Source organism: Cryptosporangium minutisporangium, assembly GCF_039536245.1.
GTDB lineage: Bacteria > Actinomycetota > Actinomycetes > Mycobacteriales > Cryptosporangiaceae > Cryptosporangium > Cryptosporangium minutisporangium.
The window spans coordinates 1-51,442 of sequence record NZ_BAAAYN010000013.1; the positions used below are offsets into that span (position 1 = coordinate 1).

Sequence of the window (51,442 nt, forward strand, 5' to 3'; positions counted from 1 at the left end):
GCGGCCGGACCCGCGACGGCCGGGACGGCACCGGCCGGGACGGCGGCGGACCGCTCGGCCGTGGAGCGCCGGGAGTCGGATCAACTCGCCGACATCCTGCGCGCGACGATCGCCGCGGTGATCCCCGGGCTCGGGGCCGCGCGGTTGCCGATCGGGCTCAGCGGCACCGTGTCGGCGGGCCCGGCGCTGTTCGCCGCGTTGGAGGAGGCGCGGCACGCCGCCGGATTGGCCGCCGCCCGCACCGAGGTCGCGGCGGTGGTCACCGCCGACGAGATCGACTCGCACATGCTGCTGCTCGGCAGCGTCCCGGACGAGGTCCGCCGCGCCTACCGCAACCGGGTGCTCGGGCCGGTGCTCGCCTACGACAGCGCGCACGACGCCGAGCTGGTGGCGACGCTGACGGCGTTCCTCGACCACGCCGGATCGTGGAGTCGGTGCGCCGAAGTGCTGCACCTGCACGTCAACACCGTCCGCTACCGGATCGCCAAGGTCGAGCAGCTCACCGGCCGGAACCTCGGTCGGCTCGACGATCGCGTCGACCTGTTCCTCGCCCTCCGGCTGAGCTGAGCCGCGCCGGCTGGGCTGAGCCGCGCCAGCTGGGCTGAGCGCTGAGCCTTCAGGCCGGGCTGAGCCTCCCGCCGCGCGCGGCCCGGTTCCGGACCGCGCGTGGCAGCGCGACCGCCGACTCAGCGGCCGGTGGAGCCGTCGATCAGCTCGCGGGTGATGTCGGCGTGCCCGGCATGCCGAGCGGTCTCCTCGATCATGTGCACGAGCACCCACCGCAGCGACAGACGGTGGCTGCGGTACTCCTCGGCGCACGGTGCGTCGAGGTCCGGCGCGCCCTCGATCAGCGCGTCGGAGTCCTTCCAGGCGGCCCGGTAGTCGTCCAGCAGATCGTCGACGGTGACGTCGTCGCCGACGGTCCAGCTGTCCCGATCCCACTGGACGCCGGGATCCCCGGCCCAGATGTGCCCGAACCAGTACCGCTCGTTGGCGGTCGCATGCTTGAGCAACCCGGCCAGGCTGGTGCCCGACGGCACCATCGCCCGTCGGGCGTCTTCCTCGGAGAGGTCGTCGACTTTGCGAACGATGGCTTGCCGGAGGTAGGCGAGGAACGCCAGGAGGGTTGTGGGTTCATCACCGACGATGAAGGGAGTCCTGCGGTCCGTCATCACTCCATTGTGCGGTGGAATCGCGCGGTGAATGGTGTGTTTCGTCAGGGTGTCGTCGCTCCTCCTGTCGTCACACGCGCCGTCACACGGTCACCCCGGACGCTGGTCGTCGACGGAGTCAGCGTGGCCCCGCGACATCAGGAGGAACGCATGCCGAAGTTCGTCATCGAGCGGGAGATCCCGGGTCTTGGCGCGTCCAGCCCGGAGGAGCTGCGGGCCGTCTCGCAGAAGTCCAATGCCGTACTGGACGAGCTGAACCCACATGTCCAGTGGATCCAGAGTTACGTCACCGACGACACGATGTACTGCGTGTACATCGCGGACGACGCGGAGCTGGTGCGGGAGCACGCCCGGCGGGGCGGGTTCCCGGCCGACCGCGTGAGCCGGATCCGGACGATCGTGGATCCGACGACCGCCGAGTAACCGCAGCGGGGAGGCCGGATGACGCTCGAGATCCACCTTCTCGGCTCTCCCCGCGTCGTTCGCGACGGAACGCAACGACCGGCGCCGCGCGGCCACAAGGTGTGGGGCCTGCTCGCCTACCTGGTGCTCCGGGAAGCGCCGGCCGGCCGGGCGCACGTCGCCGAACTGCTGTTCCCGACCGCCGACGATCCGCTGGCGGCGCTCCGGTGGAACCTCTCCGCAGCGCGCCGGCTGGTCGGTGACCCCGGCGCCTTCCGCGGAGATCCGCTGACCTCCGACTGGTCGGAGCCACCAACCGTGGACGTCTGGGAGTTGCGGACGCTCCAACCCGACGTGGAGCTGCTCGGATCGTTACGGTTCGCGGGCTGCCCGTCGTTCGAGATCTGGTTGGACGCACAGCGTCGGCACGTCCGTGGTGCGGTCGCTGCGCTGCTGCACGAACGCGCACTGGCCCGGCTGGCGAGCGGGGACGCGGACGGCAGCGCCGAACTCGCCGCGCAACTGGTCACGCTCGACCCGTACGACGAGAACCATCAGGTGCTGCTGGTCCGGGCCCTGGCCGTGGGCGGTCACGGCGTGGACGCCGCCCGCCGCGCCGCAGCCTGCCGAGAGCTCTTCCGCAACGAGCTGGGCGTCGAACCCAGTTCCGCTCTGGACGCCGCGATGGTCATCCGGACCGCGTCGACCACCACCCGCCCCGCGTCCGGCCGCCCGGCGGTGCAGGCGCTGCTGGACGCGGGCGAGGCGGCGATCAGCGCCGGGGCGCTGGACGCCGGACTGGAATGTCTGCGGCGAGCGGTCGTGGACGCGGAGCGGCTGGGCGAGGGTGCGGTCGTCGCGATGGCCTACGCCGCACTCGGCACCGCGCTCGTACACGCCGCCCGGGGGACCGACGAGGAGGGCGCGGCGGCGCTGCACCAGGCACTGACCTGCCGCGGGGCCGAGTCCGCAGTGCTGGCCACCGCCTACGTCGAGCTGGCCTACATCGAGTTCCTCCGGGCCCGCTACCAGCGGGTGGAGCCGTGGCTCCGCCGCGCCGCGGCGGTCACCACGCACTCCGCACAGCGCGCGGTCGCGCTCTCCGTACGCGGCAGCACGCTCAGCGATCTCGGCCGCTACGCCGACGCGCTGCGCACGTTGGACCACGCGCTGGACCGTGCCCGCGACGATCGCCGACACTCCTACGTCCTCTCGATGATCGGCCGCGTGCATCTGCTGCGGGGTGACCTCGACGCCGCGGAAGAGACGCTGGACGACGCGCTGAGCCGGGCGATCAGCAGCGGCTGGACGACGTTCGTGCCGTGGCCGGAGGCTTTCCGCGCGGAGGTCGACCTCCAGCGGGGAAACGTGTCGGCGGCCCGCACCCGGCTCGAGCACGCGTTCGCTCTCGGGTGCCAGATCGGCGATCCGTGCTGGGAAGGGCTGTCGGCGCGTGGTCTGGGCCTGGTCCAGGCCGCCGAAGGCGACCCGACCGGTGCGGTGGAGACGCTGCTCGACGCCCGGCGACGCGCGGGCCGCCTCCCCGACGGGTACGTCTGGGTGGAGGCGTACGCGCTGGACGCGCTGGCGACGGTCGGTGCCACCGCGCGCCATCCGGGGGTCGCCGGCTGGGCGGCCGAGCTGGCCGCGATCGCGGAGCGCAGCGGCATGGCGGAGCTGAGTGCGCGGGCCGCTCTGCACCGTCGATGGGCCGGTGATCCGGGTGCGGCCGAGGCCGCCCGTGCGCTCGCCGCCTCCGTCGACAACCCCGCCCTCACGACGCTGCTCGCCTGACACCCGCGCCGGTGCCGGTGCCGCCCACGGTCAGCCCTCCAGTGCGTCGCGCAACGACGGAGGGATGTGGTCGGCATGCTCGCCGGGAAGGCCCGCGCCGACCAGGACAGCCCTCGCCGCGTCGGCCGACAGCCCTGCCCACCAGCGGGAGACGAGCGCTTCCCAGCCGTCGCTCGCCAGCCGCCCGTAGGCCCGCACCCGGGCCAGCCCGCCGTCCGGGAACACGTCCACACGCAGGTGGGTGGCGCGTGTCCCGGGGTCGGTGGGGAACCAGTGGGGCGTGTCCGGCAGCAGCGGACGCTGCCCCAGCAGCTCTTCCCACCCCGGGTGATCCGGGTCCTCGACCGCGGCGAGCCCGTGCGCGCCGGCGTCGAGGGCGCGCACCCGGACCGCGCCCGGTGCGTTCCCGACGAAGTGCGTGGTGTCGACGACCAGCTGTCGGACCTGACCCGGACCGGCCAGCCGGATCAGCAGCCAGTCGTTGCCAGCGCCCCGGCGTCGACGGGTCTCCCAGCCCTGACCCATGGTCTGCGCCTGTCCGGGCAGCAGTACGTGATCGGCGGGGGAGTAGAAGCGGTTGCTGCAGTCGTCGACCCGGCCGCCGTTCTCCAGCGCGGCCAGGTCCAGCGGCATCCCCACGAGCCGACGCGGATCGGGCACGACCTCACCGAGCACCCGCAGCCGAGCGACACCACCGTCCGGGGCGATGTTCAGCCGGACGTGGGTCACCAGCGGTCCGTCGGCTACGTCCACCGCGTTGGCGGTGTCGCCGGCGAGCCGCACCCGACCGGTGAGCGGCACCCATCCCTCGTCGCCGGTGAGCGATCCGACGTCCGGATAGCCGTCGACGTACCGGCCTTCCAGCCAGCACTCCTCCGGGAAGTTGCCGGTGAAGTGCGCGGTGTCGACGATCGCCTGCCGGACGAACCCGGGAGCACCGAGCCGCACGATCGCCCAGTCGTGCCCGGGTGAGCGCCGTCGGCGCGTCTCCCAGCCGTCGTAAATCTGTCCCTTGTGTCCGAACGTGTGCGGCTGGAACAGCGGCACGTCCGGCCGGATCAGGTTCTCCTTCTCCGCGAACGTCTCGTCGTTCGCCGCGACAACAGCACCGCCGAGCGGACGCGCCGCCAGATCGATCATGCGTTCCCCCTGATCATGAGCTGCCCGGTTGGCTCGTCGCCGGTCACTCGGCGCCCACGCAGCCAGGTTTCGCGCACGATGCCGGCCAGCGGACGGAACGCGTACGGCGTCACCGGGTGGCGGTGGTGCAGCCGCGCCGGATCGACCACGCGCCCGGCGTCCGGCTCGAAAACGGCGAAGTCGGCGTCGAAGCCCAGCGCGATCCGGCCTTTGCGCCGGAGGCCGGCGATCTCCGCCGGCCGCTGGGACATCCAGCGGGCGACGTCGGCCAGCGCGAACCCACGGGTCCGTGCCTCGGACCAGATCGCCGACAGACCGACCTCGACCGACGCGATCCCACCCCAGGCGACGCCGAAATCGCCGATGTCGAACCGCTTCAGCTCCGGTATGCAGGGGGAGTGGTCGGAGACGATGCAGTCGATCACCCCGGCCCGCAGGCCCTCCCAGAGCAGTTCGCGATTGCTAGCCTCCCGAATCGGTGGGCAGCACTTGTACTGCGTCGCGCCGTCGGGAACCGCTTCCGCGGTGAAGCTGAGGTAGTGCGGACAGGTTTCCGCCGTGATTTTTACGCCGTCCCGGCGGGCGGAGACGAGCATGGGCAGGGCATCGGAGCTGGACAGGTGCAAGATGTGCACCCGGGCTCCGGTCCAGCGCGCCACCTCGATGACCTGCGCGATCGCCACGTTCTCCGCGCCGCGGGGCCGGGAGGCGAGGAAGTCGGCGTACCGCTCGCCGTGTGCGGTGGGGGCCCGGTCGATCGCCTGCGAGTCCTCGGCGTGCACGACGAGCAGCGCGTCGAAGCTCTGTAGCGCCTCGAGGGCCTCTTCCAGCTGGGCGGGGTTCACCGGAGGGAACTCGTCGACGCCGGAGTGCAGCAGGAAGCACTTGAACCCGAACACGCCGGAGTCGTGCAGCCCGCGCAGATCGGACAGGTTGCCCGGCACCACGCCACCCCAGAACCCGACGTCGCAGTGCACCTGACCGGCCGCGACCTTGCGCTTGATCTCCAGCGCGGCCACGTCCGTCGTCGGGGGGATGCTGTTCAACGGCATGTCGACGATCGTCGTCACGCCACCGGCGATCGCGGCGCGGGTGGCGGTGGCGAAGCCCTCCCACTCGGTGCGGCCCGGCTCGTTGACGTGCACATGGGTGTCGACGACGCCGGGCATCAGCACCGAGTCGTCCGGGATCCGGACCTCCTCGGGGGCCGACAGGTCGGCGTCGAACGGCTCGATCGCCACGATCCTGCCGCCGGCGACGCCGATCGCCCGGTCGACCTCGCCGGTCGCGGTCACCACCCGCCGCGCGCGGATCACGACGTCCAACACTGTGTCCCTACCTTCCCGGGGTCGTGCTGCCGTTCCGGCCGCGCTGCCGGGATCGTTCGGTCGCCGTCGCCGGTCGCCCCACCCAGGGTCGTCCGCGCACCTCGCGCAGTGCCGGGGCGGTTCGCCGGGCACGGTCAGGCTCTCGGCCTGGACAGCCGCCGGAGCTGCGCCACGTCCAGCGCGACGGCGGCCACTTCCTCTTCGGTGAGCGCGCCGCAGTCGAGCCCGCGCAGGATGACCGTGGAGAGCGCCCGCGCGGTCGCCGGCTCGTCCACCACACCGCTCTGACTCGAGGAGCGGGCGAGGTAGGTGCTCAACCGGGCGCCGGCGGCCGGGAGCGCGTCCCGGAAGAACACGTACGTGGCCAGGTACCGGGTGATCAGGTGCCCGGGGTGCATGTCCCAGCCCTGGTAGTAGGCCCGCTCCAGCGAGCGGCGCACCAGCCGGGCGTGCAGCCGCCAGGCGTCGTGCACGTTCTCGGTGGGGCCGGTCGGCATGACGTTCGTCGATCCGTCCACCGCGGGGACGCCGGCCTGGACGGCGGCGAGCAGCATCACGGCCTTGGCGTGGTCGGCGACCGGGTGCTCCAGCGACTGGAACGCAGCGGCCACTCCGCAGGCGGCGCTGTAGTCGTAGGTGCCGTAGTGGACGCCCGCGCAGCGCGTCCCCGCGGCTCCCACGAGTCGCGCAACGGTGGCCGTTCCGTCTGCGGACTGGATGGCGCTCGGCAGCTCGATCTGCAATTCGACGCCGATCGTTCCGGACGTCAGCTGGTGGGCGTCCTCGATCGCGTCGACGACCGACAGCACGGCCTCGACCTGCGCCACCGACGAGACCTTCGGCAGCGTCACGACAAAACGGCCGGAGAGGATCGGCGGCATCTCCGGTCCGTCCGGGAGCGCGGTGCAGAGCGCACCGACCAGCAGGTCGAGCGTGCGGACGCCGCGGCGCCGGTCACGCGTCTCCATCGATTTCACCCGGAGACCCAGCGAGAACGGGGCACCGTCCCGGCCGATCAGCGCCGCCATCGCCTGGCCGGCCTTCTGGGCGTCGGCGTCCTCGTCGGCGTCCGACCGGTAGCCGTACCCGTCCTCGAAGTCGATCCGCAGGTCCTCGATCGGCTCGGTCGCGAGCTTGACCCGCACTCGGGGCAGCGCGCCGTGGACCGCCTCGACCGGTAGCCCCGTCGCGGTGGCGAGCTGGTCGGCGAAGGGCGCGTGCTCGTCGAGCAGCGCCTGCGCTTCGGTGCCCCACCGGGCAGGCAGCCCGGCGCTGAACTGGTCGGCAGGCACGTAGACCGTGTGCACCGGCTGACGCCCTGGCGCCGGACGCTCGTGCTGGAGCGCCAGGGCCGCATCGGTCTCGGCCAGGCGGGCGTCGAGCTCGTCGAGGAGCTCGTCCAACGGTGCCATCACCGCACCAGCGCATACGCGGGCAGCGTGAGGAAGTCGACGAACTCGTCGGCGAGCGCGACCTGCTCGAACAGAGCCCGCGCCTGGTCGTACCCGGCACCGAGTTCGGCGATCTCCTCGTCCAGGATCCGCCTGACCAGCGACTCGGTGACCGGCTCGCCGGTGTCGAGGATCGTGCCCTGGGCGATCCACTGCCAGACCTGGGACCGGGAGATCTCCGCGGTCGCCGCGTCCTCCATCAGGTTGTTGATCGCGACCGCGCCGAGGCCACCCAGCCAGGCCTTCAGGTACTGCAGCGCGACCGAGACGTTGGCGCGCAGGCCGTCCTCGGTGACGTCTCCGGGCGTGTTGGCGACGTCGAGCAGATCGGAGGCGGCGACGTGGACGTCCGGCCGCAACCGGTCGACCTGGTTGGGTCGGTCGCCCAGCACCGCGTCGAACACCTCCCGGCAGACCGGGACGAGGTCCGGGTGAGCGACCCAGGAGCCGTCGAAGCCGTCCCCGGCCTCGCGCTCCTTGTCCGCGCGGACCTGGGCGAGCGCCCTGGCGTTCACCTCGGGGTCGCGGCGGCTCGGGATGAACGCGGCCATGCCGCCCATCGCGAACGCGCCGCGCTTGTGGCAGGTCGCGACCAGCAGCTCGGTGTAGGCGCGCATGAACGGCGCGGTCATCGTCACCTTCGCCCGATCGGGCAACACGAACTCGGGGCCCGCGTTCCGGAAGTTCTTGATCACGCTGAACAGGTAGTCCCAGCGCCCCGCGTTCAACCCGGACGCGTGTTCCCGCAGCTCGTAGAGGATCTCCTCCATCTCGAACGCGGCGGTGATCGTCTCGATCAGCACGGTGGCGCGGATCGTGCCGTGCGGAATGTCCAGGGCCTGCTCGGCGCGGGTGAAAACGTCGTTCCAGAGCCGGGCCTCGAGGTGGCTCTCGGTCTTCGGCAGGTAGAAGTACGGGCCGCTGCCGCGCCGCAGCAACTCCTGCGCGTTGTGGAAGAGGTAGAGCCCGAAGTCGACGAACCCGCCGGCGATCGGCTCCCCGTCGACCGTGATGTGCTCCTCGTCCAAGTGCCAGCCCCGTGGGCGGGTGACGACGACCGCGAGGTTCCCGTCGTTCAGCCGGTACGACTTCTCACCGCTGGTGATGGTCAGCTCGCGGCGGGTGGCGCGGTAGAGCGAGACCTGGCCACCGACGACGTTGTCCCAGTGCGGTGTGTTCGCGTCCTCCAAGTCGGCCAGCCAGACCTCGGCGCCGGAGTTCAGCGCGTTGATCGTCATCTTGGGGTCGGTCGGGCCGGTGATCTCGACGCGGCGGTCCTGCAGGTCCGCGGGGGCCGGCGCGACCATCCAGGACGGGTCGTCGCGGATTCCGGCGGTCTCCGGGAGGAAGTCGAGCTTGCCGTTGCGGGCGATCTGGGCGCGACGCTCGGCGCGGCGGGCCAGCAACTCGTTCCGGCGGGTACCGAACGTCCGGTGCAGGTCGGCGAGGAAGGCGAGTGCCTCGGTGGACAGGATCGTCGTGGCGCCGTCGACTGTCGTAGGGACGGTTTTCACCCCGCTCGGGTCAGTCACGCTGCGCCTCCTCCGATCCGCCGATCGTTACACCGTATGTGGGGTGTACCCCCGGCTGACAAGGTACGAGGCGGATATATCCGCCCGTCTCCCGACGGGGCGTTTTGGAGGAACGTCCAGTTCTGACTACGCAGCGGCGTCTAGGGATGGCGCAGGTCCGCGTTGAGCGTCCGGGCCCAGGGCGCGTCGACCTCGTGGGCGCCCATCGAGACGACGACCGTGCAGAGCGCGCCGGTGGCGAAGAACGCCTGAACGTCCTTCTCCGGTGCGCCGGAGACGCCGCACGCGTAGTCGACGAGGCGCTCGTAGCCCTCGCGGACCGCGCGCTTGACCTCGGGGACGGAGATCGCGGCGCACTGGGCGTGCATCTGGAGCAGCAGGAGGTCCTGGTCGGCGATCAGGTTGGCGTAGGCGCCGCCCATCGCCCGAAGGACGTCGGTGGGGGCGGCTCCGGCTCCGCGTGCGGTGCCGGTGGCTGCGGCCGCGCCGGCGGCGAAGCTCTCCTGGATGCGGGCGAAGCAGCGCTCGACGACCGCGGCGAAGAGCGTCTCCTTGTCCGGGAAGAGCCGGTACAGGTACGCCTGGGAGATGCCGGCGGCGCGGGCGACCTCCACCGTCGTCGTGCCGAAGTAGCCCCGGGCGGCGAATGCGCTGATCGCGGTGGCGAGCACCGTTTCCCGCCGATCCTCAGCGGTAGAGAGTGTGCGCGGCGACATGTGAGTAGTCAATCACACCCATGGTGGGCGGCCCGACCAGAACGGCGCTGACAGGCGAGCGCGAGGCCTGGAGACCACAGCAAAGGTCGCGGCGGCCTCGCGCTCGACTGCCAGCCCCGCTCTGGACGGGCTCCAGCTCAGGACGGAGTGCGTACAGCGCTCAGCGGATGCGGGCTCCGGAGATCGCGCGAGCGATCACCAGGCGCTGGATCTCGGACGTGCCCTCGAAGATCGTGTAGATCTTCGAGTCGCGGTACATCCGCTCCACCGGGTGCTCCCGGCTGTAGCCGGCTCCACCGAGCAGCTGCACCGCCCGCTCGGTCGCCCACACCGCGACCTCGCCGGCCTTGAGCTTCGACATCGAGCCCTCGCCGGCACCGAACTCCTTGCCGGTGCGCCCCATCCACGCGGCCCGCCACACCAGCAGCCGGGCGGCGTCGATCTCCATCTTCATGTCCGCCAGCGCGAACGCCACGGCCTGGTTCTCGATGATCGGACGACCCCAGGTCTCGCGTCCCTTGGCGTAGTCGAGCGCGTACTCGTACGCGGCCCGGGCGATGCCGATCGCCTGAGCGCCCACGGTCGGCCGGCTCACCTCGAACGTCCGGAGTGCAGCCTGACCCTTGCTGCCGACACCCTCCCGGGCGCGGGCCAGCTTCTCGTCCAGCTTCTCCTTCTCCCCGAGCAGGCAGCTCCCCGGGATGCGGACGTCGTCCAGGAACAGGTCGGCGGTGTGGGAAGCCCGCAGACCGAGCTTCTTCACCTTGCGCGCGGTGGAGAGCCCCTTGGTGCCCGGCGGGATGACGAACCCGGCCTGGCCGCGCGACCCCAGTGACGGGTCCACCGACGCGATGACGACGTGGACGTTCGCGATGCCGCCGTTGGTGATCCACGCCTTCGAGCCGTTGAGCACCCACTCGTCGGTCGCCTCGTCGTACCGGGCGCGCGTCTTCATGCCCGAGACGTCCGACCCGGCCTCGGCCTCCGACACCGCGAACGCGCCGAGCTTCGGATCGGCCTCGTCGCCGAAGCACTGCGGCACCCACTCGGCCAGCTGGTCGGGCGTCCCGGAGGCGAAGATGCCGGCCACGGCGAGCGTCGTGCCGAAGATCGACATCGCGATCCCGGCGTCGCCCCAGAACAACTCCTCGTTGATGATCGGCAGGGAGAGCCCGGTCTCGTCGCCCCACCAGGTGGCGAGCGACTCGAACCCGTAGAGGCCGATCTTCGCTGCCTCCTGAATCACCGGCCAGGGAGTTTCTTCGCGCTCGTCCCACTCGTGCCCGGCCGGGCGCACCACGTCCTTCGCGAACCCGTGCACCCACTCACGGAGATCGTCTTGTTCTTCAGTCAGGTCAAGGCTGAACATCGCGTCCTCGTTCTGAGCGGGGGGCAGGGCCTGCTCGAAGACCCCAGCGCCGAAGAAAACCTACCGAGAAGTAAACTTACTGGCGAGTAGATTACTGACCGGATGGGTAGGCTGCAAGCGTGACTGGCCCCTCCAGACGTCTTCCGCGGCGTGTGCGCGAGCAGCAGATGCTGGACGCAGCCACCGCCGTCTTCTCCGAGCGGGGCTTTCACGCCGCCTCGATGGACGAGATCGCCGAGCGTGCCGGGATCTCCAAGCCCATGGTCTACCTCTACCTGGGCTCCAAAGGCGAGCTGTTCAGCGCCTGTATTCGTCGCGCCGGTGCCCAGCTGACCGAGTCGATCAGCGCGGCGGCCGACCCCGAACTACCCGCCGAGCAACAGCTCTGGGCCGCGGTCCAAGCCTTCTTCCACTTCGTCGGCGCGCACCGTGACGCCTGGGCCGTGATGTTCCGCCAGGCCCGCGGCGAGGGCGAGTTCGCCGGTGAGGTGGCCGGGATCCGCAGCCTCGTGATCGGCAACGTCGCCGACCTGTTCGCCCGCGCGATCCATTCGGCCGGCGCGATCGACCCGGGCCCCGACGAGCTGCAGGCGCTGGCCCACGCGCTCGTCGGAACCGGCGAGTCGATGGCCGAGTGGCTGTTGGACCACCCGGCCGAGGAGCCGGAGACCGCGGCCACCCGACTGATGAACGTGCTCTGGATGGGGCTCGGAAGCCTCATCCGGGGTGAGGTGTGGCGGACATCTACTCCCGGAGCGCCCGTCCAGTGAGGTGCGGGCGTCCTTTCGACGCCACTGACAGGTCCCAGCCGCCAGCCGCCTCGCGCGCGCCGAACTCCACAGTCGTCGGCAGCAGTACCGGTTTGGCGAACCGGACGTCCACTGTGTACGCGTCCGGCAGGCGTCCGCCGAGCGCGGCCAGGCAGCGGGCCTTCACCCACATCCCGTGCGCGATCGCACGCGGGAACCCGTACAGTTTCGCGGTGAGCGGGTGCAGGTGGATCGGGTTGCGGTCGCCCGAGGCCGACGCGTAGGCGCGCCCGATCGATCCGGGTACCCGCCAGACCGCGGTCGGTGCGGGCCCGTCCCCGGTCCCGTCCACTACGTAGTCCGACGCGAGGGCAGCGGCGCCGTCCGAGTCGCCGTCCGCCGAGGCGGCCTCGGGGCCACCGCCGTCGTCCGGATGGCTGCCCGAGCCGCGGCGGAGGTACGTGGCGACGCCGCGCCACACCGTCTCGTCGCCGATCCGCGCGTGCGTGACCACGTCGAACTGGCGCCCACGCCGGTGCGGGCGCAGGCCCTCGGCGGTGACCTCGAAAGTCAGCGGCTCGGTGGGAGCGATCGGCCGGAGCTGGCTGATCGTGTTGCCGATGTGGACGATGCCGGGCAGGGGGAACGGGAACTTCGGCTCCGACATCAGCGCGATCGCGAGCGGGAACGCCAGCACGTGCGGGTAGGTGCCGGGGAGCGTGCTCCCCAGGCCGAACCCGCACACCCGGGCGTAGTCCGCGAGCCGCTCCTGGTCCACCGCCACGTCGCGGAGCACCAGCCGCGTGTCGGGCAGCTCCTTCCCGCCTCCTCGCTTCAGCAGGGCCTTGGGGTAGAGCACCGCAAGGTTCGGTGCCCGCTCGAGCACGCGTACCGGCCCCGATCCGCCCGCAGGGGAACCGTCGGCGCGCGGCGTCGCGTCGGTGTTGTCGTTCATCACGCGCCCAGGAGGCTCTGGCCGCAGACGCGGACCACGTTGCCGTTCACCCCGGCGGAGCCGGGGGAGGCGAACCAGGCGACGGTCTCCGCGACGTCCACCGGCCGACCGCCCTGGGTCATGCTGTTCATCCGCCGGCCGGCCTCGCGGATCACCAGCGGGACCGCGGCGGTCATCTGGGTCTCGATGAACCCGGGCGCCACCGCGTTGATCGTGCTGCCGCGGGAGGCGAGCGTCGGCGCCAGCGACTGCACCATGCCGATCACGCCGGCTTTGCTGGTGGCGTAGTTCGTCTGTCCCATGTTTCCGGCGATGCCGGCGATCGAGGACGTCGCGATGATGCGGCCACCGGTGCGTAGCACGTTCTGGTCGAGCAGGACGTCGTTGATGCGCTCTTCGCTGCTGAGGTTGACGTCGAGGACGAGGTCCCAGCGAGCGGGTTCCATCCGGCCGAGCGTGCGGTCGCGGGTGACCCCGGCGTTGTGCACGACGATGTCCACGCCGTCGACGAGGTGCTCGGCCAGCGTGCGGGGCGCGTCGTCGGCGGTGACGTCGAGGGTGAGCGTCGAGCCGCCGACGCGCACGGCGACGTCGGCCAGTGCGGAGGCCGCCGACGGGACGTCGACGCAGACCACGTGGGCGCCGTCCCGGGAGAGCACGTCGACGATCGACTCGCCGATGCCCCGCGCGGCGCCGGTGACGACGGCGACCTTGCCGGCGAGCGGTCGCTGCCAGTCGTCGGGCGCTGTCACGTCGGATGGGCCGATCCGGATCACCTGACCGGAGACGTAGGCCGACCGGCCGGAGAGCAGGAAGCGGAGCGTCGACTCAATGCCGTCCTCCGCCCCCGGCGTCACGTAGACCAACTGCGACGTGACGCCGCGCTTGACCTCCTTGCCGGTCGAGCGGGTGAAGCCCTCCAGGGCTCGCTGGGCGGTCGCTTCGCGGAAGTCGGCGCAGTGCTCCGGCGGCGTGCCGAGAACGACGATCCGGCCGTTCGGCGCCACCGAGCGCACCTGCGGGGAGAAGAATTCGTAGAGCGCGCGGAGCTGCTCGCTGCGGGTGATACCGGTGGCGTCGAAGACCAGCGCGTGCGGCTTCTGGCCAACCGGGCGGGCTTCGGCGCGCGGGCCCGGTTCGCGCACGGTGACGTCGGCTGCGGCCAGGACCGGGCGGATCGACTTGGCGAGCCGGCCGCCGGGCGCCGACCCCAGCACCACCGGACCGGCCGCGACCGGGTCACCGGTCCGGTGGCGGCGGAGGACGGGCGGCTCGGGTAAGCCGACGCGGCGGGCCAGGAAGCGACCCGGGGAGGACGTGACGAGCTGCTGGTAGCGGTCGCGCATGAGTGGTGGGCTTCCTCGCTGTGGGTGTTCTTACTGGTTGGTAAGACTACTCGCGAGTAAGGTGGAGGCAAGCGGTTGGAACACGGAAGGAGCACCGCAATGGCGGGCACTACGGCTGACGGCGGTACTACCCCGACCGACGAGTCGAAACCCAAGGGCCGGCGGGCGGCTCGGAGCGGAGCCGCTTCGGGTGCGCCGGGGGCGCCGGGGGCGCCGCGGCGGGTAGCGGTGGTGGGCGGGAACCGGATCCCGTTCGCGCGGCAATTCGGCCCGTACGCGCGGGCGTCCAACCAGGACATGCTCACCGCGGCGCTCGACGGGCTGGTGGCCCGGTACGGCCTGACCGGTCGGGTACTCGGCGAGGTGGTCGCGGGTGCGGTGATCAAGCACAGCCGCGACTTCAACCTGACCAGGGAGACGGTGCTGGCCACCGCGCTCGACCCCCGGACACCGGCCTACGACATCCAGCAGGCCTGCGGCACCGGGCTGGAGGCGGCGATTCTCGTCGCGAACAAGATCGCGCTGGGTCAGATCGACTGGGGCATCGCCGGCGGCGTCGACACCGCGAGCGACGCCCCGCTGGTGCTCAACGAGAAGTTCCGGCAGCTGCTGCTGACGTTCAACCGGGCGAAGACGACGTCCCAGCGGTTGGCGTTGTTACCGCGGTTGCGGCCAGGCTTCCTGGTCCCCGAGATCCCGCGGAACGCCGAGCCGCGGACCGGCCTGTCGATGGGTGACCACGCGGCGCTCACCGCCGCGGCGTGGGAGGTCGGCCGCGCCGAGCAGGACGAGCTGGCGGCGGCGAGCCACCGCAACCTGGCCGCGGCGTACGAACGCGGCTTCTTCGACGACCTGATCACGCCGTACCTGGGGCTGGAGCGCGACCAGAACCTCCGGCCGAACTCGTCCGTCGAGAAGCTCGCGACTCTGAAGCCGGTCTTCGGCAAGGGTCCGAACGCCACGATGACGGCGGGCAACTCGACACCGCTCACCGACGGGGCCTCGGCGGTGCTGCTCGCCTCGGAGGAGAAGGCCGCTGCGCACGGGCTGCCGGTGCTGGCGTGGTTCACGCACTGCGAGACCGCGGCCGTCGACTTCGTGCACGGCGACGAAGGGCTGCTGATGGCGCCGGCATACGCGGTGCCGCGGATGCTCGCGAGGGCCGGGCTGACGCTGCAGGACTTCGACTACTACGAGATCCACGAGGCGTTCGCGTCGCAGGTGCTGGCGACGCTGAAGGCCTGGGAGGACCCGGCGTTCTGCAAGGAGAAGCTCGGTCTGGACGCTCCGCTCGGGTCGATCGACCGGTCTCGTCTGAACGTCAACGGTTCGTCGCTGGCAGCGGGGCACCCGTTCGCGGCGACCGGCGGGCGCATCGTCGCCACCGCAGCGAAGCTCCTGGCCGAGAAGGGGTCGGGTCGCGCCCTGATCAGCATCTGCGCCGCCGGCGGCCTAGGCGTCACCGCTATCCTCGAGCGCTGAGCGCGCCGCTGGCGCTGCGCGGATTTACGTCGAATCCGTCTCCACGGGGTCCGTGGGGGCGGGTTTGACGTAAACGAGCGCGCGCCCCCTCTGCGCAGGGCGGTGCGGCGCGTAACAGGCGCCTCGGCGCGGGGAGCGAACCAACGATTCGGTTGGGGCGGGCGTCGGCGGGGCATGGACGCGGTATGCCTGAGCACTGGTACCGCGAGGCGGTCGTCTACTGCTGTGACGTCGAGACGTTCCAAGACTCCAACGGTGACGGGGTCGGCGACTTCCCCGGCCTGACGAGCCGTCTCGATTACCTGGCCCGCCTCGGCGTGACCTGCCTCTGGCTCAACCCCATCCACCCGACGCCCAACCGCGACGACGGGTACGACGTCGCCGACTTCTACACGGTCGATCCGCGGCTGGGCACGCTCGGCGACTTCGCCGAGATGCTGCACGAGGCAGGCAACCGGGGCATCCAGGTGATCATCGACCTGGTCGTGAACCACACGTCGAACCAGCACCCGTGGTTCCAGAGCGCCCGGCAGAGCCCCGATTCCCCGTACCGCGACTGGTACGTCTGGTCCGAGACCGAGCCGAAGGACCGCCGGGAAGGCATGGTCTTCCCCGGCGAGCAGAAGGAGACCTGGAGCTACGACCGCACCGCGAAGGCCTGGTTCTACCACCGCTTCTACGACTTCATGCCCGACCTCAACATCGCGAATCCCGAGGTCAGGGCCGAGATCAAGCGGATAGCGGCGTTCTGGGTCCAGCTCGGTGTCGCCGGTTTCCGGATGGACGCGGCGCCGTTCGTCATCGAGGCCACCCCGCAGTCCCCTAAGGACTTCGAGTTCCTCACCGAGCTCCGCGCCCACCTGCAGTGGCGACGCGGCGACTCGGTGATCCTCGCCGAGGCGAACGTGCCCGCCGAGGAGCTCCCGCTGTTCTTCGGTGACTCCGGCGGCTCCGCCAACCGCCTGAACATGCTGTTCGACTTCACGCTCAACGCGCGGATGATGCTCGCGCTGGCCCGTAGCGACGCCGAGCCGGTGATCGACGCGCTCCGCGACACCCCGAAGCTTCCCGAGTCCGCGCAGTGGGCGACGTTCCTGCGCAACCACGACGAGGTCGACCTCTCCAAGCTCACCGCCGAGCAGCGCAGCGACGTCTTCGCCGAGTTCGGCCCGGATAAGGACATGCAGCTCTACGAGCGGGGCATCCGCCGGCGGCTGGCCCCGATGCTCGGCAACGACCGACGTCGGATCGAACTCGCCTACGCCATGCAGTTCTCGCTGCGCGGCACCCCGGTGATCCGCTACGGCGAAGAGATCGGGATGGGCGACGACTTGTCGCTGAACGGCCGTGACTCCATCCGGACGCCGATGCAGTGGACGCCGGGCCTGAACGCCGGCTTCTCTCGCGGCAACGAGCTGGTACGCCCGGTGATCAGCGACGGCGAGTACGGCCACCAGACGCTCAACGTCGTGTCCCAGCAGCAGGACCCCGGCTCGCTGCTGAGCTGGTTCGAGCGCATGATCCGGACGCTGCGGCAGTGCCCGGAGGTCGGCCTCGGAGGCTGCAGCGTCGTCGACGTCCCGATGCCCCGACACGTCCTCGCGCACCAGGCCGACCAGGCCGAGCGCGGTGCGATGGTCTTCCTGCACAACCTCGCAGACGAGGAGGTGACGGTTGATCTTTCGACTTTGGGGGAAAAGGCTGAAGACCCGTACGAACTACTCGCAGACAGGAACTATCCGCCGGTGGACGAGACGTTGAGCAAGATTTCTCTCGCTGGCTACGGCTACCGCTGGATCCGGCTCCGCGACAGCACCGGACGTCGTACCGGCGGCCAGGCCACGCGCGGAGGCCTCGCATGATCGGTGACACCGCACGGATCACCCGCCACGCGTCGGCCGCGGAGTACGGCGACGAGGTCACCGAGCGAGTGGGCGCCACGATCGGAGTCGAGGAGGAGTTCCACGTCCTCGACCCGGCCACCGGGGATCTCGTCCCGGAGGCGCTCGCCCTGCTCGCGCACCCCAGCGACGACCAGGAGCACGAGCCCGAGGCCGAGCTGCTGCGCTCGGCGATCGAAACCGCGACGCCGGTCTGCCGCAGCCTCGCCGAGGCCCGGACCGAGGTGATCGCGAGCCGCCGCGCGCTGATCAAGGCGGCGTCCGAGCACGACGTGGCGGTCGCCACCGCCGGTACCGTGCCGGCGTCCGGCCTCCGCTCGATGGGGGTCTACCCCAAGGAGCGGTACCGCCAGATGGCGGCCGAGTACCAGCAGCTCGTCCGGGAACAGGCGGTCTGTGCGTTCCAGGTGCAGGTCGGGGTCCCGAATCGTGACCTGGCGGTCGGGATCGTCGGGCAGATCCAGCCCTGGTTGCCGGTACTCCTGGCGCTGTCGGCCAGCTCGCCCTTCTTCGCCGACACCGACACCGGGTACGCGTCCTACCGGACGATCGTCTGGTCGCGCTGGCCGACCGCGGGCCCGGTGCACGGATTCCGCTCCGCGGCCGAGTACGACGAGACGGTCCGGACGCTCGTCGCGAGCGGCATCATCCGCGACCCGGGGATGGTGTACTTCGACGCCCGGCCCTCGGCGCGGTACCCGACCGTCGAAATCCGGATCACCGACGGCTGCCCGCGGGTGGACGACGTCGTCCTGCTCACCGGTCTGGGCCGGGCGCTGGTGGTCACTGCGGCGGACGAACTCGCGCGCGGTATCGCCCCGGTCAACGTACGTCCCGAGCTGCTGCGGGCAGCGAACTGGCGAGCGGCTCGCTCCGGGCTGGGCGGCGAACTCCTGAGCCCCGGCACTGGCGAGGCGGTTCCCGCCGCCGAGGTCGTCCGCCGGTTGCTCGAGCACGTCGGTCCGGCGCTGGACCAGAACGGTGACACCGACGAGGTGCAGGCGCTGCTCGCCGATCTGGTCACCAGGGGCACATCCGCCGACCGGCAGCGGGAGGCGTTGGGACGCCGGGGCACGCTGAGTGACGTCGCCACGCAGCTGGTCAACGAGACCCGGGCAGGCATCGACGATTGAGGGATATTCGGGCCGACCCTTGCCTCCCGGTCCGAGATGATGTTACCGAGGTGTGTCGCCGCCACTGAGGCTTGTGCGGCGCATGCCAATTCCCCGGTCAACTGACCGATGTGGTCGGTAAGGTGGGCGTCGTGGAACAGCACGAGGACGCCCGCCTCGCCGACATACTCCCATCGGACATCGAGCCGGAACGACCCAGCGCAGCCAGGGTCTACGATTACTACCTCGGTGGATCTCACAATTTCGCGGTCGACCGTGCGATGGCCGAACAGGCTATTCGTATTCTCCCGGAATTACCGGCGAACATGCGCGCCAATCGGGCTTTTCTGCGTCGCGCAGTCCGATACATGATCTCGCAAGGCGTGCGGCAATTCCTCGATTTGGGATCGGGAATTCCCACCGTGGGCAACGTGCACGAGGTCGCGCTGAGTGAGGCGTCGGACGCTCGCGTGGTCTACGTGGACATCGACCCGGTCGCGGTCGCACACAGCCAATCCATTCTGGAGCCCGTTCCGGCGGCGACGGTCGTGCAGGCCGACATCACCGACCCGACGACCGTCCTCGGGCACGCTCGGCAGCACCTGGACTTCAGCCGGCCGGTCGGCGTGCTGATGATTGCGCTGCTGCATTTCGTGCCGGAGTCGGCGAACCCTGGCGCGCTGGTGGCCCGGTACCGCGACGTGCTGGCGCCCGGCAGCTTCCTCGGGATCTCGCACGGCACCTCCGACGAGCAGGGCGAGCGCGGGCCTGCGATGGAGGCGCTCTACTCGCGCAGCGCGAATCCGCTGGTGTCCCGCGACCGGGCGGCGATCGAGCGGCTGTTCGACGGCTTCGAGCTCGTCGAGCCTGGCGTCGTCTTCGTTCCGCTCTGGCGCCCCGAACCCGGTGCGCTGCCCGCTGCCACTCCGCCGGAGCGCACGGCGACCTATGCCGGCGTCGGGCGCGTGCGGTGACCACGTTCCGGGACTCCGGTTCGCCGGATCCCACCAGCGCGACCGCAGGGCGGCCGGAGCCGCCCGGCGCGCTGGACCGGCCCAACGGAGTCAGCGCCGCGGCGGCGCCTGAATCTCCTAGCATGCTGGGGCGGCGTTGGGCCGCCGCGATCGGCGATACCAGTTACGTGACCGTCGGCGACGCCCAGCTGGCCCTCCTGCTCCAGGATCTCGTCGACCGGCTCCGCACCGCCGTCCGTGCCGATCCGCCGGACACCGCGACCGCCGAGCGGGCCGGCGCCGCGCTCGTCGGGGCGCACTTCACCGGCGTCGACGCCCTCCAGCGGTCGATCGCGATGCTCGCGAACGAGCTCGACCGCGAGGCCCGCACCCGCAGCGGCGTCTGGACGATCATCGGCGCGTTCGCGGCCGGGTACACCCGTGCGCTTCGGAACGTCACGTTGGAGGAGCAGGAATCCATCCGGCGCGCCGACCTGATCGCGCGCACCCGCACCGAGCAGGCGCTGCGGGCCAGCGACGCTCGCTTCCGGGCCGTGTTCACCGGTGCCGCGGTCGCGATCGGAATCGGCGACGTGCAGGGCTCGCTGCTCGACGTCAACCCCGGGCTCTGCGCGATGCTCGGCTACTCCGCGGACGAGCTGCGCGGCCGGTCGGTGCTGAGCCTGGTGCACCCGGACGACGTCGCGGACGTGGCGGCGGAGGTCTACCGCGCCCTCACCGAGGGTGGCCGCGAGCACGTGCGGGTGGAGAAGCGGTTCGTCCGACGGAACGGCGAGTCGATCTGGGGCCTGCTCACGGTCTCGATGGTGCCCGGCGAGGACGGCCAGCCCGGTTACGTCGTCGCGGTGGGGGAGGACGTCACCGACCTGCACCGGCTGCAGACGACGCTGCGCTACCAGGCGATGCACGACCCGCTGACCGGCCTGCCGAACCGGGCGATGCTCTCCGAGCGAATGGACCAGGCGTTCGCGACCGCCGGCACCGACGCACGGCTCGGCATCCTCTTCATCGACCTCGACGGCTTCAAGGTCATCAACGACACGCTGGGGCACGACATCGGCGACCGGCTGCTGGTGACCGTCGCCAAGAGGCTCGACCGCGGGGTGAGCCGCGCCGAACCCTTCTCGACCTCCGGCCTTCTCGACGATCGCGCGACCTCGGCGGAGCTCGGTCGGAACGAGTTCAGCCGCCACCTGGTGGCCCGGATGGGCGGTGACGAGTTCGTCGTCCTGGTCGAGCAGTCGGGCGGCGAGGGCGAGATGACCGCGCTGGCCGAGAAGCTGCTGGCCGAGCTGGCCGCGCCGTGCCGGATCGGCGAGCACCTGCTGACCGTGTCGGCGAGCATCGGCGTCGTCGAGCGGGCGGTCGCCGAGACCGATCGCGCCGAGCTGATGCGCGCCGCCGACATCACTCTGTACTGGGCCAAAGCAGACGGCCGGAACCGCTGGGCGCTGTACGACCCGCGACGCAGCGAGGCCGAGGTCGCGCGGTACGCGATCTCCGCGTCGATGCCCGCCGGCCTGGAGAGAGGCGAGTTCTACCTGGAGTACCAGCCGATCACCGCCCTCGAGGACGGGACGATGCGCGGGCTGGAGGCGCTGGTCCGCTGGCGTCACCCCACGTTCGGCGCGATGCGTCCGGACGACTTCATCGGCATCGCCGAGGACACCGGGCTGATCGTGCCGCTCGGCCGCTGGGTACTGGAGCAGGCCTGCCGGGAAGCGCAGGCGTGGGCGGCCCTCACCGAACGGCCGCCGTTCGTCAGCGTCAACGTCGCGGCCCGGCAGGCCGCGGATCCCGCGCTGGTCGACGAGGTCCGCGCGGTACTGGAGCAGACCGGCCTGCCACCCCAGCGACTGCAGCTGGAGCTCACCGAGAGCGCGCTGATGGGCCCTGCCCCGATCGAGACGCTGCGTGCGCTAGCCGATCTGGGCTGCCGCATCGCGATCGACGACTTCGGGACCGGCTACTCGAACCTGGCGTACTTGCGATCGCTACCGGTGAAGAGCCTCAAGCTGGCCTCGCTGTTCGTGGCGGGCCTGCAACCCCTGCCCGGCCCGGGTGGAGAGCTCGAAACCGACGACACCGACGCACAGATCGTCGCGACGCTGGTGTCGCTGGCGCGCACGCTGCGGCTGACCGTCACCGCTGAGGGCATCGAGACCAGCACGCAGGTCGAGCGGCTCCGCGAGATCGGCTGCCACCTCGGCCAGGGGTGGCTGTTCGGCACCCCGATGCCCCCGGACGAGGTGCGGAAGCTCCTCCTGGGCTAACCCGCGGCGGCCTGGCCCGGGCTACTGGACCGAGATGTGTACGTGGTTGGTGTGGTCGCCCGAGGGCGTCCCGTCGCCGCTGTAGGACTTCCAGCCGGAGCCGGGCAACCAGATCTGCCGGAACCAGATCACGTAGAGGACGCCGAGTCGATCGGCGTTGTCGACGCCCCAGGCCGCCAGCCGGTCGCCGTAGGCCTTCGAGTCACCGGTCGCGCTCCCGCCGAACCCACCGGAATCGGCCGCGAAGTCACACGCCCGGCCCTTCGGGTGCTCACCGAACGAAGCCTGCCGGAAGCACGCCGTGAAGCGGGTGAATCCGTCCGAGCGGGCCTGGTTCAACGTGTGCAGCATCCGGGCGGTGAGGCAGCCCCCGGACGTCGGGTCGTCGATGCTGCAGCTCTCGGTCGGCCAGCTGCCGTCGGAGTTGCGCGGGGCCGGCTGCGCGGCAGACGAGGTGCCGCTGAGGAACCCGGCCGAGTTGTTACCACCGCCGGCCTCGACCAGCGCCTGCTCGGCGTCCGCGCGGCGCTTTTTCATCGTCTTCTCTTGCGCCTTCTGGACCTTCAGCTCTTTCTCGACCTGCTGACGCTGTGAGGCGAGCTTCTTCTGCGTCGCGGTCAGTTCGCGCAGCGTGCCGTTGGTCTGGCGCGCGATCGTGTCGACGTACGACGCCCGCGCGGCGAGGTCACCCGCGGAGCCGGAGTTGGCGAGCACGGTCAGCGGGTCGGGCATGCCGCCCTTGTACGCGGCGGCGCCGAGCTGCTGCGCCTCGCTGGTGAGCGCGGCCAGCTCCTTCTCGGTCGCGGCGATCTGGCTGACCAGCGCCTTCTGCCGCTTCTGCGAGGCAGCCACCTTCGCCTTGGCGTTGTTGTAGCCACTGGCGGCCTGGTCCAGCTTCTTGCGGAGTGCGGCGGTGCCGCCCTCGTCGTCGCCCACGCCGCCGCCGCCGGGTGCCTCCGAGGCACCGGGGGTGGGGCCGGCGAGCGCCGATTGCGGTAAGACCGCCAGCGCGGTCCACAGCACAGCGAAGATCGTCACGGCGATCACCAGGAATCGCCGCTGAGCCGCGAGCGTCACTGTGCGTGTCCTCCCGATTGAGTCGTCGCGTCGAGTGGTGGTGGGAACCCAGCCCGCTCTCGAAGATCCGCCGGAACTGTACCGAAGGCAGGTGGGTGTGCCGAGCGTGGCAACCTGATTGTGGATGAGGCTCTTGAGGACCGATGGATCGGCGATTCGTCGCAAACCCGCAGGTAGGGGCCGGGTCGGCCGCCGTCGGCGCCGGTCCGCTGCTGTCGGTACGTCCTAAGTCACGCAGAGTGAATTGAACGAGTCTTAAGCATTCGCGGCACCCCGGTTAAGAGCCTGCGGCCACGGGCCGCCTGGGCGCCTCGGAGGGAACGCGCCCTGGCGCGGTGGTACGCGGCGGAGCGTCGGATCAGAAGGGCTGGAAGCCGTCGCGGCGGTGCAGCCGGTCGACGATCGAGGGCGAGCCGTGCCGACGCCGGGCCCGCAGCTGATCGGCGACGGCGGCCGCGCAGGCGAGCACGCCGCCGACCACCAGCCCGACCGGCTGACCGGCCACCAGTGAGAACAAGGCGAATCCGACCGCGAGCGCGACCACCATCTGGAGCGGCCACCGGCGGTCGCGGCGCGGGGCCCGCGGACGGCCGCTCGCCAGACCGGCGGCGAACGCCGGGTCGTCTGCCGCGATCCATGCTTCGATCGCCGACAGCTGTCGACGTTCCTCACTGTTCAGCACCGTGGCGCTCCTTCCGGGCCGCATGCCGACCGACCCGGGACGGCGGTCCGTCGGCAGATGCGCTGCCCAGAATGTGGCCCGGATCTCCGTGGTCGAAACGACAGAGGCTCGACTGTTCCCCGGCCCGGCGCGGACGGGGACCCCGCAGGGCCCGTTTTAGGCTCAGCCTCACGCGCTCTTAGGAACCGAACCCTTTCCGACCGGTGGCTGCTGCGCTCGCCTGACCTCGGAGAAGGCCGAAGGTCGGAAAGGGCTCACCGGGACGGCCGGTACGGTGGCGCCATGAGCCCGGAACCCGATTGCGACATCGCGGTGATCGGCGCCGGACCGGCCGGTGCGATGGCGGCTCGGGTCGCCGCGGAGCGGGGCTGCCGGGTACTCCTGCTCGAGCGCGGCGTGCTGCCCCGGTACAAGACCTGCGGCGGAGGGCTGATCGGCCTGTCCCGGGCGGCGTTGCCGGAGGGCTTCACCCCGCCGGTGCGCGACCGCATCGACCGGTTCACGTTCACGCTGCGCGGGCGGCTGTCCCGGACCTGGCGCGCCCGCTCGCCGATCGTGCAACTGGTCTACCGCGACGAACTCGACGCGGCACTGACCGCTGCAGCGGTGGACGCCGGAGCGAAACTGCAGGAGGGGGTCACGGTCAACGGCCTGGAGCGGGTCGCCGACGGGGCGACGATCCGGCTGCGGACGTCGGCCGGGGAGGTCACCGCGAAGGCCGTGGTCGGCGCCGATGGCACGTCCGGCCGGTCGGGCACGTACGTGGGGGTGCGGCTCGCCCAGGTCGACCTCGGGCTGGAGACCGAGTTCGCATGGCCGGACGCGAGCGCCGGGGACTGGGCCGGTCGGATCCTGATCGACTGGGGGCCGCTGCCCGGCTCGTACGGGTGGGTGTTCCCCAAGGGCGACGCGCTGACCGTGGGCGTCATCGCGGCGCGGGGCGACGGCGCGGCCACCCGGGCGTACCTGGCGTCGTTCATCGAGGGTCTCGGTTTGACCGGTACCCCGGAGCTGCGGTCGTCCGGCCACCTGACCCGGTGCCGCGCCGAGGACTCGCCGCTCTTCCGCGACCGGGTGCTGGTCGCCGGCGACGCGGCCGGCTTACTGGAACCCTGGACCCGGGAAGGCATCTCGTACGCCCTGCGCTCCGGGCGGCTGGTCGGGGCAGCGGCGGTGGAGGTCGCGCAGGCGGACGCTGCGGGTCTGGCGGCGGCCACGGCGGGGTACGCGTCGGCGGTGGAGCATGAGTTCGGCGCCGAGATGCGGGCCGGGCGCCGGTTCTACGACGCGTTCAGCCGGTGGCCGGGCGTGTTCCACGCGGCGATCGCCGCGACGCCGCCCGCCTGGCGCGTGTTCCGTCGCCTGGTGGCCGGCGAGACGACGCTGGCGCATCTGGAGACCCGCCGCCCGGTTCGCCTAGCCCTCCAAGCAACCACCCGCTAATCCGCCCGCCCGGACTCGCCCGCCCGAGCCCGCCGTGCCTTGTTCGCCGCACCCGAGCCCGCCGTACGTGGGTTCGCCGTACGCGGGTTCGCCGTACGTGGGTTCGCCGTACGTGGGTTCGCCGTACGTGGGTTCGCCGTACGTGGGTTCGCCGTACGTGGGTTCGCCGTACNCGGGGTTCGCCGTACCGGGGTTCGCCGTACCGGGGTTCGCCGTACCTGGGTCCGCCGCACCTGGGTCGTCGTACCGGGGTCCGCCGCGTGCCGCGGGGCACTTTCGGGAAAAGCGCTCCACGCGCGCCGGTGGACACCGCCCAGAACGACACCGAGTGTGGGGCGAGCGCTGGCTAGCGCGCTGTGGGGTGGGGTGGTTGTCGCCGTTTCCGGGTGCGCGCCGAGGTGGGTGTCGCGCTTCCCGTGCCATGGCACGCGATATACGACAACGACTTCGTGCGTCGCCCGGAAAGCGCGCCAACCATCCCCCCGCCGTCCGGAATGCGCGCCAACCATCAGCGGTGCCGTCCGGAATGCGCGCCAACCATCCCACTCGCCGTCCGGAATGCGCGCCAACCATCAGCGGTGCCGTCCGGAATGCGCGCCAACCATCCCACTCGCCGTCCCGAAAGCGCGCCAACCATCAGCGGTGCCGTCCGGAATGCGCGCCAACCATCCCACTCGCCGTCCGGAATGCGCGCCAACCATCAGCGGTGCCGTCCGGAATGCGCGCCAACCATCCCACTCGCCGTCCCGAAAGCGCGCCAACCATCAGCGGTGCCGTCCGGAATGCGCGCCAACCATCCCACTCGCCGTCCGGAATGCGCGCCAACCATCAGCGGTGCCGTCCGGAATGCGCGCCAACCATCCCACTCGCCGTCCCGAAAGCGCGCCAACCATCAGCGGCGCCGCCCGACGACTACTTCTGCGGAGCAGCCGACCCCCGGTTGCCACGCCCCCTTGATGATGGGCGCCGCGGACGGGCTGGGATTCGGGAAAACAACCTCACGGCCGCCGCGGAGAGGTTGGGATTCGGGAAAGTCAGCGCGCCGCCACCTCTGGGGCGGTGAGGCGTAGGACGTGCTGGACGAGGCGTACCAGCGCGTCGCGGCTGGAGAGCCGGTCGCGCGCATCGCACAGCACCACCGGTACGCCCGGATCGAGGTCCAGCGCCGCAGCGATGTCGCCGACCGGGTGCGTCTGCTGGTTGTGGAAGCAGTTCACCGCGACGATGAACGGCGTCCCCTGCCGCTCGAAGTAGTCGATCGAGGGAAAGCAGTCGGTCAACCGCCGGGTGTCGGCCAGTACCACCGCGCCGAGCGCACCGCTCGCCAACTCGTCCCAGAGGAACCAGAAGCGGTCCTGGCCCGGCGTCCCGAACAGGTAGACGACCAGGTCGTCCTTGAGCGTGATCCGCCCGAAGTCCATCGCGACGGTCGTCGTCTCCTTGCGATCCGTCGCGGCGACGTCGTCCACGCCGATCCCGACGTCGCTGAGCACTTCCTCGGTCGAGAGCGGCGAGATCTCGCTCAGCGTCCCGACCATCGTCGTTTTGCCGGCTCCGAACCCGCCGGCGATCAGGATTTTGAGTGCGAGCGGCACCTCGATGCCGCTCGACGGCTCAGATCGCCCGAAGTCCATCGATCACCGCCTCCAGAAGACGACGGCTCTGCAGCTCAGCCGTTGTCGGTGCCGGTCGGACGACTACGCAGCCTGCCCCGACCAGGTCGTCGATGAGAACCCGGACCACCCCCAGCGGGAGGTCGAGATGGGCCGCCAGCTCGGCGATCGAGATCGGGCGCCGGGCGGACTCCAGGATGTAGGTATGTTCCGGCTCGAAGCCCGTGCCCACCGGAACGGCGTCCTGGACGCTGAGGATCAGCGCGACCACGTCCAGGTCCTGCACCGGACGGGTCCGCCCCCGGGTCATGGCGTACGGCCGGACGATCGGCCCTGCCGCGTCGTCGTACCACGTTCCGCCCGGACCGGCTCTCACATCTGGTCACCCTCACCCTGACTCTGTGCCACCGACCGCGGCGAGGTGGACAGGTACGTGCCGACGCGGGTCACGAGCATCGCCATCTCGTAGGCGATCAGACCCACGTCCGACTCGGCGTCGCCCAGGACGGCGAGGCAGGCGCCCCGCCCCGCCGCGGTGACGAAGAGGAACGCCGACTCCATCTCGATGATCGTTTGACGGACAGCGCCGCCTCCGAAGTAGCGCCCGGCCCCCCGCGCGAGGCTCTGGAAGCCGGACGCGACGGCGGCGAGGTGCTCGCCGTCCTCCCGGCTCAGGCCTCGCGATCCGCCGATCATCAGACCGTCGGACGACAGCAACACGGCCTGCTGGGCGTGTGGTACCCGGTCGACCAGGTCGTCCAGCAACCAGTTCAGTTCACCGGTGGCTCTCGTCGTCTGTGTCATCTCTCGCCCTCCCGCGTGCCAGTGTTCGACCCTCGACCTGCGGGTACTTCGTCCGTCCGTGACTGTCCGTCAGGCCAGGACTCTCCAGCGTGGTCGGATGTGCTCTCGTGCGCCCTCTGCCCGGGACCGTCTACAGGGGAGGGCGGGGATTCTGCGGTGTCGATCGTACGTGCGGCGTCGGTCCGTCCCAGAATGGAGCCTCGCTGGTAGGAACCCATCACCGCGCGGATCTCCTCGGGCGACCGCACGGACGTGGGCTCGACCGGCGCCTGCGGGATCCCCGACCCAGCGCGGAGCGGCGCGGCCAGGTTCGCTTGGCGGACCCGGCGGGGAAGACCACCGGGAGTGACCGCAGCCGGGCCCGGGTCGGGCGTCCGCACCGGTCCACCGAGCGGCTGGCCGACCGGGCCGAGCGGCTGGCCGACCGGTTCCGCCGGGCGCGTCGGCTCCGGCAGGCCGATCGGCTCCGGCAGGCCGATCGGCTCCGGCAGGCCGATCGGCTCCGGCAGCGCGGCCGGGAACGGACGCGCCGCTGGGGACGGATGCGCTGCTGGGGACGGATGCGCTGCTGGGGACGGATGCGCTGCTGGGGACGGATGCGCTGCTGGGGACGGATGCGCTGCTGGGGACGGATGCGCTGCTGGGGACGGATGCGCTGCTGGGGACGGATGCGCTGCTGGGGACGGATGCGCTGCTGGGGACGGATGCGCTGCTGGGGACGGATGCGCTGCTGGGGACGGATGCGCTGCTGGGGACGGATGCGCTGCTGGGGACGGATGCGCTGCTGGGGACGGATGCGCTGCTGGGGACGGATGCGCTGCTGGGGACGGATGCGCTGCTGGGGACGGATGCGCTGCTGGGGACGGATGCGCTGCTGGGGACGGATGCGCTGCTGGGGACGGATGCGCTGCTGGGGACGGATGCGCTGCTGGGGACGGATGCGCTGCTGGGGACGGATGCGCTGCTGGGGACGGATGCGCTGCTGGGGACGGCGACGCGAAACCGTCGGGTTCATCGGGCTCCGCCGGGACGCCCCGGCTGGCCAGCGGTGCCTGAGCGACCCCACGCGGCCTGGTGTCCGGCGAGTCCCAGCCGACGAGCGGCGAGGCTTCCGGCTCGAACTCGCCGTCCGGCTCCACCGACTCCTGGCGACGCCGCTCCCGGCGGGGAAGTGGCGTCGGCGCCTGACCAGCCAGGCGCCGNAGGTGGTCCCACCCGGCGCCGGGCTCCCTGCGCGCGAGGGGCGGGGCCGACGACGGAGCCGACGGCAGCCAGCTATCGGCGGTTGGGTCGGTGGATCCGTCCCGTGTAGCAGCTGCCTCCTCGTCCGGTCGGTGTGCGGCGGCCGGCGCTGGCTCGTCCGGAGCCTCCGCGTCGCCGGGATCGGTCAGCTCCGAGGTCGTCGCCCCCGCAGCCGTCGCCCCCGCAGCCGTCGCCCCCGCAGCCGTCGCCCCCGCAGCCGTCGCCCCCGTAGCCGTCGCCCCCGTAGCCGTCGCCCCCGTAGCCGTCGCCCCCGTAGCCCCCGGGGCGGTCGTCTCCGGAACTGCCGTCTCGGAGGCCGGCCACTCCGGGGTAGCCGACGAGGTAGCCGACAGAGGGTCCGCGGCCGACCACTCCGGGGACGACCACTCCGGCGCCGCTGGCAGGTCAGGCGTCGCGTCCGGGGCCGCCGACGCGGTGCCGGCCTCCGCGCGGAGTTGCTCGGCGGCTCGGAGGATGTAGTCGTCCTCGGCGGCCGTCACCGGCTGCCATGCGGTCGGCTCGAACGGCGGGTACGCGTTGGGGGCAGCGTCCACGGACGGCCCGCTCAGCGCGGCGAGAGCGTCCACCGCCGCGTCCCCGCGAACCGGCTCCGCCGAATTCGCCGGCGCGATGCTCAACGTCGGCGGCGAACCGGGCAGTGCGTCGCGTCCGGCCGAGCCCGCGGCTCCGGAGTCGGCGGCCTGCGCCTCCGGCCCCACCACCGGCGGCGTCCGGCTGAGGGTCTTCTCCTGGGCGACCACCATCGACGCAGGCAGCAGCACGATCGCCGTGGTTCCGCCGAACGGCGACCCGCGCAGCACAACCCTGATGTCGTGCCGCCGTGCCAGCTGCCCGACGACGAAGAGCCCGAGGCGCTCGCTGTTCAGCAGGTCGAACTCCGGCGGGTCCGCCAGGCGGGCGTTCACCTCCGCCAGCTGCTCGGCGGGCATGCCCAGCCCGCGGTCCTCGATCTCGATCGCGAACCCGGCGGGCACCAGCTCGCCGGACACGTGCACGGTGGTGTGCGGCGGCGAGAACGAGGTCGCGTTCTCGATCAGCTCGGCCAGCAGGTGGATGACGTCGCTGACCGCGCGGCCGGCGAGCGATGCCCGGGTGACGCCCACGACCCGGACCCGGGCGTAGTCCTCCACCTCGGCGACCGCACCACGCATGACGTCGACCAGCGGCACGGGGTTGCGCCAGCCTCGACCGGGCGTCGACCCGGAAAGGACGATGAGGTCTTCGGCGTGCCGCCGCATCCGGGTGGCGAGGTGGTCGAGCTGGAACAGGTCGTCGAGCTCGTCCGGGTCCTTCTCGCGCCGCTCCATCGCGTCGAGCAGCGTCAGCTGGCGGTGCACCAACGCCTGGCTCCGCCGGGCCAGGTTGAGGAAGACCTCACGGACGCCCCGCCGCAGCTGGGCCTCCTCCACGGCGACCTCGACCGCGGTGGAGCGCGCGGCGTCCATCGCCCGTGCGACGCCCTCGACCTCGCGGATCGTGAATCCGGTCAGCGGCTGCACCTCGGCGTCGACGTCGACGCTCTCACCGGCCCGGAGACGACGCACGACCGCGGGCAATTCGTAGGTGGCCAGGCTCAGCGCCGATCGCTGGACGCCGACCAGCTCCCGGACGAGCGAGCGCCCGATCCGGATCGACACGATGATCGAGACGATCACCGCGACCAGGCCCAGCAGTGCGGCGACGACCACCCGGACGAGCACCCACGTCGCGGTCGGGAGGAAGTCGTCGAAGAGCCGGTTGGCGACGTCGACGCTGTAGTCGGTCATCTCTTGCGACAGCACGCGGGAGCTGCTGATCCAGTCGTCCGCGTCGATCGGCGGCACGGCGTCCTCGGTACCGGACCCGATGACCGCGTCTTCCATCGCGCTGAGTACCCGCGCGCTGGCGCCGTCGGTCACCTCGCGGAGCGCGTCCTGGTCGACGGGTTCGAGCTGGGGGGTGGCGTCGGCGTAGAAGCGTCGCTGGGCGCCGATCAGCTCGACCGCCCGGGTGTACTCGCCGCCCTCGAACTTCCCGGTGACGGCGGCACCGGCGATAACCGCCATCTCCTGGCTCTGGAGTTCGATCGCGGTGGCGAGTTCCAGCGTGGCGTTCGCTCGTAGCGCGTAGTCGGCGACCGGCAGGTGCGGGATCGCGAAGACGATCGGGAGGCTCGTGTCCAAGACGTTCGTGAAGTAGTCGACCACCGCCAGCCGGGAGATCGTCCGCCGGTCGATGGCCTCGCGCTGCTGGTCGAGGTCGTCGAGCGTCTTCAGGAACGTGTCGATCCGGGACCGCACCGCGTCGGTGCTGGCGTCGTTCACCGCCCGGTCACGGAACTGGCTCAGCGCCTCGTCGGTCCGCACGCGCTGCCTCCGCAGCGGCTCCGTGCTGCGGTCGGCAGAGGCGACGACGATCACTGACTCGAGTCGCTCGGCCCGCAACTCGCGGCCGAGGTCCTGGAGTGGGGTGACGACGTCGCTCGCCTCGTCGCTGACGCGTAACAGATCGATACCGGGGCCCACGGAGGCGCTGGCGGCGATGCCCCACAGCACCACCAACGAGATCAGAGGTAGCGCGAGCAGGGTGATCAGCTTCGCCAGAACGGATCGGCTGCGGGACTTCATCGCACCTCGCACGGACGGTACTGGCCGCTCTGCCCACCGTTCGGGGGCCACGGAATGGGCTGCCGGGTCGGCACCGGGAGCGTGCGCCGTGCCGTGCGTCGATGCCGGACCGACCCGGAACGGTCCTGCGGCGGGACGCTAGCAGCGTGACGGTTGAGGCGACAAGGACCTCTCCACTGAGGACTGTCAAGACCCGTGGTGCGGGGGTGACGCGCGGGGCGTTTTCGGGCAGTGGCGTGGTCTCGACCCGGCTCGCTCACGGACGCACGACTTAACCGCTTTCGACGCAATCTGGGTTACTCGCCAGTAGTCGCCCCATCGATGCGATTCTGTGTGGACATTCAGACCTCCGTATCTGCAGCTCGCGCTGCCCGGAAGGAGTCACTGATGACCCGACCCGGTTGGATAGCGTCGCTCGTCGCGGCTTTGCTCTGCGCGACGGTCCTCGCGGGATGTTCGGACGACGGTTCGTCGGACGGCGGCGACGGCACGCTGACCGTCTGGAGCCTGGAGAATCTCGACGACCGGGTGGCCGCGACACAGAAAGTGATCGCCGAGTTCACGAAGAGCACCGGCATCAAGGTCAAGTACGTCGGCATCGACGAGAACCAGTTCACCAAGCTGGTGACCGCGGCCGCCGCCGGCGGTGACCTACCCGACGTCATGGGCGCGGTGCCGCTCACGGCGCTGTGGTCGCTGAACGCGAACGAGTTGCTCGACACCGGGTCGGCCGGCGACGTGCTGAAGTCGCTCGGTGCCGACACGTTCAACCAGCGGGCGCTCTCGCTCACCAAGGACGGCGACAAGTCGCTCGGCATCCCCAGCGACGCCTGGGCGCAGCTGCTCTTCTACCGCACCGACCTGTTCGAGAAGGCCGGGCTCGCCGCGCCGGAGACCTACGAGGCGATCACCGCGGCGGCGAAGAAGCTCACCACCGGCGGGCAGGTCGGCATCACCGCCGCGACCGTCGCCAACGACGGCTTCACCGCCCAGACGTTCGAGCACCTGGCCCTCGGCAACGGCTGCGAGCTGGTGGACGAGGGCGGCAAGATCACGATCGACAGCGACAAGTGCGTCGGCGCGTTCGAGTTCTACGACAACCTGATCAAGTCCAGCTCGGTGAAGGGCGCGCAGAGCGTCGACTCCACCCGTGCGACCTACTTCTCCGGGCGCGCGGCGATGGTGATCTGGTCGTCGTTCCTGCTCGACGAGCTGGCCGGCTTGCGGGCGGACGCGCTGCCGAACTGCCCCCAGTGCAAGGCCGACCCCGCCTACCTCGCGAAGAACACCGGCGTCGTCACCGCGATCAAGGGCCCGGACGGCACCGAGCCCGCCCAGTTCGGCGAGGTCGTCTCGTGGTCGATCAGCGCGACCGCCGAGACCGAGAACGCGAAGAAGTTCGTCGAGTTCATGATGGGTGACGGGTACACCCGGTGGCTCGCCCAGGCCCCGGAGGGCAAGGTGCCGGTCCGTACCGGTGACTCCTCGAACAAGAATGCCTACGTGGACGCGTGGCGCAAGCTGCCCGCGGGCGTCGACAAGAAGGCCCCGCTCTCGACGGTCTACCCGGCAGAGCTCGTCGACCAGCTGGTCTCCTCCGTCGACACGTTCGGTCGCTGGGGCATCGAGCAGGGCGAGGGTCGTCTGGTCGGCGCCACCTTGGGTGAGCTGCCGGTGTCGAAGGCGGTCAACGCGATGACCAGCGGTCAGGTCGATCCGGCCGGCGCGGCCAAGCAGTGCCAGGAGCAGGTCCAGGACATCAAGGACGGGCTCGAGTGAGCCGGACGACCTTGGAGGCCCCGGAATCCGAGGAGGCCCCCAAACCACCCCGGCGGCGGACGCCGCTGCAGCGCACCGAGGCACGGACCGGGTGGGGACTGCTCACCCCGACGCTCCTGATCGTGCTCGTCGTGGTCGTCGCGCCGATCCTGTGGACGATCGTCCTGGCGTTCCAGCGCGTCCGCGTGATCGACCTGCAGCGCCGGGGGATGACCGGGCCGTGGACGATGCGCAACCTGGACCGGGTCTTCGGCAGCCCCGGGTTCTGGGACACGCTCTGGACCACGGTGGTGTACTCGGTCGGTGGCGTCGCGCTGTCGATCAGCATCGGGCTGGTCGCCGCGCTGGCGGTACGTCATCCGTTCCGCGGCCGGACGTTCGTCCGCGCGTCGTTCCTGCTGCCGTACATCGCGCCGGTGGTCGGGGCGACGTTCGTCTGGCAGACGATGCTCAACCCCGAGTACGGGGTCCTGAACGCCTGGGGAACTCGCTTCCTGGGGTGGGACCGCCCGGTCGACTTCCTCAACGAGATCTCCGGGTCGCTGTGGGGCGTGAACGTACCGACCGCACTGCTCACCGTCATCGTCTTCGAGGGGTGGCGGTACTTCCCGTTCGCGTTCCTGTTCCTGCTGGCCAGGATGCAGGCCCTCCCAGCTGACCTCGAGGAGGCGTCGCGGGTCGACGGCGCCACTCCGACCCAGCGGTTCCGGCACGTCATCCTGCCGCAGCTGCTACCGACGATCGCGGTGCTCACCGTGCTGCGCTTCGTACTCACGTTCACGAAGTTCGACGACGTCTACCTGCTGACCGGCGGCGGGTCCGGTACCGAGGTCGTGAGCGTCCGGGTGTACGACTTCCTGACCAGCCGCGGCGACATCGGCGCCGCGTCCGCCGAGGCTTTGGTGCTCGCGGTGGCGCTGGCCGTCTTCGTCCTCATCTACCTGCGGATCGCCGGACCGGGGAGGGAGTCGTGACCACGGTTCCGGGGGCAGCGGACCGTCGGCGGTGGGACCGCGAACGGGTGGAGAACGCAGTGCTCGGCGTCCTGCGCTGGGTGACGATCGTCGTGCTGACGGTCGTGAGCGTCTTCCCCTTCTACTACATGGTGCTGCTGTCCGTTCGGTTGATCCAGGACGTCCAGCTCTCGCCGGGGTCGATCATCGTCAACCCTGGCGAGATCGCGTTCAGCGCGTACACCGAGGTACTCAAGTCGGTCGACGAGGGCGGTCAGGGCTTCGTCCGCCTGATCCTGATCAGCTCGGCGGTAGCGATCGCGACCGTCATCGTCACGCTGACGGTCTCGATCCCGGGCGCCTACGCGGTGACCCGCCTGCGGTTCTTCGGCCGCCGGCAGGTGGACGCGCTGTTCCTGGCCGTCTACCTGTTTCCGGCGATCGTGCTGGCGATCCCGCTGTACGTCGTGCTCAGCCGGCTCGAGCTGCGTGGTTCGCTATTCGCGCTGGTGCTGGTGTACGTCGCCCAGACCGTCCCGGTGACGCTGTACATGCTGCGCGGTTACTTCGACACGATCCCGGTGAGTCTGGAGGAGGCCGCGCAGCTCGACGGCAACGGGCGGCTCGGCGTCATCTGGCGGGTGAGCCTGCCGCTCTCCCGGCCCGCGCTGGCGGCGACCGCGCTCTACGTGTTCATGATCGCGTGGAACGAGTACTTGTTCGCGCTGCTCTTCATGGTGGAGCGGCGGGACCGGTGGACGGTGTCGCTGGGCCTGTCCCAGCTGGCCGGATCGATCGAGATCCCGACCACCGTGCTGATGGCCGGATCCGTGCTGCTGACCGCGCCGATCGTGGCGCTGTTCTTCGCCGGGGAGCGGCTGCTGGTGGAAGGCCTGACGGGCGGTGCCGAGAAGGGGTGAGACCCACGCTGATGAGACAGGGATCTTCAGTGTCTTGTGGCACTGAACCGGTTCGGTGAATCGTCGGCCCGGTACCGTCCCGTACCGAAGGTTTCAGCACCTCCGAAGGGCGACGGATGGCCAGGCAGGCAGTGGAAGGCACCCGGGCGGTACGCAGCGAAGACGCGTTCGACGTCGCGAAGGTCCACGGGTGGCTGTCCGAGCAGGTCGACGGGCTGGACGCACCCCCGGAGGTACGGCAGTTCTCCGGGGGTGCCTCCAACCTCACCTACCTGCTGCGTTACCCCGACCGGGAGCTGATCCTCCGCCGCCCGCCGGCTGGTCGGAAGGCGTCGTCGGCGCACGACATGAGCCGCGAGTACCGGGTGCAGAAGCACCTCAAGCCGGTGTTCCGGTACGTGCCGGACATGGTGGCGTTCTGCGACGACCAGGACGTCGTCGGCGCGGACTTCTACGTGATGGACAGGATCGTCGGCACGATCCCGCGCAAGGACCTCCCGCCGGAGGTCACGCTCACCCCGCTGGAGGCGCGGACGCTGGCCTTCACGGTCATCGACACGCTGGTCGAACTGCACGACATCGACCCGGAGGCGGCCGGATTGGCTGACCTCGGCCGCGGAGCCGGGTACGTCGGCCGGCAGGTGCGCGGGTGGTCGGACCGGTACCGGAAGGCCCGTACCTGGAACGTGCCGAAGGCCGAGGGCGTCATGTCCTGGCTCGCCGACCACCAGCCGGACGACGTCCGGTCGTGCATCATCCACAACGACTACCGGCTGGACAACGTCGTGCTGGCGCCGGACGATCCGATGCGGGTGGTCGGCGTCCTCGACTGGGAGATGGCGACGATCGGCGATCCGCTGATGGACCTCGGCGGCGCGCTGGCGTACTGGATCCAGCACGACGACCCGTACCTTTCGCAGCGCGCGCGTCGGCAGCCCACTCACCTGCCGGGGATGCCGACCCGGCGGGAGGTCGTCGAGTACTACTGCGACCGGGCCGGGCTGAGCGCCGACAACTGGGCGTTCTACGAGGTGTTCGGGCTGTTCCGGTTGGCGGCGATCGCGCAGCAGATCTACTACCGCTACCACCACAAGCAGACCCGCAACCCGGCGTTCCGGCAGCTCTGGACCAACGTCAACTACCTGATCTGGCGTGCGCGCAAGGTCATCCGCGAGGCGCGCTGATGCCGGTCGTCCACCTGATCCGGCACGGCCAGGCGTCCTTCGGAGCTGCGGAGTACGACGAGCTCTCCGACCTGGGGCGGGAGCAGTCCCGGACGGTCGGGCTCGCACTCGCCGCGCGTTCGGTGCGGATCGACCGTGCGGTCTCCGGCGCGCTGCGGCGCCAGCGCGACACCGCGAAGCTTTGCCTGGAGGCCGCCGGGATGCCGTGCGAGTTCTCCGTCGACGACCGCTTCGACGAGTACGACCACCTCGGCCTGGCGCAGCAGGTCATGGAGGACGCGTCGGTGCCGACGTCGTCGCGGGAGTTCCAGGCGGTGCTGGACGCCGCCCTGGAGCGCTGGATCTCCGGGGCGCTGGTGCCGGCCGGGATGCCGACCTGGGGCGGGTTCGGCGATCGAGTCTGGGCCGGGCTGGAGGAGGTGCTGGCCGGACTCGGGAGGGGTGGGTCCGGTGCGGTGTTCACCTCCGGGGGCGCGATCACCGCGATCTGCGCCCGGCTGCTCGGGCTGCCGCCTGCGGGGTGCGTGGCGCTGCATCGCGTCGTCGTGAACGGGGGCATCACGAAGATCGTGTCCGGCCGGGCCGGGATCGCACTCATCTCGTTCAACGACCACGCCCACATCCCCGAACCCCAACTCACCTACCGCTAGTCCACGGCCCGACCAGGACGACGCTGCCGAGCGCGACCAAAGGCTTGAGTATGACCAATACGCGGCGCCTTTGGCCGCGATCGGCAGCCCCGCCCTGGTCGGGCTCCACGTCGGACGAAAGGCAACCCCATGGCGCGACCGCCGTTGAAGCCGGTCGTTTGGACGCCGCCGCCGAAGCCCGGTTGGGGTGACCTTCCGCCGGGGGCGCCGGACCTGCCGCTCCGGGTGATCACCGTGCCCGGCACCGGCCCCGAAGACGTCGTCGTGGACGAGCAGGGGCGCGTCCTCACCGGACTCGAGGACGGCCGGATCCTGGCGATCACTCCCGGCGCCGAACAGGGCGCCGAGCGGATCGAGGTGATCGCCGAAACCGGTGGCCGCCCGCTCGGCGTCGAGCTGTTCGGCGACGGCACGCTCGTCGTCTGCGACGCCCAGCGCGGACTGCTCCGCGTCGACCCGGCCACCGGGCTGGTGGAGACGCTCGCCACCGAGGCCGCCGGGGTGCCGCTGCGGGTCTGCAACAACGCGGCGATCGGCGTCGGCGGCACGATCTGGTTCACCGACTCGTCCCAGCGGTTCGCACTCGACCACTGGGAAGCCGACATCCTCGAGCACTCCGGCACCGGACGGCTGCTGCGCCGCGATCCCGGCGGCGTCGTCGAGGTCGTCCGCGACGGGTTGTTCTTCGCCAACGGCGTGACGGTGTCCGCGGACGGGTCGTTCCTGGTGTACGCCGAGACCGGCGCCTACGCGCTGACCCGCCTCTGGCTCACCGGCGACCGCGCCGGCACGTTCGAGTCGTTCGGGGAGAGTTTGCCCGGTTTCCCGGACAACGTGTCGACCGGCAGTGACGGACTGATCTGGGTCGCATTAGCGGCGCCGCGCAAGGCGCTGCTCGACCGGGTCAGCCCCCTGCCGGGGATCGCCCGCCGGCTGACCTGGGCGCTGCCCGACAAGCTCCGCCCAGGGCCCGTCCCGACCACCTGGGTGGTGGCGCTCGACGACGCCGGCCGGATCGTTCACGACCTGCACGACCCGGGCCGCCGCTACCCGTTCGTCACCGGCGTCCGGGAACACCGCGGCACGGTCTACCTGGGCTCGCTGACGGCAGAGGCGATCGCGATCTGCTCGGCTCCCTGAGGTTGCGGGAGGCAACGAGTGGGGTGCGGACGCCTTGCGGTTTGCTGTGGGCTGCTGACCTCCGTTCAGCGGTGAGATGTACCGATCTGGCCCAGCCGGACGGATGAGAACCTCACACGTTCGGCTGCAAACCCCTGTGTCCCTCGGGGGCGGCGGTGGTCACCGTTGACGGTGTGAGGCAGGATGTCCGCCGGGGGAGAAGAGGGTCGTTGGAAGTGGCTGAGCCCAGTATCGAAAAACAGCAAAAGGGACGTCGGCGCAGGCCGCAGGGCTGGTTACGCTGGGGCGCTCCGGCGCTCATCGGCGTGGCGGTGCTCGCCTCGGTGATCCTGCTGGTCGGCGCGTTCAAGGGCTTGTCCGAAGCCGCGTGCGCCATGGAGCCGCGCGCACTGCGGGCCGCGGTACCGGGTGCGGTGCCCCAGCCAGGCGACTCCCGCTCCGGCACTTCCACCTTCTTCGACCTCGCTGCGTCCGGCGGCTCCGGCTGCTCGTACGACGGCCCGCCCGCGGACGGCATGTACCTCGCGCTCGGCTTCGACGAGTTCGAGAAGGGCGCGGCCTGCGGTACGTACTTCAACATCACGGGCCCGAACGGCAACACCGTCCGGGTCATGGTCATCGACGCGTGCGCGCCCTGCACACCCGGCCAGATCGACCTGAGCGAGAAGGCGTTCTCGCAGCTCGCCGACCCCGACGCCGGCATCATCCCGGTCACCTACCGTGCGGTCGCGAACCCGGCGGTGCCCGGGCCGCTGAAGTTCAAGGTGGAGGAAGCCACCCCGTACTACGTCGCGCTGCTGCCGATCAACCACGGCAACCAGCTGACCAGGGTCGAGATCGACGGCGGCAACGGCTGGCAGACGACGTCCCGCCGCGGTGACGGCTACTTCATCGCGAACAACCCCGGCGGCGGCCCGTACCGCGTCCGCGTCACCGACCTCCAGGGGCACGTGACCACGGTCAGCGGCGTCGACCTCTCCAGCGGCTCGACCGCCAGCACCGGCGTCTACATGTACTCCGGCTCCGGGGGCGGCTCGCCGACCACCAAGAAGTCGAAGTCCCCGTCGCCCAAGGCGTCCCCGACGCCGAAGCGGACGCTGACGGTGCCGCCCGCGGTCGCCGCCACCGACGCGCCGACGCCCTCCGAGGCCGCGGCCGGACGGCCGGACGCAACGGCGATCGCCGAACCCGAGCAGTGCTGAGCGTTCCCCCGGTACGGCCGGGGGAGTGCCAAGTCTGGTGGGCACGCCCGCTGAGCGACGGCCGGCCGGACGCGCTGGTCGACCTGCTCGATCCCAGCGAACGGAACCGCCGTGCGGCGTTCCGTCGGGACGCCGACCGGGCCCGCTTCACCGTGGCCGCAGCGTTGCTGCGGGTCCTCGGCGGTGCGCACCTGGGCGTCGCGCCGGAGCGGCTGGCGGTGTCCCGGTCCTGCCCGGACTGCGACCGGCCGCACGGGCGCCCCGCCCTGCCGGTGGCCGGTTGGGAGTGCTCGGTCTCGCACTCCGGTGACCGGGTGGCGGTGGCGATCGGCCGCACCGGCCCGCTCGGCGTCGACGTCGAGCTCGTGGAGCGACGCGGCGACGTCGACGTGCGGGACTTGGTGCTCTCCGCGACGGAACAGGCGTCCCCCGACGACCTCGTCACGTACTGGGTGCGTAAGGAGGCCGTGCTCAAGGCGACCGGTGAGGGCCTTCGTGTCGGCCTGACGCAGGTGGTGGTCAGCGCCCCGGACGTCGCACCGACTCTCGTCCGGGCGCACCGCGACGACCTGCCCGGCCGGACGGTGCTCCGCACGCTCGATCCCGGCCCCGGGTACCGGGCCTGCCTGGCCGTCCTCGACACCCCCGCGCCGGTGGTGATCGAGTTCGACGCCGGCCCCGTGCTCGCCGCGGGCTGACTCGTGAGTTCTTACGGAATCCCTACAGAGTCAGCCAGCTGACGGGCCGGCCGCGCGGCTCCGGTTACGGTCGGGGCCACCTCGGCGCCACCGTCCGGAAGCGCCGCTCTTGTCAGAGGAGATCACCGGTGCGTCGTCGGCCGTTGCTGTTCACCCTTGTCGCGATCGTCGGGCTGGGCCTCGGCGCCGCGCTCGTGTTGTTCGAGCCGTGGCGGGCCTTCACGAACACCACGGTGGAGGAGGCGGCGCCGAGCATCCCGAGCGCCGGCCCGTCCGAGAGCGGCAGCACCGCCGCCGCCACGACCACGGTGCTCGCCCGAGGTGAGCTGATCACCCACGAGCACGAGACCTCCGGCACCGTCGCGCTGCTCCAGCTGCCGGACGGCAGCCGGGTCCTGCGGATCGAAAACCTGAAGACCTCCGACGGCCCGGACCTCAAGGTGTGGCTGACCGACCAGCCGGTGATCGAGGGGACGTCGGGCTGGCGGGTGTTCGACGACGGCAAGCACGTGGAGCTCGGCGATCTGAAGGGCAACCTGGGTAGCCAGAACTACCCGGTGCCGGCGAGCGCCGACCTGAAGACGCTGACCAGCATCTCGATCTGGTGCGCACGGTTCCACGTCTCGTTCGGCGCCGCCGAGCTGACCGCCGCGTAGGCTGCGGCCTGACGTCCGCAGCCGAGCATCGGCTTAGTTCCCGGGCTCCACCAGGCCTGCCTCGTAGGCGAGTACCACCGCTTGGGCGCGGTCGCGCAGGTCCAGCTTGGCCAAGATCCGGCCGACGTGCGTTTTCACGGTCTGCTCGGCGACCACCAGCGCTGCGGCGATCTCTCCGTTGGACAGCCCGCGAGCGATCAGCGTCAGCACCTCGGACTCCCGAGGCGTCAGTACCCGGAGCCGTTCCGGACGCGCGCGGTGGGTGGCCGGCCGGCGGGCGAAGTCGGCGATCAGCCGCCGGGTCACCGAGGGCGCGAGCAGCGCCTCCCCGGCGGCGACCACCCGGACCGCCTGCACCAGGTCGGCCATGGGTGCGTCCTTGAGCAGGAAGCCGCTGGCACCGGCCCGCAGCGCCGCGTAGACGTAGTCGTCGAGGTCGAACGTCGTCAGCATGAGGACGCGTGGTGGCCGCTCCGCCGGTCCGTCGAGGATCTGGCGGGTGGCCTCCAGCCCGTCCATCACCGGCATCCGTACGTCCATCAGGACGACGTCGGGGCGGACCCGACGGGCCAGCGCCACCGCCTCGGCCCCGTTGGAGGCCTGACCGACCANCATGAGGACGCGTGGTGGCCGCTCCGCCGGTCCGTCGAGGATCTGGCGGGTGGCCTCCAGCCCGTCCATCACCGGCATCCGTACGTCCATCAGGACGACGTCGGGGCGGACCCGACGGGCCAGCGCCACCGCCTCGGCCCCGTTGGAGGCCTGACCGACCACCGACAAGTCGGGCTGCGCGTCCAGCAGCGCGGCGAAACCCTGCCGCACCATGGCCTGGTCGTCGACGACGACCAGGCGGACACCGTTATCGCTCACCCATGGCCTCCAGGGATGACGTCGGGAGCCGGGCCCAGACGGCGAACCCGCCGTCGGGTGTCGGCCCCGCCCGCAGCTCACCGCCGACCACGGTGGCTCGCTCGGCCATCCCGGTCAGGCCGTGCCCTTCCGGCGCGCCCGGGTCGAGCTGGGGACGTTCGACGGGTTGGCGACCGTCCGCCGTCGCGGCGTTGACGACGCTGAGTTCGACGGCGTCCGGAGAGTACTCGACCTCCACCCGCACCGGTGCACCCGGCGCGTGCCGTGCGGCGTTGGCCAGCGACTCCTGGACGATCCGATACGCGCCGACGTCAACGCCGGGGCGCACGGAACGTCGCTCCCCGACCTCGGCCACCTCGACGTCCGCACCCGCCCGCACCGCCGTCGCGACCAGATCGGCGAGGTCCGCGAGGCCCGGCTGCGGACGCAGGTCGGCGGAGATCTCGTCGCTGCGCAGGACGCCGAGCAGACCGCGGACCTCGTTCAATGCTTCGCGGGCGGTCCGGCTGATCGCGGCGAAGTCGGCGGTGGCCTCGACGGAGAGGTCGGTCAGCCGATAGGGGGCGGTCTCGGCCTGCACGACGACCATCGACATGTGATGCGCGACGACGTCGTGCAGATCGCGGGCGATTCGGGCCCGTTCCTCGAGCACCGCCCGCCGCTCCTTCTCCGCCTCGGTCAGCGCCCGCTCCTGGCCGAGCGCTCGGCGGGTGCGCCGTAGCGTCCGGGTGATGTCCGTGACGACCGCGATCGCGACCAGCACGATGAGCCAGCCCGGCCGGCCCTCGGGGACGGAGTAGACCCAGAACAAGACCGGCGCGCTCACCCAGGCCCCGGCAGCGATGCGGCGCGGGGTCCGAGCGCAGATGTTCGCGTACGCCGCGATCAGGGTCACGCCCAGCAGCGGCGGCCACCGCCAGGGATCCTCGTTGAGGACGTCAAGGGTGGACGGCAGCACAACCGCGACCACCACCGCGGCGTACCAGGCGGCAACCGGATAACTGCGGAGCAGCCAGAACGGAACGGTCATGACGACGGCGACGACCGCCAGCAGATCGCCGTCCACGTCGAGCACCGGCGGCGTCCCGAGGAGCGCGATCGGAAAGTACACACCGAGCGCGGCGAGCATCCAGAGTGCGGCCAGCACCCGGGCGTGTCGTACGTCCGCGGGATCGGCGCGTCCGAGCGCGGCGACCTTTCGGAGAGTGGACAGCACGCGGGTGCGCCGTCCGTCCGTGCGGTCGGCGCGATTCCTCGACAGTGTCGGTATCCGCACGTGGGAAGCGTAGGACCCGGCCTGACCCAGGTCGTCATACCGGTGTGGGTGATCGAGGGAGTACCCCGGTATGACGCCGTCGGGCCCGCTCCGGCGGGGTTGGTCGCGCGTCGGCTCCGGTGGCCCCGTGCGGTGGTACCTCGGAAGGACGTGCGCCCCGGGTCACCCTGGCGTACGACATTTCAGATCCCGCCTGAGCCGGACGATCCGCAACGAAGGCGCTCCTAACGTCCCGCTCGGCAGTGCAGATCCGCTGCCGGGAGGGGTGATGAGCGGTGGAGCGGCGATTGTGGACGGTGCTGGTCTCGGTCCTGCTGGCCGGGCTACTCGGCGGGGACACCGCGATGGCGGTGCCGGACGCGCGGCGGACCAGCGCGGCGGGTGCCGCCGTACGGGCGTTGACCGGGCAGGAGCGGCTGGAGTTGCCGGGCGACTTCGCGGCGACGATGGGGTACCGGCCGGTCCGGGTCGACGGCGCGTGGGTCGCGCCGGAGGGTGCCTGCTCGGCACCGACCGGTCCGACCCGCTACGACTTCTCGGTCGCGTGCCGGGCCCACGACCTGGGCTATGACCTGCTGCGGTACGCCGCCCGCATCGGCGAGCCGCTCGGTCCCTGGGCACGTGCGGCCATCGACGCCGCGTTCGGCCGTGCCCTGGACGCCCGGTGCGCGGCACTCCGGGGTGCGATCGGATGCCCGGTAGCCGCAGGGGCGTACCACGCGGTGGTGGTCGCCAACTCGTGGCGACAGGACTGGCGCGATCCCCGCCCGGAGCCCGCGCTGCGGTGGATCCTGCTCGCCACCGCCCTGACCCTCGCCCCGGTCGTCATCAACCTGGTCTGCACCGCGCGGGCTCGCGCGGATCGGCGGCTCAGAGGGCGGTCACGGTGAGCTTCGTGAACCGGAACTCGGTGTTGTCGCCGCGGACGCCGACTCGACCGGCGGCCCGGATCGCCGCACACCCGATCCCGGCGTCCGTCGCGGTCGTCACCACCTTCCCACCCACCGACGCGGTGAGCGTCACGGTCCCGTTGGGGTTGTTCCGTGCCGACGCGGCGACCGTCCGCCATGCCCCCAGCGGGATCGGCACGCCCTTCACCTGGCGCAGCGTGTAATACGTGCCGTCGTTACTGGGTCCGCCCGCGCACTTCTTCTTGATCACCACGACGCCGTCCCGCCGCGCGACGCTCACCGCGTACAGCGAGAACTCCGATCGGTACCGCAGCCAGAGGTGGACACCGTCCCAGTTCTGCCGCGGCGTCGACGCCGTCGTCGTCAGCCGGCTCACCGCGAGACCGGTCGTGACGGACACGTCGCCGTACGTGGAGGTGCGCGAGCGCATCCGGAAGACCGCGGAGTTCGTCGCCTTCGCCGACGTCGCATCCGGGCGCCCGTTGTCGACCTTTCCGGTCCAGGCGTTTCCGGCCAGGGCGAACAACGACCCGCTGGTCATCTCCCAGGTCGGGGACACGACGCGGTCGGTGCGCCGGGGGTTGCGGTACGCGTACTCGTTCGTCACCAGCTTCGCGGTCGTGGTCTTCGGGAACGTCGCGGCCAGCAGTACCTGGCCGGTGGCTGCCGACGCCGGCACGGCACCGGTGAACAGGACCGCTAACGCCGCGAGCACCAGCGGAACGGTGACGGCGATACGCCGCATCGACGGAAGCCTTTCGGACGGAGAGACGTCCGGCGAGGGATCACCGAACTGCTGTTCCGTCGGATGCACAACCGTCGACGTGAGTGCGGAACGGGTGCGCGAAGGGCCACGCACCGGAGTTACTCCGACGCCGCTACCGGGCCGCACCGAAAGATTCGCATCCCCAGCGCTGGCGGCATTTCGTGGCGTGTCATCCCATTTTAAGGCTCAATATCTGTTTTCCTCTGAGTCGGCTGCCGACGGAGCTGCCGGCGACCCCAACCCCAACGTCCTATCCGGAGCGTCAGAGGAGCCAGGCGATGTCCGCATCGATCGCGTCCGGGAGCGATGCCACGCCGCTCGGAGTGCTGGTGGGTCCGCTCGACGACCTCGCCCCCACTCCCTCCCGGTTCGCGTTCGACGTCGCGGTCGTCGGTCTCGGTTACGTCGGCCTGCCGACCGCACTCGCGTTTCACGCGGCCGGGCAGCGGGTGCTCGGCGTCGAGGTGAGCGCGGATCGGGTCGCCGCGGTGCGCGCTCGTGCGGTGGACCTGCTCCCGTCCGACCGCAGCCGCCTGGACACCGCGCTGACCGGCCCGGACACGTTCGCGCTGAGTACCGATCCGCGTCGGCTGTCAGCCGCGGCGGCGATTCTGGTCTGTGTCCCGACGCCGGTCGACGAGCACCTCGTGCCTGACCTCACCGCCCTGGCCGCGGCGTGCCGGACCGTCGCCGCCAACGCGGTGCCCGGTCAGCTCCTCGTCCTCACCTCGACCAGCTACGTCGGCTGTACCCGAGACCTGCTGATCGGTCCGCTGCGGCAGCGCGGCTACCGTCCCGGCGACCAGGTCGCGGTCGCGTTCGCGCCGGAGCGGATCGACCCGGGCAACGCCCGCCACCCGCAGGAAGCGGTGCCGCGGGTCGTCGGCGGCGCCACCCCGAGCTGCCGACGCCGGGCGCTCGGTCTACTCGCCGGGTACGCCGACGCGCTGCACCCGGTGAGCAGCCTGGAGACTGCTGAGTTGACGAAGCTGGTGGAGAACACGTTCCGGGCGGTGAACATCGCGCTGGCCAACGAGTTCGCCGACATCGCAGGCGCGCTCGACCTCGACGTCACCGAGGTGATCGACGCCGCGGCAACCAAGCCGTTCGGATTCATGCCGTTCTACCCCGGCCCGGGTGTCGGCGGGCACTGCATCCCGTGCGATCCGCACTACCTGCTCTGGCAGCTTCGGGCGGCGCGGCTGCCCGCACCGGTGGTGGAGGCCGCGATGGGTGCGGTCGCGGCGCGGCCCCGGCAGGTCGCCCGACGCGCCGGCGAGGTGCTCGCGGAGTGCGGCCGGTCGATCGCCGGCGCCGACGTCCTGCTGCTCGGCGTCGCTTACAAGTCGGGGGTGAGCGACGTGCGGGAGTCGCCGGCCGTCGAGGTGGCCCGGTACTTGCGCCGTGCCGGTGCCACCGTGTGGTTCGCCGACCCGCTGGTGACCGCGCTCGACGTCGACGGCACCGCGCTGAGGCGGGTCGAGGCACCGCACACCCATAGCTGGGACCTGGTCATCGTCCACACCGCACACGCCGGCCAGGACACCGGCTGGCTCGCCGCCCAGCCGCTGGTCCTGGACGCGACCTACCGCCTGCGGGACCTGCCCGGCCGCCGGGTGGTCTGAGCGCATGCGGCGTCGGCTCTCCGTGGTGCTCGCCGTCCTGCTCGGTGGCACGGCGTGCGCGGCGCCGCCCCCGGAGCCGCTGACCGTCTCGATCCCGGTGCCGCAGGTCGCGCCGACGCCACCGCCGCGTCCGCTGCCGCTCGGCGTCGAGAGCGTGTACGGCCTGTTCAACAACGGCGAGCAGGCCGACGCCGACGCGCTGCTGCGCGGCGTGTGGCGCATCAACCGCTACCGCGACGCCGCACTCCCCACCCCGCTGACCTGGCGCGAGGACCCGTACCGCGACCAGTACTGGCGGTTCGTCTTCTACAGCCTCCGGCCGCTGAGCAACCTGCTGTGGGCGCACTACCGGGTCGGCGCCCCGCGCGGCGACACCCGCTACCGCGACGAACTCGTCGAGATCCTGCGTAGCTACGTGCGGTTCGACGCGCGCCCCCGCGTCCCCGACCGGAAGGGCATCGACTATCCGCACTCGATCGCGTTCCGCGCGATGGCGCTGACCAACATCTCGGTCAAGCTGGCCCGCAGCGGCGACCTTCCGGCCGATCTGCGCGGGCCGCTGCTCGCCGCGCTCGGTCGGGCCGGCCGGGCGCTGGCCGACCCGGTCAACTACGAGGGCAACCACAACCACGGCTTCAGCGAGGCCGCTGCGCTGCTCCTGCTCCAGCGGGTGTTTCCGCAGCTCGAACCGGACGGCAGCTGGGGGCACCTGGCCCGCGCGCGGCTGGCCGGCTTCATGACGCAGATCGTCGATGCGGACGGCGTCGAGATCGAGAAGTCGCCGTTCTACCACTTCTACGTGCTGGACTTCGCGCTCGCGCTGCAGAACTGGGGACGCCGGACCGGGACCGCGTTGAGCCCCGGCTTCGACGACCGCACCCACGGAATGCTGCGGTACGCCACCGACATCACCTGGCCGGACGGATCGATCCCGCTGTTCGGCTCGTCGGTCCGGCTGCGTCCCGAGCGCTCCGCTGAGCTCTACGCGCCGCTCAACCACCCCGAGTTGGCGTACGTGCTCTCCTCCGGCGCCGCCGGACGTCCACCGGCGGCCCGCGCCGTGCTCTTCCGGACGTCCGGGCAGGCCGTGCTCCGTGCGGTCGCCCCCGGCCGACGGGACGCCCGGAACCGGACCCAGCTCCTCGTCGACGTCGGGCCGCCGCGGACCACGCACAGCCACCCGGCCGCGCTGGCGCTGCTCTACTACTCCGCCGGGCGGGAGTTGCTGCCCGACTCGGGCCTCTACACCTACGCCAAGGGCTCGGCCGCCGACTACTTCCGCGAGGCCCGCGCCCACAACACGGTCGTCGTCGACGGGCGCCCGAACGGACCCGGGCCGGTCCGAGCCGGCCGGACGCTGACCGGGCCGACCTGGGCCTACCAGTCCGGGGCCGCAGCCGTGTACCCCGGCGTCCTGCATCGGCGCGCGGTGCTCCTGCTCCGACAGGATCTGGCCGTCGTCGTCGACCGGCTCACCGGAGCGGGGGTGCACGATTACGCGCAGCACTGGCACCTGTTCCCGGGCGCGCGGGTGGTGTCCGGGCCGACGCTGACGACCGCCTACGACCAGCGGGACGAACCCGTGCTGCAGATCCGGCAGGCGATCGGGTCACGGGTCAAGGATCAGTTCGGTGAGCAGCGGCCGATGCAGGGCTGGCACTCGGCGGAGTACGGCAAAGCCGTCCGCAACCATGCGGTCAGCTACTCGGTCACCGGACGCACCGCCACCTACGTCACGCTGCTCGCCTCCGGCCGGTACGCGAGCCGTCCGACCTCGCTGAGAACACGCATCAACGGCGACGCCGTGCGGGCGAGCGTCTGCGCGGACGGCGTCCGGCTCGCGGCGACGATCACCGCTGCACCACGGGAGACCGTCGCGGTCACCACCGCGGGGACGTGCGATGTCGACTGAGGTCACCGAGCGACCGGAAGAGACCGACGGGCTCCGGCAGACCGTGCGCCGGGTGCTGGCGCTGGTGGCGCTCCTGCCGCTCACCGTCATCCTCGCGGTCAAGGCGGCGCAGCTCGGGGACCAGATGCTGGTCAACATCTACGGGATCGGCGTGCTCGGCTCGACGATCCTGGTGATGTACCTGTCGTTCAGCAACTACCGCGACCCCTCGGTGGACGCGCCGGACGCGACGTACTTCCCGCTGGTCACCTGCCTGGTCGCGGTGAAGGACGACGTCGCGGTGATCGAGCGCACGGTCCGTTCGCTGCTCGACCAGACGTACTCGCGGCGCGAGGTGGTCGTCGTCGACGACTACTCCACCGACGGCACCCGGGAACTTCTCGCCGAGCTGGCCAGGACGCTGCCGTTCGACTATCTCCCGCTGGAGCGCAACGTCGGCAAGAAGCGGGCGCTGGTCGCGGGTGCCGAGCGAGCCAGCGGCGACATCCTCGTCTTCACCGACTCCGACTGCGTCCTCGAACTCGACGCGGTCGAGCGGTGCGTGCTCGCGTTCGGGGCGCATCCGGGGCTCGGTGCGGTCAGCGGACACAACCGGGCACTGAACGCCGACGTCAACCTGCTCACCCGGGTGCAGGACGTCTGGTACGACGGGCAGTTCGGCATCGCGAAGGCCGCCGAGTCGGTGTTCCGCTCGGTCACCTGCGTCTCCGGCCCGCTCGCCGCGTTCCGCCGGGAAGCGGTCTGGAACTACTTCCCGGCCTGGGCGGGCGACCGGTTCCTGGGAGCTGAGTTCCGATTCGCGACCGATCGGCAGCTCACCGGATACGTGCTCGGTCAACGCTGGATCGGACGCAAACTCAAGCGGCAGCACGCGGACTCGCCGTTCGTGCGGGACGTCGACTACCCGGAACGCGAGTGGGGCGTCGCGTACGTCCGCTCGGCTCGCGCGTGGACGAACGTTCCGGAGTCGTTCCGCAGCGTGTTGAAGCAGCAGATCCGGTGGAAAAAGTCTTTCATACGCAATATGTGCTTTACCGGACTCTTCTACTGGCGCCGCGGCCCCTTGCCGGCGTTGCTGTTCTACAGCCACGCCACCTGGGTCCTGCTCGCGCCGGTGATGGCGTTCCGGCATCTCGTCTGGCTGCCGCTGACCGGCGGGCTGTTCATCACCGCGCTCTACCTCTGCGGCGTCCTGCTGAAAGGGTCCGTCTGGGCGCTCGGCTACCGGATCCAGAACCGCGGCGACCACCGCTGGGTGTACCGGCCGCTGATGAGCCTGCTCTCGGCCACGGTGCTCTCCTGGTTGCTGGTGTACGCGGCCCTCTCGCTCCGCAGGAACGTCTGGTCCCGCGGATGAGGGCTCGGTGGCGACAGGTGGGCCGCGCGGCCGCGCAGGCCGGTGCGCTGCTGCTCGTCTGCGTGCTCTACGTCGTGGTCGTGACCCGCGGCCGTCCGTCGGACTGGGTCGACTGGAGCGGCCCGTGAGGACTATCCGACGTGGATCGCTCGTCCGTGCGGTGGCCGGTGGGGTACTCGCCCTCACCGGGCTGGCGGTGCTCGCGCTGCCCGCGATGACCTATCGATACGTCCGCACCGAGGTCCGGGTCGCCGACCGCTACCCGGCCCCGGCGCTGCCCCCGCTGACCGCCGTGGAGCGAGCCGAGTACGCCGCGGCCGCGGCGCGCCCTGGCCGCTCGTTCGTGGTGCTCGGTTACCACGACCTCGGTACGGCCCGGGAGCCGCTCGCGTCCGGCTCCGCGCCGCTCACGGTCCCGGTCGTCGCGCTCGCCGCGCAGCTCCGGATGCTCGCCGCCGGCGGCTACCGCTCGGTGACCGCCGAGGACGTCGCGGAGGCGCTGGCCGGACGTCGTCCGCTGCCCCGGCGGGCGGTGCTGCTGACGTTCGACGGTGGTCACGCCCGCACCTGGACGCACGCCGACGCAGTGCTGGCGCGCTACGGCTTCTCGGCCGTGGTGTTCGTCGATCCGGCGCGGGTCGGCGAGCGGCGGTTCCTCAACTGGGAGGAGCTCGCGGCTATGGTCCGCACCGGGCGCTGGTCGGTCGGCGTCGATACGCCGAGGGCCGCGGCGCCGGTCGCGATCGACGCCCGCGGTACCCGGGTGAGCGGATTGCTGGCCCGTCGCTGGCTGTCCGACGAGTCGCGCCGGGAGACGGCCGCCGAGTACCGGCGGCGGATCGGCCGCGCGCTGTCGGAGGCGCGGGCGGCGCTCACCGACCACGGGCTGCCGCGGCCCGCGCTGTTCTCCTACCCGTTCCAACCCGGATATCCGTTCGACCGGGCACCCGCCGGTATCGGCGACCTGGCGCCGGTCGTGAACCAGCACTTCGCCGGCGGGGTGCTCTCGACCAGCCCGGACCGCGGCGTGGACGCCTGGTGGACCGACCGCCGGCTGCTGCCGCGGTCGGTCGTGTACGGCGCGACCTCCGAGCGTCTGCTCAATGCGCGCCTCGCCGAGAGCGCGGCCGGGAGCGCGGCCGAATGAGGGCGGTGGTGGCGGTCGCTGCACTGGTGCTGCTCCTCGCTGCGGACGCTAGGGAGCTGGGCATTCGTCCGGCCGGGGCGGTGCGGCTGGTCGCCAACGAGTACGGGCACGGGATGAGCGGGGCGTCCTGGGTGGCCACCAGCGGTTCGCTGTTCACGTCCGGGGACGCGTTCTGGTCGGGGCGGCCGGACGTCCGGCGACCCGGGGCGTCGTCGGCTTTCGGAACGAACTCGGCCGTACTCCGCGTGGTCGGCCGGGAGCCGGTCGCGGCGAACGTCGTCGTCTCGCTGGACGTCCGTCCGGTCGCGCTGGTCAGCGGGGCGGGTCACCCCCGGCGGGCGTTCGACGGCGTGCACCTGCTCGTGCGGTACCGGTCGCCGTCGGAGACGTACGTCGTCTCGCTGATCCGCCGGGACGGCCAGGTGGTGGTGAAGAAGAAGGTGCCTGGTGGGCCCAGCTACGGCGGGACCTACGTGACGCTCGGCGCGCACCGGATGGGTTCCGGGTCGGGCGGCCGGGCGGCCGGGGGACCAGCGCGCTGGCGCCGTGCCGAGGTGAGCACGACCGACGTGCTGGGCGGCGTCCGGATCCGGCTGCGGATGGACGGAAAGACCCGGCTCGACGTCGTCGACCGCGGCCTCGGGGGTCCGGCGCTGTCCGGGCCCGGCCGGATCGGCGTCCGGGGCGACAACTGCGATTTCTACGTCCGTGCCCTCACCGTGCGTCCGCTCGGTGATCGCGCGTTCTCCAAGGGGGAGACAGGATGAGGAGGCTAGCGCGTGCCGCGTGCGTGAGCACCGGCGCGGCGGCGGTGCTGCTCTGTGGCTCGGGTACACCGGCCGCCGCGGACGACGGTTGGGGATCGCCGTGGGAGGTGCCGAGCGAGTGGGAGGTACCGCAGACCGTCGGGGATCACCAACCGGGCTGGGCCGGGGGGTGGGCCGATCCGTGGAGGTGGGGTGCGGACGCGCCGGGCCCGGAGGACGGCTCGGTGTCGGCCGCCGACGCCCGGCAGGAGTGGCACGAGCGGCGCAACCGGATGCGAGCGCGGGAGGAACAGCGGCGGAGCGGGTGGCCGCTCGCGCACCGGCCGCCCGAGTACTACTGGCCCGGACGTCCCGCGGCGCGTTCGGCCGGTCAGCCGGCGGGTCAGCGCGCGGCGGCCCAGCAGGCCGCTCCCCAACGAGCCGCGGCTCAGCGCGCGGCGGCTCA

43 protein-coding genes and 3 pseudogenes are annotated in these 51,442 nt (G+C 71.4%); 27 read left to right on the forward strand and 19 right to left on the reverse strand.

What is annotated here, in order from left to right:
• Positions 1-567 (forward strand): PucR family transcriptional regulator (locus tag ABEB28_RS10820; protein WP_345727890.1); only part of this gene is annotated, 567 nt, incomplete at its 5' end.
• A gap of 119 nt (positions 568-686) precedes the next feature.
• Here the strand turns inward: ABEB28_RS10820 and ABEB28_RS10825 are convergent.
• Entirely contained in the window at positions 687-1,172 is a 486-nt protein-coding gene (locus ABEB28_RS10825) for a DinB family protein (protein WP_345727891.1), read from the reverse strand.
• A gap of 150 nt (positions 1,173-1,322) precedes the next feature.
• Here ABEB28_RS10825 and ABEB28_RS10830 point away from each other — a divergent pair, with 150 nt between their 5' ends.
• Positions 1,323-1,595, forward strand: coding sequence for a DUF4242 domain-containing protein (locus ABEB28_RS10830; protein WP_345727892.1), 273 nt, complete (start codon positions 1,323-1,325; stop codon positions 1,593-1,595).
• Positions 1,596-1,613: 18 nt separating this feature from the next.
• Positions 1,614-3,368 (forward strand): AfsR/SARP family transcriptional regulator, encoded by a 1,755-nt coding sequence (locus tag ABEB28_RS10835; RefSeq protein WP_345727893.1) that lies wholly within the window; start codon positions 1,614-1,616, stop codon positions 3,366-3,368.
• A 30-nt stretch (positions 3,369-3,398) separates the two neighbouring features.
• On the opposite strand, the gene alc is transcribed toward ABEB28_RS10835, so the two are convergent.
• The 6 genes from alc to ABEB28_RS10865 form a co-directional block, all read right to left on the reverse strand.
• On the reverse strand, positions 3,399-4,508 hold the full coding sequence (gene alc / locus ABEB28_RS10840; RefSeq protein ID WP_345727894.1) for an allantoicase: 1,110 nt from the start codon (positions 4,506-4,508) through the stop codon (positions 3,399-3,401).
• Positions 4,505-5,833, reverse strand: a complete 1,329-nt coding sequence (allB, locus tag ABEB28_RS10845; protein ID WP_345727932.1) for an allantoinase AllB — start codon at positions 5,831-5,833, stop codon at positions 4,505-4,507. Before allB ends, alc begins: the two co-directional genes overlap by 4 nt.
• Positions 5,834-5,970: 137 nt before the next feature.
• Positions 5,971-7,248 carry a DUF6986 family protein gene (locus tag ABEB28_RS10850; RefSeq protein WP_345727895.1) on the reverse strand — a complete coding sequence of 426 codons (1,278 nt, stop codon included), beginning with the start codon at positions 7,246-7,248 and terminating at the stop codon, positions 5,971-5,973.
• Complete coding sequence (aceB, locus tag ABEB28_RS10855) at positions 7,248-8,819, reverse strand: malate synthase A (RefSeq protein WP_345727896.1); 1,572 nt, start codon at positions 8,817-8,819, stop codon at positions 7,248-7,250. Before aceB ends, ABEB28_RS10850 begins: the two co-directional genes overlap by 1 nt.
• A 140-nt stretch (positions 8,820-8,959) precedes the next feature.
• Positions 8,960-9,535, reverse strand: coding sequence for a TetR/AcrR family transcriptional regulator (locus ABEB28_RS10860; RefSeq protein ID WP_345727897.1), 576 nt, complete (start codon positions 9,533-9,535; stop codon positions 8,960-8,962).
• Positions 9,536-9,695: 160 nt separating this feature from the next.
• A complete protein-coding gene (locus tag ABEB28_RS10865) occupies positions 9,696-10,904 on the reverse strand; it encodes an acyl-CoA dehydrogenase family protein (protein ID WP_345727898.1) in 1,209 nt (402 codons plus the stop codon).
• A 167-nt stretch (positions 10,905-11,071) separates the two neighbouring features.
• On the opposite strand from ABEB28_RS10865, the gene ABEB28_RS10870 reads away from it, so the two are divergent.
• Positions 11,072-11,674 carry a TetR/AcrR family transcriptional regulator gene (locus tag ABEB28_RS10870; RefSeq protein WP_376981699.1) on the forward strand — a complete coding sequence of 201 codons (603 nt, stop codon included), beginning with the start codon at positions 11,072-11,074 and terminating at the stop codon, positions 11,672-11,674.
• Here ABEB28_RS10870 and ABEB28_RS10875 read toward each other — a convergent pair.
• Both ABEB28_RS10875 and ABEB28_RS10880 read right to left on the reverse strand, forming a co-directional pair.
• The gene (locus ABEB28_RS10875) at positions 11,649-12,608 is read right to left on the reverse strand and encodes a MaoC/PaaZ C-terminal domain-containing protein (RefSeq protein ID WP_345727900.1); all 960 of its coding nucleotides are present in this window, start codon (positions 12,606-12,608) and stop codon (positions 11,649-11,651) included. The genes ABEB28_RS10870 and ABEB28_RS10875 overlap by 26 nt on opposite strands.
• Positions 12,608-13,954 (reverse strand): 3-oxoacyl-ACP reductase, encoded by a 1,347-nt coding sequence (locus tag ABEB28_RS10880; protein ID WP_345727901.1) that lies wholly within the window; start codon positions 13,952-13,954, stop codon positions 12,608-12,610. The genes ABEB28_RS10875 and ABEB28_RS10880 overlap by 1 nt, the downstream gene beginning before the upstream one ends.
• A gap of 99 nt (positions 13,955-14,053) precedes the next feature.
• On the opposite strand from ABEB28_RS10880, the gene ABEB28_RS10885 reads away from it, so the two are divergent.
• From ABEB28_RS10885 to ABEB28_RS10905, 5 genes are all read left to right on the forward strand, one after another.
• Positions 14,054-15,436, forward strand: a complete 1,383-nt coding sequence (locus ABEB28_RS10885; protein ID WP_345727902.1) for an acetyl-CoA C-acetyltransferase — start codon at positions 14,054-14,056, stop codon at positions 15,434-15,436.
• Between the two features lie 185 nt (positions 15,437-15,621).
• Positions 15,622-17,298, forward strand: a complete 1,677-nt coding sequence (locus ABEB28_RS10890; protein WP_345727903.1) for an alpha-amylase family protein — start codon at positions 15,622-15,624, stop codon at positions 17,296-17,298.
• On the forward strand, positions 17,295-18,470 hold the full coding sequence (locus ABEB28_RS10895) for a carboxylate-amine ligase (protein WP_345727904.1): 1,176 nt from the start codon (positions 17,295-17,297) through the stop codon (positions 18,468-18,470). The genes ABEB28_RS10890 and ABEB28_RS10895 overlap by 4 nt, the downstream gene beginning before the upstream one ends.
• Positions 18,471-18,601: 131 nt before the next feature.
• Complete coding sequence (locus tag ABEB28_RS10900) at positions 18,602-19,423, forward strand: SAM-dependent methyltransferase (protein WP_345727905.1); 822 nt, start codon at positions 18,602-18,604, stop codon at positions 19,421-19,423.
• 122 nt (positions 19,424-19,545) lie between these two features.
• A complete protein-coding gene (locus tag ABEB28_RS10905; protein ID WP_345727906.1) occupies positions 19,546-21,696 on the forward strand; it encodes a putative bifunctional diguanylate cyclase/phosphodiesterase in 2,151 nt (716 codons plus the stop codon).
• A 21-nt stretch (positions 21,697-21,717) separates the two neighbouring features.
• Here ABEB28_RS10905 and ABEB28_RS10910 read toward each other — a convergent pair whose 3' ends face one another.
• Positions 21,718-22,773, reverse strand: coding sequence for a coiled-coil domain-containing protein (locus ABEB28_RS10910; protein WP_345727907.1), 1,056 nt, complete (start codon positions 22,771-22,773; stop codon positions 21,718-21,720).
• A 358-nt stretch (positions 22,774-23,131) separates the two neighbouring features.
• On the reverse strand, positions 23,132-23,455 hold the full coding sequence (locus ABEB28_RS10915) for a DUF3040 domain-containing protein (protein WP_345727908.1): 324 nt from the start codon (positions 23,453-23,455) through the stop codon (positions 23,132-23,134).
• Positions 23,456-23,737: 282 nt separating this feature from the next.
• On the opposite strand from ABEB28_RS10915, the gene ABEB28_RS10920 reads away from it, so the two are divergent.
• Entirely contained in the window at positions 23,738-24,898 is a 1,161-nt protein-coding gene (locus tag ABEB28_RS10920; protein WP_345727909.1) for a geranylgeranyl reductase family protein, read from the forward strand.
• A gap of 1,034 nt (positions 24,899-25,932) precedes the next feature.
• Here ABEB28_RS10920 and ABEB28_RS10925 read toward each other — a convergent pair.
• The 4 genes from ABEB28_RS10925 to ABEB28_RS10940 are packed head-to-tail and all read right to left on the reverse strand — an operon-like array spanning position 25,933 to position 31,184.
• Positions 25,933-26,532, reverse strand: a complete 600-nt coding sequence (locus tag ABEB28_RS10925; protein ID WP_345727910.1) for a GTP-binding protein — start codon at positions 26,530-26,532, stop codon at positions 25,933-25,935.
• Positions 26,513-26,887, reverse strand: coding sequence for a DUF742 domain-containing protein (locus ABEB28_RS10930; protein WP_345727911.1), 375 nt, complete (start codon positions 26,885-26,887; stop codon positions 26,513-26,515). The genes ABEB28_RS10925 and ABEB28_RS10930 overlap by 20 nt, the downstream gene beginning before the upstream one ends.
• Positions 26,884-27,315 carry a roadblock/LC7 domain-containing protein gene (locus ABEB28_RS10935; RefSeq protein ID WP_345727912.1) on the reverse strand — a complete coding sequence of 144 codons (432 nt, stop codon included), beginning with the start codon at positions 27,313-27,315 and terminating at the stop codon, positions 26,884-26,886. Before ABEB28_RS10935 ends, ABEB28_RS10930 begins: the two co-directional genes overlap by 4 nt.
• Positions 27,312-31,184: a sensor histidine kinase gene (locus ABEB28_RS10940; RefSeq protein ID WP_345727913.1), complete on the reverse strand. Its 3,873-nt coding sequence runs from the start codon at positions 31,182-31,184 to the stop codon at positions 27,312-27,314. Before ABEB28_RS10940 ends, ABEB28_RS10935 begins: the two co-directional genes overlap by 4 nt.
• Positions 31,185-31,571: 387 nt before the next feature.
• Between ABEB28_RS10940 and ABEB28_RS10945 the strand changes: the two genes are divergently transcribed.
• The 9 genes from ABEB28_RS10945 to ABEB28_RS10985 all read left to right on the forward strand — a co-directional run bounded on the left by ABEB28_RS10945 (position 31,572) and on the right by ABEB28_RS10985 (position 40,366).
• A complete protein-coding gene (locus ABEB28_RS10945) occupies positions 31,572-32,963 on the forward strand; it encodes an ABC transporter substrate-binding protein (RefSeq protein ID WP_345727914.1) in 1,392 nt (463 codons plus the stop codon).
• On the forward strand, positions 32,960-33,937 hold the full coding sequence (locus ABEB28_RS10950) for a carbohydrate ABC transporter permease (RefSeq protein WP_345727915.1): 978 nt from the start codon (positions 32,960-32,962) through the stop codon (positions 33,935-33,937). The genes ABEB28_RS10945 and ABEB28_RS10950 overlap by 4 nt, the downstream gene beginning before the upstream one ends.
• A complete protein-coding gene (locus ABEB28_RS10955; RefSeq protein WP_376981689.1) occupies positions 33,934-34,836 on the forward strand; it encodes a carbohydrate ABC transporter permease in 903 nt (300 codons plus the stop codon). Before ABEB28_RS10950 ends, ABEB28_RS10955 begins: the two co-directional genes overlap by 4 nt.
• 116 nt (positions 34,837-34,952) lie before the next feature.
• Entirely contained in the window at positions 34,953-36,020 is a 1,068-nt protein-coding gene (locus ABEB28_RS10960; protein WP_345727916.1) for a phosphotransferase family protein, read from the forward strand.
• Positions 36,020-36,670 (forward strand): histidine phosphatase family protein, encoded by a 651-nt coding sequence (locus ABEB28_RS10965; protein WP_345727917.1) that lies wholly within the window; start codon positions 36,020-36,022, stop codon positions 36,668-36,670. Before ABEB28_RS10960 ends, ABEB28_RS10965 begins: the two co-directional genes overlap by 1 nt.
• Positions 36,671-36,799: 129 nt before the next feature.
• Positions 36,800-37,810, forward strand: coding sequence for an SMP-30/gluconolactonase/LRE family protein (locus ABEB28_RS10970; protein ID WP_345727918.1), 1,011 nt, complete (start codon positions 36,800-36,802; stop codon positions 37,808-37,810).
• 215 nt (positions 37,811-38,025) lie between these two features.
• Positions 38,026-39,012, forward strand: a complete 987-nt coding sequence (locus ABEB28_RS10975; protein WP_345727919.1) for an expansin EXLX1 family cellulose-binding protein — start codon at positions 38,026-38,028, stop codon at positions 39,010-39,012.
• Positions 39,006-39,710, forward strand: a complete 705-nt coding sequence (locus ABEB28_RS10980; protein ID WP_345727920.1) for a 4'-phosphopantetheinyl transferase family protein — start codon at positions 39,006-39,008, stop codon at positions 39,708-39,710. The genes ABEB28_RS10975 and ABEB28_RS10980 overlap by 7 nt, the downstream gene beginning before the upstream one ends.
• A 128-nt stretch (positions 39,711-39,838) precedes the next feature.
• Positions 39,839-40,366, forward strand: a complete 528-nt coding sequence (locus ABEB28_RS10985; protein ID WP_345727921.1) for a DM13 domain-containing protein — start codon at positions 39,839-39,841, stop codon at positions 40,364-40,366.
• A gap of 33 nt (positions 40,367-40,399) precedes the next feature.
• Here ABEB28_RS10985 and ABEB28_RS10990 read toward each other — a convergent pair.
• The 3 genes and pseudogenes from ABEB28_RS10990 to ABEB28_RS10995 all read right to left on the reverse strand — a co-directional run.
• A pseudogene (locus tag ABEB28_RS10990) lies at positions 40,400-40,957 on the reverse strand (LuxR C-terminal-related transcriptional regulator); the annotation flags it as partial.
• A gap of 48 nt (positions 40,958-41,005) precedes the next feature.
• Positions 41,006-41,191 (reverse strand): annotated as a pseudogene (locus ABEB28_RS43100) (response regulator transcription factor); the annotation flags it as partial.
• 34 nt (positions 41,192-41,225) lie between these two features.
• The gene (locus tag ABEB28_RS10995; RefSeq protein WP_345727923.1) at positions 41,226-42,512 is read right to left on the reverse strand and encodes a sensor histidine kinase; all 1,287 of its coding nucleotides are present in this window, start codon (positions 42,510-42,512) and stop codon (positions 41,226-41,228) included.
• 275 nt (positions 42,513-42,787) lie between these two features.
• Between ABEB28_RS10995 and ABEB28_RS11000 the strand changes: the two genes are divergently transcribed.
• Positions 42,788-43,402: a phospholipase A2 family protein gene (locus tag ABEB28_RS11000; protein WP_345727924.1), complete on the forward strand. Its 615-nt coding sequence runs from the start codon at positions 42,788-42,790 to the stop codon at positions 43,400-43,402.
• Here the strand turns inward: ABEB28_RS11000 and ABEB28_RS11005 are convergent.
• Positions 43,383-44,168, reverse strand: a complete 786-nt coding sequence (locus tag ABEB28_RS11005) for a hypothetical protein (protein ID WP_345727925.1) — start codon at positions 44,166-44,168, stop codon at positions 43,383-43,385. The genes ABEB28_RS11000 and ABEB28_RS11005 overlap by 20 nt on opposite strands.
• 299 nt (positions 44,169-44,467) lie before the next feature.
• Here ABEB28_RS11005 and ABEB28_RS11010 point away from each other — a divergent pair, with 299 nt between their 5' ends.
• The 7 genes and pseudogenes from ABEB28_RS11010 to ABEB28_RS11040 form a co-directional block, all read left to right on the forward strand.
• Positions 44,468-45,814, forward strand: coding sequence for a nucleotide sugar dehydrogenase (locus ABEB28_RS11010; protein ID WP_345727926.1), 1,347 nt, complete (start codon positions 44,468-44,470; stop codon positions 45,812-45,814).
• 4 nt (positions 45,815-45,818) lie between these two features.
• Positions 45,819-47,726: a heparinase II/III family protein gene (locus tag ABEB28_RS11015; RefSeq protein ID WP_345727927.1), complete on the forward strand. Its 1,908-nt coding sequence runs from the start codon at positions 45,819-45,821 to the stop codon at positions 47,724-47,726.
• Positions 47,716-49,083 carry a glycosyltransferase family 2 protein gene (locus ABEB28_RS11020; protein WP_345727928.1) on the forward strand — a complete coding sequence of 456 codons (1,368 nt, stop codon included), beginning with the start codon at positions 47,716-47,718 and terminating at the stop codon, positions 49,081-49,083. Before ABEB28_RS11015 ends, ABEB28_RS11020 begins: the two co-directional genes overlap by 11 nt.
• Positions 49,080-49,211 (forward strand): hypothetical protein, encoded by a 132-nt coding sequence (locus ABEB28_RS11025; RefSeq protein WP_345727929.1) that lies wholly within the window; start codon positions 49,080-49,082, stop codon positions 49,209-49,211. Before ABEB28_RS11020 ends, ABEB28_RS11025 begins: the two co-directional genes overlap by 4 nt.
• The gene (locus ABEB28_RS11030) at positions 49,208-50,230 is read left to right on the forward strand and encodes a polysaccharide deacetylase family protein (protein WP_345727930.1); all 1,023 of its coding nucleotides are present in this window, start codon (positions 49,208-49,210) and stop codon (positions 50,228-50,230) included. The genes ABEB28_RS11025 and ABEB28_RS11030 overlap by 4 nt, the downstream gene beginning before the upstream one ends.
• A gap of 8 nt (positions 50,231-50,238) precedes the next feature.
• The gene (locus ABEB28_RS11035) at positions 50,239-50,997 is read left to right on the forward strand and encodes a hypothetical protein (RefSeq protein ID WP_345727931.1); all 759 of its coding nucleotides are present in this window, start codon (positions 50,239-50,241) and stop codon (positions 50,995-50,997) included.
• Positions 50,994-51,442: pseudogene (locus ABEB28_RS11040) on the forward strand (hypothetical protein); the annotation flags it as partial. The gene ABEB28_RS11035 and the pseudogene ABEB28_RS11040, both read left to right, overlap by 4 nt.

What these genes read in the sequence shown, in the direction of transcription:
- ABEB28_RS10835 (WP_345727893.1), top strand. Translation starts at nt 1,614, where the DNA reads ATGACGCTCGAGATCCACCTTCTCGGCTCTCCCCGCGTCGTTCGCGAC.
- ABEB28_RS10965 (WP_345727917.1), top strand. Translation starts at nt 36,020, where the DNA reads ATGCCGGTCGTCCACCTGATCCGGCACGGCCAGGCGTCCTTCGGAGCT.
- ABEB28_RS11020 (WP_345727928.1), top strand. Translation starts at nt 47,716, where the DNA reads ATGTCGACTGAGGTCACCGAGCGACCGGAAGAGACCGACGGGCTCCGG.
- ABEB28_RS10880 (WP_345727901.1), bottom strand. Translation starts at nt 13,954, where the DNA reads ATGCGCGACCGCTACCAGCAGCTCGTCACGTCCTCCCCGGGTCGCTTC.
- ABEB28_RS10850 (WP_345727895.1), bottom strand. Translation starts at nt 7,248, where the DNA reads ATGGCACCGTTGGACGAGCTCCTCGACGAGCTCGACGCCCGCCTGGCC.
- ABEB28_RS10830 (WP_345727892.1), top strand. Translation starts at nt 1,323, where the DNA reads ATGCCGAAGTTCGTCATCGAGCGGGAGATCCCGGGTCTTGGCGCGTCC.
- ABEB28_RS10885 (WP_345727902.1), top strand. Translation starts at nt 14,054, where the DNA reads ATGGCGGGCACTACGGCTGACGGCGGTACTACCCCGACCGACGAGTCG.
- ABEB28_RS11005 (WP_345727925.1), bottom strand. Translation starts at nt 44,168, where the DNA reads ATGCGGCGTATCGCCGTCACCGTTCCGCTGGTGCTCGCGGCGTTAGCG.
- ABEB28_RS11015 (WP_345727927.1), top strand. Translation starts at nt 45,819, where the DNA reads ATGCGGCGTCGGCTCTCCGTGGTGCTCGCCGTCCTGCTCGGTGGCACG.
- ABEB28_RS10920 (WP_345727909.1), top strand. Translation starts at nt 23,738, where the DNA reads ATGAGCCCGGAACCCGATTGCGACATCGCGGTGATCGGCGCCGGACCG.
- ABEB28_RS10945 (WP_345727914.1), top strand. Translation starts at nt 31,572, where the DNA reads ATGACCCGACCCGGTTGGATAGCGTCGCTCGTCGCGGCTTTGCTCTGC.
- ABEB28_RS10860 (WP_345727897.1), bottom strand. Translation starts at nt 9,535, where the DNA reads ATGTCGCCGCGCACACTCTCTACCGCTGAGGATCGGCGGGAAACGGTG.
- ABEB28_RS10905 (WP_345727906.1), top strand. Translation starts at nt 19,546, where the DNA reads ATGCTGGGGCGGCGTTGGGCCGCCGCGATCGGCGATACCAGTTACGTG.
- ABEB28_RS10870 (WP_376981699.1), top strand. Translation starts at nt 11,072, where the DNA reads ATGCTGGACGCAGCCACCGCCGTCTTCTCCGAGCGGGGCTTTCACGCC.
- ABEB28_RS10935 (WP_345727912.1), bottom strand. Translation starts at nt 27,315, where the DNA reads ATGACACAGACGACGAGAGCCACCGGTGAACTGAACTGGTTGCTGGAC.
- ABEB28_RS10890 (WP_345727903.1), top strand. Translation starts at nt 15,622, where the DNA reads ATGCCTGAGCACTGGTACCGCGAGGCGGTCGTCTACTGCTGTGACGTC.
- ABEB28_RS11025 (WP_345727929.1), top strand. Translation starts at nt 49,080, where the DNA reads ATGAGGGCTCGGTGGCGACAGGTGGGCCGCGCGGCCGCGCAGGCCGGT.
- ABEB28_RS10960 (WP_345727916.1), top strand. Translation starts at nt 34,953, where the DNA reads ATGGCCAGGCAGGCAGTGGAAGGCACCCGGGCGGTACGCAGCGAAGAC.
- ABEB28_RS10825 (WP_345727891.1), bottom strand. Translation starts at nt 1,172, where the DNA reads ATGACGGACCGCAGGACTCCCTTCATCGTCGGTGATGAACCCACAACC.
- ABEB28_RS10925 (WP_345727910.1), bottom strand. Translation starts at nt 26,532, where the DNA reads ATGGACTTCGGGCGATCTGAGCCGTCGAGCGGCATCGAGGTGCCGCTC.
- ABEB28_RS11010 (WP_345727926.1), top strand. Translation starts at nt 44,468, where the DNA reads ATGTCCGCATCGATCGCGTCCGGGAGCGATGCCACGCCGCTCGGAGTG.
- alc (WP_345727894.1), bottom strand. Translation starts at nt 4,508, where the DNA reads ATGATCGATCTGGCGGCGCGTCCGCTCGGCGGTGCTGTTGTCGCGGCG.
- ABEB28_RS10970 (WP_345727918.1), top strand. Translation starts at nt 36,800, where the DNA reads ATGGCGCGACCGCCGTTGAAGCCGGTCGTTTGGACGCCGCCGCCGAAG.
- ABEB28_RS10865 (WP_345727898.1), bottom strand. Translation starts at nt 10,904, where the DNA reads ATGTTCAGCCTTGACCTGACTGAAGAACAAGACGATCTCCGTGAGTGG.
- ABEB28_RS10875 (WP_345727900.1), bottom strand. Translation starts at nt 12,608, where the DNA reads ATGAACGACAACACCGACGCGACGCCGCGCGCCGACGGTTCCCCTGCG.
- ABEB28_RS10895 (WP_345727904.1), top strand. Translation starts at nt 17,295, where the DNA reads ATGATCGGTGACACCGCACGGATCACCCGCCACGCGTCGGCCGCGGAG.